The organism is Kitasatospora sp. NPDC058032 (assembly GCF_042885845.1).
Lineage (GTDB): Bacteria > Actinomycetota > Actinomycetes > Streptomycetales > Streptomycetaceae > Kitasatospora.
In genome coordinates, this window is sequence record NZ_JBHVRK010000011.1 from 208,069 (window position 1) to 248,583 (window position 40,515).

General features: G+C 73.0%; 35 protein-coding genes, 1 tRNA gene and 1 pseudogene (1 of these 37 only partly in view). 18 read left to right on the top strand and 19 right to left on the bottom strand.

All coding sequences use genetic code 11. From position 1 onward, the window contains the following. The 3 genes from ACFVUH_RS19950 to ACFVUH_RS19960 all read left to right on the top strand — a co-directional run. Positions 1 to 1,273, top strand: the 3' portion of a protein-coding gene (locus ACFVUH_RS19950) for an endonuclease/exonuclease/phosphatase family protein (protein WP_387914629.1). Its footprint begins 2,510 nt before the window's first position; only the last 1,273 of its 3,783 coding nucleotides appear in the window; its start codon lies beyond the left edge, outside the window; the stop codon is at positions 1,271 to 1,273. 231 nt (positions 1,274 to 1,504) lie between these two features. Beyond that, a complete protein-coding gene (locus tag ACFVUH_RS19955; RefSeq protein ID WP_387914631.1) occupies positions 1,505 to 1,873 on the top strand; it encodes a DUF6508 domain-containing protein in 369 nt (122 codons plus the stop codon). 209 nt (positions 1,874 to 2,082) lie between these two features. Next, positions 2,083 to 3,903 (top strand): CocE/NonD family hydrolase, encoded by a 1,821-nt coding sequence (locus tag ACFVUH_RS19960; RefSeq protein ID WP_387914633.1) that lies wholly within the window; start codon positions 2,083 to 2,085, stop codon positions 3,901 to 3,903. Positions 3,904 to 3,971: 68 nt separating this feature from the next. Here ACFVUH_RS19960 and ACFVUH_RS19965 read toward each other — a convergent pair whose 3' ends face one another. After that, positions 3,972 to 4,673, bottom strand: coding sequence for a response regulator (locus ACFVUH_RS19965; RefSeq protein ID WP_387914634.1), 702 nt, complete (start codon positions 4,671 to 4,673; stop codon positions 3,972 to 3,974). Then, positions 4,673 to 5,908, bottom strand: a complete 1,236-nt coding sequence (locus ACFVUH_RS19970) for a sensor histidine kinase (protein ID WP_387914636.1) — start codon at positions 5,906 to 5,908, stop codon at positions 4,673 to 4,675. The genes ACFVUH_RS19965 and ACFVUH_RS19970 overlap by 1 nt, the downstream gene beginning before the upstream one ends. 146 nt (positions 5,909 to 6,054) lie before the next feature. Between ACFVUH_RS19970 and ACFVUH_RS19975 the strand changes: the two genes are divergently transcribed. Continuing rightward, entirely contained in the window at positions 6,055 to 7,197 is a 1,143-nt protein-coding gene (locus tag ACFVUH_RS19975) for a serine hydrolase domain-containing protein (protein ID WP_387914637.1), read from the top strand. Between the two features lie 51 nt (positions 7,198 to 7,248). Here the strand turns inward: ACFVUH_RS19975 and ACFVUH_RS19980 are convergent. The 3 genes from ACFVUH_RS19980 to ACFVUH_RS19990 form a co-directional block, all read right to left on the bottom strand. After that, a tRNA-Leu gene (locus tag ACFVUH_RS19980) sits at positions 7,249 to 7,332 on the bottom strand. A 43-nt stretch (positions 7,333 to 7,375) separates the two neighbouring features. Next, complete coding sequence (locus ACFVUH_RS19985) at positions 7,376 to 7,516, bottom strand: DUF397 domain-containing protein (protein WP_387914640.1); 141 nt, start codon at positions 7,514 to 7,516, stop codon at positions 7,376 to 7,378. Next, positions 7,473 to 8,261 (bottom strand): DUF5753 domain-containing protein, encoded by a 789-nt coding sequence (locus ACFVUH_RS19990; RefSeq protein ID WP_387914641.1) that lies wholly within the window; start codon positions 8,259 to 8,261, stop codon positions 7,473 to 7,475. Before ACFVUH_RS19990 ends, ACFVUH_RS19985 begins: the two co-directional genes overlap by 44 nt. A gap of 45 nt (positions 8,262 to 8,306) precedes the next feature. Here ACFVUH_RS19990 and ACFVUH_RS19995 point away from each other — a divergent pair, with 45 nt between their 5' ends. After that, on the top strand, positions 8,307 to 8,690 hold the full coding sequence (locus tag ACFVUH_RS19995; protein ID WP_387914643.1) for an ATP-binding protein: 384 nt from the start codon (positions 8,307 to 8,309) through the stop codon (positions 8,688 to 8,690). A gap of 185 nt (positions 8,691 to 8,875) precedes the next feature. On the opposite strand, the gene ACFVUH_RS20000 is transcribed toward ACFVUH_RS19995, so the two are convergent. Both ACFVUH_RS20000 and ACFVUH_RS20005 read right to left on the bottom strand, forming a co-directional pair. Continuing rightward, positions 8,876 to 10,156, bottom strand: a complete 1,281-nt coding sequence (locus ACFVUH_RS20000; protein WP_387914645.1) for an MFS transporter — start codon at positions 10,154 to 10,156, stop codon at positions 8,876 to 8,878. Positions 10,157 to 10,323: 167 nt separating this feature from the next. Beyond that, positions 10,324 to 11,307 carry a GlxA family transcriptional regulator gene (locus tag ACFVUH_RS20005; protein ID WP_387914646.1) on the bottom strand — a complete coding sequence of 328 codons (984 nt, stop codon included), beginning with the start codon at positions 11,305 to 11,307 and terminating at the stop codon, positions 10,324 to 10,326. Between the two features lie 124 nt (positions 11,308 to 11,431). Here ACFVUH_RS20005 and ACFVUH_RS20010 point away from each other — a divergent pair, with 124 nt between their 5' ends. Continuing rightward, complete coding sequence (locus ACFVUH_RS20010) at positions 11,432 to 11,965, top strand: hypothetical protein (RefSeq protein WP_387914648.1); 534 nt, start codon at positions 11,432 to 11,434, stop codon at positions 11,963 to 11,965. A gap of 143 nt (positions 11,966 to 12,108) precedes the next feature. Next, entirely contained in the window at positions 12,109 to 12,402 is a 294-nt protein-coding gene (locus tag ACFVUH_RS20015) for a hypothetical protein (RefSeq protein ID WP_355368507.1), read from the top strand. Between the two features lie 54 nt (positions 12,403 to 12,456). On the opposite strand, the gene ACFVUH_RS20020 is transcribed toward ACFVUH_RS20015, so the two are convergent. The 6 genes and pseudogenes from ACFVUH_RS20020 to ACFVUH_RS20045 all read right to left on the bottom strand — a co-directional run bounded on the left by ACFVUH_RS20020 (position 12,457) and on the right by ACFVUH_RS20045 (position 19,868). Further along, positions 12,457 to 12,963: a cupin domain-containing protein gene (locus ACFVUH_RS20020; RefSeq protein ID WP_387914650.1), complete on the bottom strand. Its 507-nt coding sequence runs from the start codon at positions 12,961 to 12,963 to the stop codon at positions 12,457 to 12,459. 203 nt (positions 12,964 to 13,166) lie between these two features. Next, a complete protein-coding gene (gene gltX, locus ACFVUH_RS20025) occupies positions 13,167 to 14,540 on the bottom strand; it encodes a glutamate--tRNA ligase (RefSeq protein ID WP_387914703.1) in 1,374 nt (457 codons plus the stop codon). 137 nt (positions 14,541 to 14,677) lie between these two features. Further along, positions 14,678 to 15,067: pseudogene (locus ACFVUH_RS20030) on the bottom strand (hypothetical protein); the annotation flags it as partial. Between the two features lie 27 nt (positions 15,068 to 15,094). After that, positions 15,095 to 15,748: an SLATT domain-containing protein gene (locus ACFVUH_RS20035; protein WP_387914652.1), complete on the bottom strand. Its 654-nt coding sequence runs from the start codon at positions 15,746 to 15,748 to the stop codon at positions 15,095 to 15,097. 12 nt (positions 15,749 to 15,760) lie between these two features. Further along, positions 15,761 to 18,814: an ATP-binding protein gene (locus ACFVUH_RS20040; RefSeq protein WP_387914653.1), complete on the bottom strand. Its 3,054-nt coding sequence runs from the start codon at positions 18,812 to 18,814 to the stop codon at positions 15,761 to 15,763. Positions 18,815 to 18,902: 88 nt separating this feature from the next. Beyond that, positions 18,903 to 19,868: a GlxA family transcriptional regulator gene (locus tag ACFVUH_RS20045; RefSeq protein WP_387914655.1), complete on the bottom strand. Its 966-nt coding sequence runs from the start codon at positions 19,866 to 19,868 to the stop codon at positions 18,903 to 18,905. Positions 19,869 to 19,969: 101 nt separating this feature from the next. On the opposite strand from ACFVUH_RS20045, the gene ACFVUH_RS20050 reads away from it, so the two are divergent. Continuing rightward, positions 19,970 to 20,593 (top strand): cysteine hydrolase family protein, encoded by a 624-nt coding sequence (locus ACFVUH_RS20050; RefSeq protein ID WP_387914657.1) that lies wholly within the window; start codon positions 19,970 to 19,972, stop codon positions 20,591 to 20,593. Positions 20,594 to 20,697: 104 nt separating this feature from the next. Here the strand turns inward: ACFVUH_RS20050 and ACFVUH_RS20055 are convergent, their stop codons facing one another. The 3 genes from ACFVUH_RS20055 to ACFVUH_RS20065 form a co-directional block, all read right to left on the bottom strand. After that, a complete protein-coding gene (locus tag ACFVUH_RS20055) occupies positions 20,698 to 22,155 on the bottom strand; it encodes a hypothetical protein (RefSeq protein ID WP_387914659.1) in 1,458 nt (485 codons plus the stop codon). Positions 22,156 to 22,303: 148 nt separating this feature from the next. Beyond that, the gene (locus ACFVUH_RS20060; protein ID WP_387914660.1) at positions 22,304 to 22,825 is read right to left on the bottom strand and encodes a DinB family protein; all 522 of its coding nucleotides are present in this window, start codon (positions 22,823 to 22,825) and stop codon (positions 22,304 to 22,306) included. A gap of 50 nt (positions 22,826 to 22,875) precedes the next feature. Next, entirely contained in the window at positions 22,876 to 23,451 is a 576-nt protein-coding gene (locus ACFVUH_RS20065) for a nucleosidase (protein WP_355368535.1), read from the bottom strand. 406 nt (positions 23,452 to 23,857) lie between these two features. Here ACFVUH_RS20065 and ACFVUH_RS20070 point away from each other — a divergent pair, with 406 nt between their 5' ends. The 10 genes from ACFVUH_RS20070 (at position 23,858) to ACFVUH_RS20115 (ending at position 37,267) form a co-directional block, all read left to right on the top strand. Further along, complete coding sequence (locus ACFVUH_RS20070; protein ID WP_387914663.1) at positions 23,858 to 25,210, top strand: hypothetical protein; 1,353 nt, start codon at positions 23,858 to 23,860, stop codon at positions 25,208 to 25,210. Positions 25,211 to 25,226: 16 nt separating this feature from the next. Further along, positions 25,227 to 26,234 carry a glutamate ABC transporter substrate-binding protein gene (locus ACFVUH_RS20075; protein WP_387914664.1) on the top strand — a complete coding sequence of 336 codons (1,008 nt, stop codon included), beginning with the start codon at positions 25,227 to 25,229 and terminating at the stop codon, positions 26,232 to 26,234. 106 nt (positions 26,235 to 26,340) lie between these two features. After that, the gene (locus tag ACFVUH_RS20080) at positions 26,341 to 27,741 is read left to right on the top strand and encodes a hypothetical protein (RefSeq protein ID WP_387914666.1); all 1,401 of its coding nucleotides are present in this window, start codon (positions 26,341 to 26,343) and stop codon (positions 27,739 to 27,741) included. Further along, positions 27,741 to 30,398, top strand: a complete 2,658-nt coding sequence (locus ACFVUH_RS20085; RefSeq protein ID WP_387914667.1) for a tetratricopeptide repeat protein — start codon at positions 27,741 to 27,743, stop codon at positions 30,396 to 30,398. Before ACFVUH_RS20080 ends, ACFVUH_RS20085 begins: the two co-directional genes overlap by 1 nt. A 3-nt stretch (positions 30,399 to 30,401) precedes the next feature. Beyond that, complete coding sequence (locus ACFVUH_RS20090; protein ID WP_387914669.1) at positions 30,402 to 31,781, top strand: PP2C family protein-serine/threonine phosphatase; 1,380 nt, start codon at positions 30,402 to 30,404, stop codon at positions 31,779 to 31,781. 130 nt (positions 31,782 to 31,911) lie between these two features. Beyond that, entirely contained in the window at positions 31,912 to 33,264 is a 1,353-nt protein-coding gene (locus ACFVUH_RS20095) for a VWA domain-containing protein (RefSeq protein ID WP_387914671.1), read from the top strand. Between the two features lie 139 nt (positions 33,265 to 33,403). Next, a complete protein-coding gene (locus tag ACFVUH_RS20100; RefSeq protein ID WP_387914672.1) occupies positions 33,404 to 34,603 on the top strand; it encodes an FHA domain-containing protein in 1,200 nt (399 codons plus the stop codon). Positions 34,604 to 34,695: 92 nt separating this feature from the next. Further along, on the top strand, positions 34,696 to 35,613 hold the full coding sequence (locus ACFVUH_RS20105; protein WP_355368556.1) for an ABC transporter ATP-binding protein: 918 nt from the start codon (positions 34,696 to 34,698) through the stop codon (positions 35,611 to 35,613). Then, the gene (locus ACFVUH_RS20110; RefSeq protein WP_355368558.1) at positions 35,610 to 36,773 is read left to right on the top strand and encodes an ABC transporter permease; all 1,164 of its coding nucleotides are present in this window, start codon (positions 35,610 to 35,612) and stop codon (positions 36,771 to 36,773) included. The genes ACFVUH_RS20105 and ACFVUH_RS20110 overlap by 4 nt, the downstream gene beginning before the upstream one ends. Positions 36,774 to 36,862: 89 nt before the next feature. Beyond that, positions 36,863 to 37,267, top strand: a complete 405-nt coding sequence (locus ACFVUH_RS20115) for a globin (RefSeq protein WP_355368559.1) — start codon at positions 36,863 to 36,865, stop codon at positions 37,265 to 37,267. Positions 37,268 to 37,305: 38 nt separating this feature from the next. Here the strand turns inward: ACFVUH_RS20115 and ACFVUH_RS20120 are convergent, their stop codons facing one another. From ACFVUH_RS20120 to ettA, 3 genes are all read right to left on the bottom strand, one after another. Further along, complete coding sequence (locus tag ACFVUH_RS20120) at positions 37,306 to 37,995, bottom strand: hypothetical protein (protein ID WP_387914674.1); 690 nt, start codon at positions 37,993 to 37,995, stop codon at positions 37,306 to 37,308. A 57-nt stretch (positions 37,996 to 38,052) separates the two neighbouring features. Then, positions 38,053 to 38,493 (bottom strand): thioesterase family protein, encoded by a 441-nt coding sequence (locus tag ACFVUH_RS20125; protein WP_355368561.1) that lies wholly within the window; start codon positions 38,491 to 38,493, stop codon positions 38,053 to 38,055. Between the two features lie 113 nt (positions 38,494 to 38,606). Further along, positions 38,607 to 40,271, bottom strand: coding sequence for an energy-dependent translational throttle protein EttA (gene ettA / locus ACFVUH_RS20130; protein WP_355368563.1), 1,665 nt, complete (start codon positions 40,269 to 40,271; stop codon positions 38,607 to 38,609). Positions 40,272 to 40,515: the final 244 nt, after the last annotated feature.

A 40,515-nucleotide genomic window follows, 5' to 3' on the forward strand; every position in this document is an offset into this window, starting at 1 on the left:
CGGCAACGACGACCCCGGCCTGCTGCGCAACATCCGGCAGCGGATGGCCACCGCGGGCCCCAACCAGAGCCCGCTGCCCTGGATCGCCCTCGGCGACTACAACCGCGCGCCGCTGCCCCCGACCGACCCGAACGAAGCGGACAGGTCGCTGGCCACCGCGGTCACCGGCGAGTTCACGGTGCACGCCCCTGCACTGCCGACCCATCCGACCGTCCGGCGCCTGAACTCGAACACCCCGGACCGCGTCCTCGACTACGCGGCCGTTCCCGTCGGCAACACGAATCCCAGCGTCCTGGGAATGAACCGGGTCGGGCAGATGCTGCTGTCGGACCACTACCCCGTCGTGATGGAGGTCGGCAACCTGCCGAACCCGCCACGGTCCCAGGCGGTGACGGTGCCGGTGCCGAGCCCCGCCGTGCTGCGCAACGCCGCCACCACCAACGTGGCCGCCCCCGGCAGCAGCACCCATGCGGTCAGTGACCAGCCGATCAACCCGGCCGGCATCCAGACGCAGGTGTTCAACCTGTCGCCCGACCCGGAGTACAGCGGCTTCTACCGCCTGTTCCACGCCAACGCGCCCTACGCCGGCCGCTACCTCGGCCAGGAGGGCGGAGCCCGCGACGCACGGACGGTGCTGTGGCCGAACGCGGCGCTCGACCAGCTCTGGCAGCCGGTCCCCCAGGGCGACGGCACCTGGACCCTGCAGAACTACGTCACCCGCCAGTTCCTCACCGACCTCGGTCCGGGCCTCGGCATCGTGGCCCGTGACCAGGACGGCTCGGCCGCCCAGCGCTGGTTCCTCCAGGACCCCCAGGAGAGCACCCGGCTCACCGAGATCGTCGCGACGGACTCCGGCGGCTCGGCCCCGGCGCTCTCGGTCGACGACCTGGAGGTCGCGCCCTACCCCGTCTACCTGGCGCCGGACTCGCACGGGAACCACCAGCGGTTCAGCGCCATCTCCGCGGGCCCGGACGGCGCCGACAACTGCGTCTACCTCGTCTACGGCCGCCAGTACGTCAACTCCACGGCGGCCCACCCCCAGGCTCCGCAGAACGGCGACTACGTCACCACGGGCGCCTACCGCCCCAATGACAACGGCTACCTGTGGTGCAAGACCGACGACGGCCCCAACGGAACGCTGCTGTCCAACTTCGCCAGCCCCTACGACCACCTCGACCTGACCCGCAGCACCCTGGTCGACACGGTCACCATCACCCGCCCCGGAGCCGCCACCGCCCGGCTCCACTGGCTCTTCCGCACGGTCACCCAGTGACCGGATCCCCACGGTGAACCCGGCCCCCCGCGCGCGCGGGGGGCCGGTCCGCTTCCCGGGCACGACCCGTTCGGACGGCACGCGACCCGACCGCGCGGCGTGGCGGCGCCCCGCCCGCCACCGCACTCGTAGCCTCCCGAGTGTTCCGGGGGTCCTCCCCCATCACGCTCATCGAGCGAGCCCGAGGTGAACGAAGCATGGCCCTGCCCCCCTTGTACGGCGGATCCCCCGATGACTGAGCTGACGCAGGAATCGGCCCGCGAGATCGTCGCGCTCTACCACCAGGCGGAGCGGGAGCCCGGGGCGGCCCCGCCCGCGCTGGGCATGACGCCCGTCGAGGAGTTCGCGGTCGAGGCCTCGGCGCGCGGCCTGACCGAGCCCGGGTTCGACTGGATGAACTGGGCCCCGTACCAGGACGGCCGGATCTCCGACCCCGACTTCATCGCCTCGGCCGACGCCACCACGCTCCGCCGGATCGCCACCGCCCACCTGCGGCTCGACCGCTTCGCCGGCGGCCACCTCGAAGCGGTCGAGGAGAACGGGATCCTCGGCGCGGTCGTCGACCGCCTGAAGCACCTGGCGGACAGCGACGCGCTGTGACGCCCTGGCCGGCGTCCGTGAGAGGTCGTCCCCGAGGGGCGGGGGGGTACTCGGCGGTGCTGAACGGCGTGAGGGCGCGGAGTCAGCTCCCCTCACTCGTTCGGGTGCAGCTGACGGCCCTTCGGTTTCCGGCCCTCCCCTCGGGTCCATGATCCGCCTGGACGGCGCCCCCATCGGGCGCCCCGGCCTTCCAGGAAAGGGCAGTTCATATGACCACTGAGGGTGGAGAGCCGACCGCGGCGATCACCGATGCGACACTCGCCGACATCGCCGCCAACGGGATCTGGCGCGGCGCGAGCCTCGACATCAACCCGGCGGTGCTCGCCGTCGCCCGGGCCCTGCTCGCCGCCCTCCAGGGCACGGCCCCGGCCGCCGCGCTCCCCGAGGAACTGCGGAAGCTCGTCGAGCAGATCCTGCGGGACGCCGGGGTCACCTTCCCGCGCATCCCCGTGACGGAGGAGATCAGCCTCTCCGCGTTCGCGATCCAGCAGAAGACCTCCGAGCCGCGCCCGGTCGTGATCGTGCCCGCCGGCTGGAACCCGTACGGCTGGCTGCCGTTCATGGTCGGCTACCTCTCGCTGGCCGCCCGCGGCTACCACGTGCTGGCGTACACCCCGCGCGGGTTCGGCGAGCCGGGCGCGCTCTACAGCTCCAACGGCTTCATCGGCGTCGCCGGGCAGGACGACTGGGAGGACGGGTCGACGGTGATCGACCACGCGCAGGGGCTGTTCTCCCCGAGCAAGGTCGGGTTCCTCGGCCTGTCCTACGGCTCCGGGATCAGCCAGCTGGTCGCCGCGCACGACCAGCGGAACCGGGTCGCCGCCGTGGCCGCCCTGAGCACCTGGGGCAACCTGGCCACCAGCCTCTACGACCACGGCACCCGGCACCTCAAGGCCGTGGAGCTGCTGATCAAGTTCACCGGAGCCGAGGAGGGCAAGGAGCACGAGAGGTTCGACGAGGCGACGTGGCGCATCCTCCAGAACTTCCTGGCCGGCCGGGAGATGGAGGAGGTGGTGCGCTGGGGCAACGCACGCTCCCCGGAGACCTACGTCGGCCTCACCAACTCCCAGGACGTCCCCACCTTCTACTCGAACACCTGGCACGAGAGCCTGTTCCCGGCCGGCGAGGCGATCGCCACCTTCGAGAAGCTCACCGTCCCCAAGCACCTGAACCTGTGGATCGGCGACCACGGCGCCCCGGAAGGCCTCGGCATCACCGGCTTCCCGAGCGGCACGCCCTTCGTCGGCTCGCTGACGCCGATGCTGGAGGCCTACGCCTGGCTCGACCACCACCTGCTCGGCAAGCCCACCGAGGTGCCGGACTGGCCGGTGGTCAACAGCCAGGTGATGTTCACCTACGACACCGCCCCGGCCATCGGCGGCGGCCGGCGGATCACCAAGGCGGCCCGGCGCGAACCGCTCGACTCCTGGTCCGAGGCCACCACCGGCACCGAGCCCTGGTACCTGAGCGGCACCAACGGCAACGGCGACGGTGCCCTGTCCGACAAGCCGTCCGCGGGCTGGAACCGCGCGTTCACCGCCGGGCACGAGACCGGCGCCACCGCGATGGACGACATCATGGAGACCGGGCAGAAGGAGTGGTTCGGCAACCCCAAGCCCTACGACCCGGCCGGTTTCGAGCGCGACCGGCTGCTCGTCTGGTCCACCGAGGCGCTGGCGGGCGGGCGCCGCATCCGCGGCGCCGCCAAGCTCCGGCTCGCCGTGGGCGTCGAAGCGGGCGACGCCGCGTCCCTGGTCGCCTACCTCTTCGACATCGCCCCGGACGGCTCCGCCCGGATCATCACCCACGAGCCGCTCACCGTCACCGGTCTGAGCGCCGGCACGGAACGGACCGTCGACTGGACGCTCCAGCCCGCCGCCTACGACCTGGGCGACGGCCACCGGCTCGCCCTGGTCGTCAACAGCCGCGACCGGCTCTACTCCTTCGTCGGCGGCGAGGACGGCGCCAGCAGGACCACCATCACCTCCCTGGCCGGGGAGGAAGCCCTCCTGGAGCTGCCGCTCGGCTGAGCGGCACGACCTGGAAGAGGAGCGGCCGGTCGGTTCGGGGACCGACCGGCCGCTCTCCGCACGGCGGGTCAGCCGACGAACCCCGGCACCACCAGGCCCGACTCGTAGGCGATCACCACGGCGTGGGTGCGGTTCTGCGCGCCGAGCTTGGTCAGCACGTTGCCGACGTGCGTCTTCACCGTCTCCAGGCTCACCACCAGCGACCGGGCGATCTCCGGGTTGGACGAACCGGTGGCCATCAGCCGCAGCACCTCCTCCTCCCGCCCCGTCAGCGCCGCCCTCGGCAGCGCCTCGGCGGAGTCCAGTGGGCGGGCGGCGACCATCCGGCGCAGCGCCGCAGGGAAGAGGATCGCCTCCCCGGCGGCCACCACCCGCACCGCCTCGGCGATCTGCCGGACCGGGAGCCGCTTGAGCACGAAGCCGCTGGCCCCGGCGCTGAGCGCGGCGGTGACGTAGCCGTCGTTCTCGAAGGTGGTGATCACCACGACCTTCGGAGGTTCGGCGCACTCAGTGGACCCGCCGGCCAGCAGTTGCCGGGTGGCCTCGATCCCGTTGAGGCGCGGCATCCGCACGTCCATCAGGACCACGTCCGGCCGCAGCCGTCGCGCCTGCTCGACCGCCTCGACGCCGTCGGCGGCCTCCCCGACCACGGTGATCCCCGGCTGGACCGCGAGCAGCGTGCGCAGACCGCTGCGGGTCACCTCGTCGTCGTCCGCGATCAGCAGCGCGACGGAGCCGCTGGTCCCGGCGCCGTCCGGCTGGGTGGGCATCACGCCGACACCCGTACCGGCAGCCGGACCGTCAGCCGCCAGTGCTGCGGCCCGTCCGGACCGGCCTCGAACTCGCCGTGCAGCAGCCGTACCCGCTCGGCCAGCCCGGGCAGGCCGTGCCCGGACGTCGGGAAGGCGCGCCGGTTCCTGCCGGTGGCCGCCGCCCCGGTCCGGTTGACCACGCGGAGCTCCAGCGCGTCCGGCGCCGCCACCACGCGGACCTCGATCGGACCGCCCGCCCCGTGCCGCAGGGCGTTGGTCAGTCCTTCCTGGAGGATCCGGTACGCCGCCCGGGAGACCGTGCCCTGCACCTGCGCCAACTCGCCCGAGAGCTCCGGCTCCACCACCGCGCCCGCGTACCGCAGCCGGTCCAGCAGCTCGGGCAGGTCGGCCAGGGTGCGGGTGGGAGCCGTCCCCGTCTCCTCCTCCCGCAGCACGCCCAGCACGTAGTCCAGGTCCTCCAGCGCGGCCCGGGCCGACTCCTCGATGCTGCGCATGGCGGCCCGCGCCGCCGCCGGGTCGGCGGACAGCACCTCGCCCGCCACCGCGGCCTGGATGGTGGCCGCCGTCAGGGTGTGGCCGATGGAGTCGTGCAACTCATGGGCCAGCCGGTTGCGTTCGGCCATCAGCTGTTCCCGTTCGGCCGCCAGTGCCAGCCGCTCGGCCGCCGACGGGCCGAGCAGCCGGGGTGCCGACCACCGCAGCACGCCCGTCACCATCGCGCACACCGTCAGCGCCAGCAGCACGCAGCCGAGCGCCGCCGGCCAGCTCCACCAGCCGTCCGCCAGGTCCACCGAGCGGTCGAACAGCTTCAGCCGGGCCGAACCGCCGAGCCAGTTCCCCGGCAGCGACAGGCCCAGGAGCAGCAGCAGCCCGGCCGCCGGCGCGCCCGTCCACCCCAGTGCCACGAGCAGCACCAGCCAGAGCGTGGTCCGCAGCCGCTCTGCGGCGGACCGTCTGCCGCCCGCCGGATCCGGCAGCGGCACCCTCAGCACCCGGCGGGCGGACGCGACCAGCACCCGCCGTGTGGTGCGGGCCAGGCCGAGCAGGCCGATCAGCACCGCCCAGACCAGCAGGGTCAGCACGGCCTGCGCCGCGTACGGAGCGGGACTCCACAGCAGCGCCGGCAGCATGGCGAACGGCAGCAGCGGAAGGCTCGCCAACGCGCCGCAGAAGGCGAACAGCACGCCCGTGTACGTGGAGCCGCTCAGCAGCGGCCGGATTCCCCTGATCATGATCGCCAGTATGTCGGCGCAGCTCACCGGGGGCCTCCCCCGATCGAGGGATCGCGCTTTCCCGCCTTTCCGCGATGTGGGCCGCAGGCTCCGGATCCCATGATCGTGTCGCTACCACTTCTCCCAACGATTCCAGGAGTTGACCCATGCGTGAGCAGTCCAGGCTGAGGCTTCGTTCCCTGTCGGCCGCCGCCGCGGTGGCCGTCGCCGCCCTGACGGCGGGCGTCCTCGCACCGCCGGCCGCATCCGCCACCACCGCCACCCGGCCCGACACCGTGCAGCGGGGTCTCGACGCGCTGGTGCGTGACGACGGCCTGCCCGCCGCGCTGGCGAGCGTCAAGGACCGCACCGGCCGCACCCGCACCTACACGGCGGGCGTCGGCGACCTGGCCACCGGCGCGAAGGTGCCCGGGGACGGCCAGGTCCGGATCGGCAGCAACACCAAGACGTTCACCGCGGTGGTCGCGCTGCAGCTGGTCGGCGAAGGGAAGGTCGACCTCGACGCCACCGTCGACGGCTATCTGCCGGGCCTGGTGCGCGGCGACGGGATCGACGGCCGGCACATCACCGTGCGCCAGCTCCTCCAGCACACCAGCGGACTGCCCGACTACGAGGGCTACATCAGCGAATCGGACATCCGCAGCCGCTACTACGAGCCGCGCGACATCCTGGACATCGCCTTCCAGCACAAGTCCGACTTCGCCCCCGGGGCGGGGTTCGCGTACAGCAGCACCAACTACGTGCTGGCCGGTCTGATCGTCCAGAAGGTCACCGGCCGCCCGATCGCCGAGGAGATCGGGCGGCGTGTGCTCCAGCCCCTCGGGCTGCGGCACACCTACTTCCCCGCCGCCGGCGACCGGAGCGTCCGGGAGACCCACCCGAAGGGCTACTACCGGGAGTCAGCGGCCGAGCCCCTGCGCGACATCACGGAACTGGACCCCTCGGTGGCCTGGGCGGCGGGCCAGATGATCTCCACCAACGCCGACCTCAACCAGTTCTTCACCGCCCTCCTCGCCGGCCGCCTCCTCCCTGCGGCCCAGCTCGCCCAGATGCGCACCACCGTGCCGATCGGGAACAGCGGCGCCGGCTACGGGCTGGGGCTGATCAGCCGCCCGCTGTCGTGCGGCGGGGTCTACTGGGGGCACGGCGGCGACATCCCGGGATTCGAGACCCGGGGCGGAGTGACGGACGACGGGCGCGCCGTCAACATCGCGGTGACCACCATCCCCACCGACGAGGCGGCCACGGCGCATCTCGAAGACGTCGTGGACACGGCCCTCTGCCGGTAGGAAGAAAAAAGAACGGCCGGTCGATCCGAAGATCGACCGGCCGTTCATTTGTGCGCGAGGGGGGAGTTGAACCCCCACGCCCTTTCGGGCACTGGAACCTGAATCCAGCGCGTCTGCCTATTCCGCCACCCGCGCAACTGGGTGATGGGTAAATAGTAGCCCATCCCCAGGGGTGGTCCTAACCAACGGGGAGGGAGCCGTCCCGGAGGGAGGTGAGGAAGGACTGCCAGGAGGCGGAGGTGAAGAGGAGGACCGGCCCGGAGGGGTCCTTGGAGTCACGCACCGGAACGACGCCCGGGGTAGGGGACACGAGGGCCACCTCGACGCACTCGCCCCCGTGATCTGCGCTGTAGCTGCTCGTCCGCCACACCGCCGCGCTGGGATTGACGCTCCTCATACCGGTACTCCTCCATCGCATCGGCGATCAGCGCCCGAGAGTCGCTCACCGAGAGCACGTGTCCGCGCAGCAGATCATAGTCACCCCGATGCTCCGCGACGACCGACGGCGAATCGCTGAAGTGCCCGCGATAGAGGCTCTCCGAGTAGAGCCACTCGCCGCCATCCGGCATCTCCATCAGGAACATCGAAGTGGCGGGACGCCTGCACGGGAGGCCGCCGAAAGGCGCCACCTGAATACTGATGTTGGGGCGTCTGCCAACCTCCAGAAGGTGTTCCATCTGGCGCCGCATCACTTCCGGACCGCCGAAGACACTACGGATCGCACTCTCGTCCAAAACGGCAATGTGCAACGGGCCGTCGGGGCCGAGCAGCCGCTTCTGCCGACTCATGCGTGCGGTCACACGCTCCTGCAGCAGTGTCGGATTACCCCCGTCCATCCCGGCCCGGAAGAGTGCGTGCGCGTAGTCCGCGCACTGCAACAAGCCGTTGACCCGGGCGTACTGGTACACCCGGATCGCCAGCGCCTCGCCCTCCAGGTCCACGTACTTCTGGAACCAATCCGGGTGCTCCACGTCCGCCTGCCAGTCCACCCGCTTCCAGAGCAGGTGGAGCATGCCGCCCGTCCGAAGGATCTCGTCGCAGGCCATGACGGTGTCGAGAGGCATGGGCCGATGGCCGCCCTCGTAGCGCGTCACCACGGTGCGGTCGCAGTGCAGGAGCTTCCCCAACGCCTCCTGGGTGAGGCCCGCCCGCTCCCGGGCGAACCGCAACGCCTCGGCGAACTCTTCGCCAACGCCGTCCGGCACGGCGACGCGCCGCCGGACCGCCTCATCGAGATCCGGTTCGCCGTCACCACCGGCCGCCTCCGCCTCGAAGTCCACGACGCCGGCACCGGCCGCCCCGCCCTCCAGCCCTCCACCGCCCCCGACGACGAGCACGGCCGCGGCCTCTTCCTCGTCAACGAGCTCTCCGAGCGCTGGGGCTGCTGCCCCCGCGCCGGTGGCATCGGCAAGTTCGTCTGGGCCCTCATCACCCCCGCCGCCGCCTTCACCGACCTCACCCTCGACCGCACCCCGAAGCTCGTCCCGGCCTGACGTTCCCCCCAACGAGCGACACCGCCCGACCTCCCCACCACCTCGGGGCCGCCAAGCGTCCTTCCACGACCGGGAAGCACCGCCCCTGGCTGGACCACCCCGGCACCGCCCCTGCCCTGAACCCGCGGAACCGGACGGGCCCGGCCGCCCGGAGATTCCGCGCGGCCGGATCAGCCCTCGCCGGTTCAGCGAGCCGGTGAGCCGGCGAGGGCCGCGCCGGTGTGCTGCTCGTCGGCGATGCCGATGGTGCCGTCGGGGAGGCGCTGGACCGAGCGCACGCCGGGAAGCAGGTTCAGCAGCACGCAGGGTGTGCCGATGAGGGCGGCGGCGGCCAGCAGGGTCGTCCGCATCCCGAGGAACTCGGCGGCCGGAGCGGCGGCGGCGTAGCCGGCGGGCATGGCGATCAACGAGATCATCCAGTCCAGCGCGCTGACGCGGGCCTGTATCTCCTCGGGGAAGAGCTGCTGCTGCGTCGTCGTCAGGACCTCGCCGATGAGCGCGGTCATGGCGAAGGCCACGGCCACGCCGAGGGCGATGGCGAAGAGCGGGGCGGGGGGAGCGAGCAGGGCCAGCGGCAGGATGCCGAGCAGTGCGGCCGCGTTCGCGGTGACCAACGGGCGGCGCGGCCGGTAGCTCAGCGCGGCCAACCCGCCGACGAGGGAGCCCACCGCGCCGGTGGCCACGATCACGCTCCAGGCGGTCGCTCCGCCGTGGCCGCGCTCCATCACGACCGGGCCCAGGACGAAGAAGAACGCTATCGCGAAGTTCCACACGCCCCAGCAGAGCAGGTTGGCCAGGTACCAGCGGCGCTGGGCCACCGCCGACCAGCCGTCGCGCAGGTCCGCGAAGAAGCGCTGCCGCTCGGACCGCTGCACCGGCCTGCGCAGGTCCATCCGGGCGAGCAGCGCGAAGCTCAGCAGGAAGCTGAGGGAGTTGACGAGGATCGCGGCACCCGGTGTGGCGACCGCGAGCAGCAGCGCGGCGAGGGCCGGGCCGAGCACCTTGGTGGTGCTGTCGGTGAGGCCGAGCAGGGCGTTCGCCGGTTGCAGCTGCCCGGCACCGACGATCTCGGGCACGACGGCCCTGGAGGCCGGCGTGAAGAAGGCGAAGGCCATGCCGGCGACCGTGTAGGTGACGGCGAACTGCCAGACCGCCGCTTGATGCAGGAACACCATCACGGCGAGCAGGCCGTAACAGACCGCCTGGACGGCGTCGGCCACCATCAGCACGAGCTTGCGGGACAGCCGGTCCGCCCAGACCCCTCCCACCGGCAGCATCGCCACCTGGCCGACCGCCTGACAGGTCAGCACCGTCCCGACGTCCAGGGTGCTGCCGCCCGAGCGCAGGATGGCGAAGACCACTGTCACCGGCATCAGGGCATTGCCCACGGCGGAGATGCTGCGCGCGGTCCACAGGAGTCGGTAGGGACGCTCTCGCAGGGTGCTCAACGAGTTCGGCATCGGCATGGCAACCCTCCTTGCTGAGTGATGGAGTTTCGCGAACCGTCAAAGGCCCGCGGGGAATCGACGGGCCGCAACTGCCGGCCGTCTGCCGCCCGGCGTCACCGCCAAAGGTCTCCGGGCAGGGGGCACCGCCGTCCCGCGGCCGCGGCACGGAATCGGTGGGAAGGGCGTCAAACAGTCATGCGGAATCGCCGCCGGTAGGCTCCGGGCGTCGTACCGACCCGCTTGCGCAGTGCTCGGTGAAGCGTCTGCACCGAGCCGAGCCCGCACGAGACGGCCACCCGTTCCAAGGGCTGGTCGGTGCCCTCCAGGAGGTGGCGGGCCGCTTCCACCCGTGCGGCCTCGACGTAGGCGCCCGGGGTGGTCCCGGTCTCCTGGCGGAAGACTCGCGCGAAGTGGCGCTCGCTCAGGCACATCCGTGCGGCCAGAGCGGCGGTGGACAGGTCGCCGCTCAAGTGGTCGACGATGAACATCCGCAGGTCGTCGATGTCCCGGCGGGTCGCGGGCGGCCGACTCAGCGGGACCGAGAACTGACTCTGGCCGCCCGGGCGCCTGAGGTACAGGACCAGTTGCCGGGCCACCGCCAGTGCGACGTCCTCACCCAGGTCCTCGGCGACCAGCGCCAGGGCCAGGTCCATGCAGGAACTGATCCCCGCACCGGTCCAGACGTTGCCGCAGCGTACGAAGATCGGGTCGGGGTCGACGGTGATCTCGGGATGGGCGTCCGCCAACTGCGCCGCGGTCGACCAGTGCGTCGCCACCGTCCTTCCGTCGAGCAGCCCGGCGGCGGCCAGCAGGTGCGCCCCCGTGCACACCGACACGACCCGTCGGGCCAGCGGCGCGACCCGGGCGACCCACGCCACCACGTCGCCGTCCACCCGGGCGACCTGGCCGCCGGGGTCGGCCTCGACCGCCCCGGGGACCAGCAGCGTGTCCAACGCCCCGTCCACCTCGTCGAAGGACCGGTCCGCGACCAGCCGCAGCCCCGCCGACGTGGTCACCTCGCCGCGCTCCCGGGCCGCGAGCTCGACCCGGTAGCCCGCGGCGCCCCCGGTCTCCCGGTTGGTCAGCGCGAAGACCTCGGCCGGACCGGTGACGTCGAGAAGGTCGACGTCCGGGAAGACCGCGATGACGACGCGGCGGATGCTGGGCATGCGTCCATCCTGACCCGCTGGATTCGGTGGTGGCAATGACGGTCTGCTGCCACATTCGGACATGGCCGTCCGTCAGGCGTGGTGTACTTCTTCGGTCGCCCAACTGCTCCAGGAGGCAATGGTGTTGCGTGGCAGGCCGCCGAAGGGCTTCCGCATCCCCACCGACCGGGAGACGGCGCTGGCGTTCGGTGAGCCGGTGGCCGTGCTGCGGGACGCGCCCGCCGAGTGGGTCGTCACCGTGGGACGGCAGGGCGTCAACGGCTTCGTGTACCGGATCGACGTCGGCTACCACCTTCCGGGCGGCGAACCGGTGGCCACGGTGTCGACCGTCCGGTCGTCGCCCGAGCACCCGCAGCTGCCGCAACACCTCGACCCGACCGAGGAGTTGCACACCTTCCTCGCCAACAGTGACCGGCCGGCCGAGGCCGTCGGCCGGGTCCCCTACCTCAGCCGGGACGCGCGGCTCGGCCCCCTGCGGATCCCCGTGCACGTCCACCACCGCCAGGACTGCTTCGGCACCCGCCTCCCCAGGTTCCCCCACGAGACCGGCTGCATCGTGGTGACCGGGCTGACGGCGCACTGGCCCGTGCTGTCCGCGCTCGTCCTGCGCGAGCCCGCCGACTTCCCGGACACCCACCTCCTCGACCGACAGCCGTAGCCCACCGGACGTCGCGCCCGTCGCGCCCATTCGAACGCATCCGCATCGCCCGCTCGGCGCGCGCGGATTGCGGCCACTCCCACCGGCGGAGAAGTTGGGTTCCGGGGCATCCACGCCCCGAAACCCACCCCCCAGGAGTCACCATGCGACGTCTCACGGCTGTACTCGGCACCCTGGCCGCGGCCGGGACGATGGCCCTCGCCATGCCCACCACCGCCCTCGCCGCCACCGGGAAACTCGTCATCGCGCCCGATACGGTCATCACGAACCCGAGCGGCTGCTACAACTCGACGATCGTTCCGCTCATCGTGTTCAACGAGACCGACGGGTTCGCCCTCGTGTACAGCGGTCCGAATTGCACCGGCAACGTGATCGCGGTCGTTCCCCCCGGCGGCGGCACGACCCAGGAGTTCGGCTCCTCCGTCTACATCAAGTAGGACCCGCCGCGCAGGAAGTCGGCCGCTCCGACTTCCTGCGCAACAGCGCCGGCCTCACGCACCGGCACCGGCCGCCGCCTCCAGGGTGGCGCGCCAGAGCGGGCTGTCCACGTAGTGGTTGTCGTACAGCTCGGAGGAGTCCTTGATCTCCTGCGGGCTCGCCTCGCCCCGCATCACCCGGCCGAGCAGGCGCAGGTAGTCGAAGCGCGGCATGCCCGGGGTGAAGACGAACAGGACGTCGGCCTCGGAGCCGGGGGCGGCGGCGAAGGCGTGCGGGGTGTGCGGCGGGACGAGCAGGAAGTCGCCGGCGCCGAGCAGTTCGACCTTCTCGTCCAGCAGGACCTGGAGCGAGCCGCCGATCACGAAGAACAGCTCGGAGGCCCGGGTGTGGAAGTGGGCCGGGGCGCCGGCCGCGCCCTTGGCGAAGGTGGAGCGGTAGCTGGTGATCGGGCTGCCGTCGGTGCCGCAGTCGGCGAGCAGGGTCATCACGCTGCTCGGGTCGCTGGTGGTCTCGGCGGTGGCGGCGCGGGTCAGCAGCGGCTTCGGCGGTGCGGCGTTCACGGTGGTCTCCCCGGTCTCGGGCGGTCCCGGCTCCCCTGCCGCGACCTTGTGATGATCACTCTAGGGACTCGATCGACTGGCCCCGAGGTGCATTTTCTGCTCGAAATCACGGGTCAATTTCCTGGGTGGCCGGGGCCGAGGACGCCCGAGGGCCGCACCCCGCAGCAGCGGAGTACGGCCCTCGGAAAGCGTTGCCGTGCGCGTCAGGCGGCCAGGCGCTCCGCCGCCGCGTCCAGGCGGGCCAGGGTCCGCTCGCGGCCCAGCACCTCCAGCGACTCGAACAGCGGCAGGCCCACCGTGCGGCCGGTGACCGCGACCCGGATCGGCGCCTGCGCCTTGCCCAGCTTCAGCCCGTGCTCGGCGGCCACGGCCTCCAGCTCCTCCTTCAGCGCGGCGGCCTGCCAGGCCTCCAGCACGGCGAGCTTCTCCCGGGCGGTGCCCAGCAGGGCCAGCGCGACGTCCTTGTTCTTCATCGCCTTCGCCCACGACTGCTCGTCCTGGACCGGCTCGGCCAGGAACAGGAAGTCGACCTGCTCGACGATCTCGCTCAGCACCGCGATCCGGGACTGCGCGAGCGGCGCCAGCTCGGCGTAGGCCGCGGCGTCGAAGGCCTCGGCCGGCCACGGCGCCCGGTCGGCGGCCAGGTACGGCGCGGTCGCGTCGATGAACGCGTCCACCGACAGCGCGCGGATGTACTCGCCGTTGAACGAGCGCAGCTTCTGCACGTCGAAGAAGGCGGAGGCGGCGTTCACCTCCGAGATCCGGAACAGCTGCTCCAGCTCGGCGTACGGGCGGATCTCGACGTCGTCCTTCGGGCCCCAGCCCAGCAGCATCAGGTAGTTCACCATCGCCTCGGGCAGGTAGCCCTCGGTCAGGTAGTCCTCCAGCGCCACCTTGTCACGGCGCTTGGACAGCTTCTGCCGCTTCTCGTTGACGATCACCGGCAGGTGCGCCCAGACCGGCGGGACGGCGCCGAGCGCCTCCCACAGCAGCTGCTGCTTCGGGGTGTTCGACAGGTGCTCCTCGCCGCGGATGACCTCCGTGACGCCCTGCTCCAGGTCGTCGACCACGTTGGCCAGCAGGAACACCGGGCTGCCGTCGCCGCGGGCGATGACGAAGTCCTCGATCGCGGAGTTCGGGAAGGCCGGCTCGCCGCGGATGAGGTCCACCACGACGGTGGTGCCCTCGTCCGGGGTGCGGAAGCGCAGCGCGCGGCCCTCGGCGTACTCCAGGCCCCGCTCGCGGCAGAAGCCGTCGTAGCCGGTCTGGGCGGAGCCGGAACGCTCGGCGGCCTGCTCGCGGGTGCAGTCGCAGTAGTAGGCCCGGCCGGCCGCGTACAGCTTCTCGGCGGCGGCACGGTGGCTGTCGGCGTTGGCGGACTGGAAGTACGGGCCCTCGAAGCCCGGGTCTCCCTCGTGGATGCCGATCGCGGCGAGGGCACTGATGATGCCGTCGGTCCACTCGGGCTTGTTGCGGGCTGCGTCGGTGTCCTCGATCCGCAGGACGAAGACACCGCCCTGCTGTCGTGCCGTCGCCCAGTTGTAGAGCGCCGAGCGGGCACCGCCGACGTGGAACATGCCGGTGGGGCTCGGAGCGAAACGGACGCGGACGGGACGGGCTACCTCGGTCATGAAACCCAAGGGTATCGGGCCGGAGCGGGGTGCCCGGCACCCGCACCCCCGCCCCGCGCCCGCCCCGCGCCCGCTGCGGGGGCCTACCCGGCGTCCAGGCTGATCGCGTTCTTCGCCCGCTCGACCGACTCCTCGGCCGCCGGGCCGCCGGGGTTCTCGGTGGCGAGTGCCTGGCTGAGGGCGACGAACGGGCGCATCCGTCGCTCGTAGCGCGCGAAGGCGGCGCGGTGGTCCGGCCCCGCGGCGAGTTCGTCGGCGAGGACGTAGGCACCGACCAGGGCGAGGCCGGTGCCCTGGCCGGAGAGCGGGGAGGCGCAGTGGGCGGCGTCGCCGTCGCGCTGCCAGAGCTGCCGGTCCTCCAGGCCGAGGAAGTTGTCGGCGGAGAAGACCGCGAGGTGGGTGCCGAGCGGTCGCCGGAACTCCTCCTCCGGGCCGAAGGCCAGTCGGCGCACGCGCGCGTGGAGGCCGTCGGCCCGCATCGACGCCGCCACCGCCGACCGCTAGCGCGACGTCTGCGAGGGCAGCGCCGGCACCGCCCCCGACTCCAACTGCACCAGGTGGCTCTGGAACTCGGCCACCCACATCATCGTCTCGTTCTCCACCACCAACGCGAACTCATCCACGAACCGCGACAGCTCCTGGGCCGCGGCCGCGAACCCCTCCTGACCGGGATCGGCCGCGAACCGCGCCTCGATCCTCGGCCAGGCCGCTTGGAACCGCACCAGCTGCCGGTTCAGCGCCATCGCCGTCGACACGTACCGCATCCACGCGGACGAGTAGCCGTACACCCGGTCCATCGCCACGAAGCACGCACCGATCCCGATCAGCCCGTACCCCCAGATCGACTCCCCCGCCCACCCCATCCCCACCGCCACCACCGGCGTCACCGTCCCCCCGGCGATGCTGAGCACCGCCGCCACCCGCAGGAACTTCGACCAGCGCGCCTTGGACACCTTCTCCTTGGTGTACCAGTTGATCGACTCGACCGCGTACGCCTCCACCCACAGGTACAACTCCCGCAGCCCGACCCGCAGATCCGCCGCGTTCGACAGATCCGGCAGCCGCACCGCCCGCAGATCCCCCGCCGCCGTGACGCGGGGGTCGGCCCGCCCCGCCATCCGGTCGTCCGCCGGGTCCCCGGCCGTGTTCACCATCGCCACCCCCTGCTAACGCTGCCACTTCCGGGTGTCGAAGAACTCGACAGCATCCGCGCCGGACCGCGAGATCGCGGCGAACCTTCCCCAGTCGACCAGGTCCGCCAGTCCGAGCCTCTGCAGCTTCTCCTCCAGCTCCGCGACGGAGGCCGCCTTCCGGCTGGAGAACGAATCGCGAGGCATCCGCTGCGAGATCAGCCAGCTCAGCAGCTCAAGGCGGACCGTCTGACCGGGATCGATCGAGTCCACCATGTCCTGCCACGGGTGGCCGGGCAGCAGGTACCGAGCGGTGCCCGCGATGAAACCACGCATCCCGGCCGGGAATCCGTGCTCCGCCACCTCGCCCAGGGGGATTCTCACCAGCACCGCCGGCCTGATCGGATACCACTCGTCCTCCCGGTTGATCACCTCCAGGCGGGGCGCCGTAAGGTGATGCGGCGACCAGCGCGGCTTCCTCGCCGTCCCCGCCTTCCTGGTCCAGCCGATCACGCAGGCCCGGTTGTCGAAGTCTCCGGAGACCGATTCGATCTCCCAGTCGGCCAGGAACATCGCATCGATCTGGTCGTTCACGCCGAGGCGGGTGCAGAGGACCGGTGTTCCCGGGGAATTCGCCGCCTTGGGCGGCATGCCGAGAGCGGCGACGACGGACTCCCGGGTACCTCCGGGAAACTCGCGCAGAAGGTACTCCACGTGCTCGGTCACCGCGCTCTCCACGGTCTCGATCCGGTCGAGAAGGCGCAGGTCGCCGACGGCGGCCGACTTCCGGACGCCGCCCTCCTCCACCAGGAAGTAGGGGATCTCGTACAGCGCGTCCCTGAGCGCGGACGTCATGACGGGCGTATTGACCCGCATCAACGGGTTCGAGATGAACGCCGCCTCCTGCGTCGCCCAGGTGATCGAATGGTTGCGGTCCGTCTCCAACAGCCTGACCTCTTCGATCACGTGGTCGCAGTAGGCCGAGAAACAGGTCCGGATGAAGTCCGCGTACTCCGGCGTCGACTCCAGGGAGGACCGGGCGACATCCGTCCGCGGCGCCGAGGCCCCGAAACTGTTGGACATGGCGACGATCGGCCCGATTCCGGTGAATCCCGGCGTGACGTCCTCCACCCTGACGCCCGCCACGCAGACCCCGACGATCGGAACCTCTCGGAAGTCCCGGCTGATGCCCGATTCCGAGTCCGGAATCAGGAAGGTCCACTCCCGGAAGTGCTCGTTCCACCGGATGGCAAAGGCGATCGACATGTTCGGGTAGTGGCGCTCGACCACCCGGATGGCATCGGTGTCCAGCATCAGCGCGTGCGCGGGTTTCGACCGGACGAGCGCCGCCTTCAGTGCCTCGCCGATCGACCGGTGCCCGATGACCGTGTCTTCCCCGCCGTTCCCCTCCCGCACGACGACCTCGCACTCGGGAAGCACCACGAAGTGCCGCGCCGTCTGCACCACGCTTCCGATTTCGGCGCTCGGCCGGAGCGTCAGCCGGACGATGGTCCCGTGGGCCCGGATCCGCTCGGGAACGTCCTGGATCTTGTCGAGGGTGCGGACCAGGTACTGCCCGTGGACCGACCGCAGTGACAGCTGCCGGGCCTTCTCCTCCTCCGGGTGGCAGGTGATGATCTCGACCTGGTCGGCCACCATGAAGGTCGAGAGCACACCGATGCCGAACCGGCTGATGGGGTTGAAGTCGGGGTTGCGCTTCCGGAACTCAGGGTCCTGGTAGAGGCTGGAGCAGGCCCGCAGCAGGTTGTTCTCGATGACGCTCTGCGTCATGCCCGTGCCGTTGTCGCAGATCTCCAAGGTCCGCGCGGCACTGTCCCAGTGGACCTCGACCCTGCCGAACTCGGGCGACCGCGCACCGTGCTTGAGCCGCACGGCGTCGATCGAGTTCTGGAGGAGTTCCCGCAGAACGACGTTGGTGTCGTTGTAGAGCGTGTGGCCGGTGAGGAGGTCCAGCACCTTCTGCTGGTCGATGGTGAACTGGAAGGGTTCCTTGAGGAAGCCCCTCGCCACCACCCGCGTCGTGTCGATGGCCCGCCAGGGGAAGAGGTACTTCGACCCCAGCCTGTCGTTGGAGCGCTGGGCCCATTCGTGGCTCAGCCTCAGCTGCTGCGCGGCGTACTTCAGGTAGGAGGTCAGGGCGAAGTACCCGTTCGCGTCGGTGAAGGTGGCGTAGACCTCGATGGTGTCCCGCGGTGCGCCGTCCGAAGGGACCCCGTCCTTGTCCACCCCCTTCTTGGCGACGACGGCCTTGACCGCGGCCTGCTTGGACCACTCGTTCTGGCTGATCGGATCAGCCGGATTGAAGACCCGGAAGGCCACCGACGGGGTCCGGTCGCTCGTGATGTGCAGGAGGTCGACGGACCGGAGCAGGATCGCCGCGAACTGGACATTGGCCCGCTCGCGTTCGGAGGACCCGTAGTACCAGTCGACGGGGTACTTGGCGACGTCGTAGAGGTCGTCGAGGTGGTGGCTCTCGCACACCTTGCCGAGGTCCTCCCGGAACACCGGGTCGAGCTGTCGCAGGAGGCTCTCCACCTCCTTGACCACCGCGTCCGCCACCCCGAGGTTCGGCTTGGCGTCCCCCTCGATCCACTTCCGCACCCGCGCGGCGTGGTGGTGGCGCACGAACTCCTGGTAGAGGAACTTCTCCCGTTCCTCCGCACCCAGCACGTTCAGCCGCGCCAGGTAGTCCCGGCCGTCGGGGTCCGAGGCGTTGAGGGCCTCCTGCCGGAACTGCGGGAAGTCCGACTCCTCCCGGCGCTGGTACTCGCTCTTGGTGACCAGCATGCCCAGGTCGTGGAAGTAGACCGCGAGCACGACCAGCAGCCAGTCCGCCGGCGTCATCGCCTCGCGGGTCTTCGCCGTGACCAGCCAGTCGAGCTTGCCGAGCATCGCGTCGATGTGCGAGATGTCGTGCTTGGTGTACTCGTCGAAGAAGCCGAAGCTGCCGATCTTCCCGAGGAGTTCCCCCAGGTCCTTCCTGGTCTGCGCCAGGCTGAGCCCACCGAAGGCCGGCAGGTCACAGGCCTCGCTCGCGTACCGTTCGGCTTCCGAAGGAAAGACGTTCAATCCAACTCCCAGGACTTCGGGTCGGCTGAATGGTAGCGCCACCCGGCTGCGACAGTAGGAAGTTTGACGGATCACCAGACCGGACTCATCACCCCACGTCCCGCCCCCGGAACGTCCGCCGGTACTCCCTCGGCGGCACGCCCAGGCGGGCGGTGAAGGGCGGGCGCAGGGAGACGGCGGAGGAGAAGCCGCAGCGGGTGGCGACCGTGTCGACGGGGAGGTCGGTGTCCTCCAGCAGGCGCTGAGCGGTGAGGATGCGCTGGTCGAGGAGCCAGCGCAGCGGGGTCGTGCCGGTGCCGGCGGCGAAGTGGCGGGCGAAGGTGCGTTCGGACATGACGGCGAGGGCGGCCATCCGGCGCACGGTCCAGGGGGTGTCCAGGGCGGCCAGCACCTCGGTGCGGACGCGGGCGAGCGGGTCGTCGCCCACCGGCGTGGGCTCCGGGACCGGGGAGGGGATGAACTGGGCCTGCCCGCCGGAGCGGAAGGGTGCGGTGACCATGGCGCGGGCGATGGCCGCGGCCGCGCGTTCGCCGTGGGCGGCGCGGACCAGGTGCAGGCAGAGGTCGATGCCGGCCGCCACCCCGGCGGAGGTCCAGAGCCGGTCCTCGCCGGTGAACAGCACCTCGGGGTGGACGTCCACGGCCGGGAAGCGGCGGGCCAGGAGGTCGGTGAACGCCCAGTGGGTGGTGGCGGCGCGGCCGTCGAGGAGGCCGGTCTCGGCGAGCAGGAAGGAGCCCGCGCAGAGCGAGGCGAGGGTGACGCCGTGCTCGTGGGCGGCACGCAGCGCGGCGACGACGGCGGGGTCGACGGGCTCGTCGGGCCGCTGCATGCCGGGCACGACGACCAGGTCGCAGTCGGCGAGCGCATCCAGCCCGGAGTCCGGGACGCGCTCCAGCCCGCCGGCGAACCGGACCCGGGCGCCCTCCGGTCCGCAGATCCGCAGCTCGAACGCGGGCAGGCCGGGGCGGCTCTCCCGGTTCGCCCAGACCTCGCCGATCACGGCGTAGTCGAAGGGCCGGACACCGTCGAAGATCACGCATCCCACCGTCCGCATGGGCGGAATCGTAGTGGCAGGATCCGTCGTGGCAGGATCGTATCGATGGGCGGCTCCACTGCCGCTCACAGCGGAGCCCGGGCCCGCCGCAGCATGGACGCATGACGAACACCAGCGCCCTCGACGCCCCGCTCACCATCGACTCCGACGCCGTCCTGGTCGTCATCGACGTCCAGAAGGGCTTCGAGGACCACACGTTCTGGGGCGAGCGCGACAACCCCGGGGCCGAGCGGCGGATCGGCGAGCTGATCGAGGTGTGGCAGGCCACCGGACGGCCGGTCGTGACCGTGCAGCACGCCTCCCCGGCCGGTCCGCTCGCGACGGGCACGCCCGGGTACGAGCTGAAGGACTTCGTGGCGGCGATCACGCCGGACCTGCACATCACCAAGACCGTGAACAGCGCCTTCTACGGCACCCCGGACCTGCACGCCTGGCTCCAGGAGCGGGGTGCCCGGCAGGTGGTGATCACCGGGATCATCACCAACGTCTGCAACGAGACCACGGCACGGATGGCGGGCAACCTCGGCTACGACACGGTCTTCCCGCTCGACGCCATGCACGCCTTCGACCTGACCGGCCCGGACGGCGTGACCGTCCCGGCCGCCGAACTCACCCGCGCCACCGGGGCGGTGCTGCACGCGATGCGGTTCGCCAAGGTGGTGACCACCGAGGCGGTGGTCACGGCGGCCAAGACCGGCGAGCCGGCCACCGTCAGCTGGTCCTGACCGGGTCCGGTGACGGTTGACGGCGCCCGCCGGGACGACGGCCGGCCGTCCCCGCGCACCGGGAAGGGTGCGCGGGGACGGCCGTTCCACAGGTGCGGCGGGCGTCAGCCCTTCTTGGAGATGAAGTCGTACGCGCCGGCCGCCACGTCGTCCAGGTACGGGCCGGCCTGGAACTTCGGGTCACCGGTGTGCTTGCCGACCGAGACGTTGCTGACCAGCGTCGGCTTGCCGTCCTTCACCGTCAGCCAGCCGCCGCCGCTGGAACCGCCAGTCATGCTGCAGCCGAGGGCGAGCATCGGCGGGCGGGTCGGGTCGTAGGACACCCGGCTCGGCTTGCCGCTCTCGCAGCGGTTGAGCTCCATGCCGTCGAACGGCGGGGCCGCCGGGTAGCCGTACTCGGTGATGCTCAGCTGGTCACGCGGGGCGTTGAACCAGACCGGCACCGCGCCGCCGACCGTCTCCTCCAGCGACTTGCCGCCGTCGGCGGGCTGCACCCGGACGATCGCGAAGTCGTAGTGGGTGGCCGGCGAGCCGTTCTCGCCGCCCTCGGCCTTCCACTGCGGGGAGGTCACCGCCTGGGTGCCGTTCCAGACCCCGTACGGCGCGTACTGGGCCTCCTCGGCCTGCTTGCCGCCGCTCAGCGCACCGGTGCTGTTGAACGCCGGGATGAAGGAGATGTTGCTGTAGAACTGACCGGCCTTGCCCTGGTGGACGCAGTGGCCGGCGGTCCACACCAGGTTGCTCTTGCCGGGGTGGGCCGGGTCGGCGACCACGGTGGCGGAGCACTGGTAGTGGCCCAGGCCGCCGGCGGCGTCGGCACCGCTGCCCGGCTTGTCGGCGAACAGCTTCCCGTGCACACCGGGCTTGGTGTACGGGTGCGGGAGGGGCTGGGCGTTGACGGTCTTGGGCAGCGGGTCGTTGCCGTTGTCGGCGGGCTGCTCGGGCTGGGCCGGCGGCTGCGCCGGGGCCTGCGACGGCTGGCCGGGCTGCGCCGGGGCCTGGGTCGGCTGCGCGGGTGCCTGCGACGGCTGCGCGGGCTGGGCCGGCGGCTGGGCCGGAGCCTGCGAGGCCGGCTGCTGGGTGTTGGACGGCTTCGGCGCCGCGGGCGGCTGCGTCGGCTGCCCCGGCTGGGTCGGCTGTCCCGCCGGCGGCTTGCTGGCCGGGGCGGACGGCGTGCCGGGCTGGGCCGGCGGCTGGGTGGGCTGCCCTGGCTGGGTGGGCTGCCCGGGCGGCTGCGCCGGGGCCTGGGTCGGTGCGGCCGTGGGCGGCGCCGGCGGCGCGATCGGCTCGTTGGGCTTGGCCTTGAGCAGCTTGTCCAGCGTCCAGAAGCCCTTGGCGGCGGCCGGGAGGGCGTAGTCCTTCGCCCACTTCTCCCAGTCCTCGAACTTCCACTTCTTCAGGTCGTCGAGGTTGGCGGGCAGTCCCAGGTTCGGCCCCCCGGCCGAACCCGCCGCCGCCGTCACGGCCGAGTCGGCCGAGCTGTTGTCCGGACCGCAGGCCGCGGTGGTGAGCATCGTCAGCGCGAGCGCCGAGGCCCCGAGGGCCGTCCTGGCGGTGCGCACAGTACGACGGCGGCCAACATTTCTGTCAGTCGATGACATGAACTTCTATTCCCCCTGTATGAAAAACACCCGGCCCCGCCGAAGCGGCGCCGGGTACTGCGCGGGGGAGTATTCCACTATCCGTCGGCGACCGCCCAACCCACCCCCGTCAGCGGCCGACCGAGCCGTCCAACCGCTCGCGGACGATGTCGGCGTGACCGGCGTGCCGGCCGGTCTCCTCGATCATGTGCACCAGCAGCCAACGCATCGACGGCGCTTCGGCGTTGGGGCGCAGCGAGCGCACGCCGGGACGGTCGAGCCGGTCGGCCGCCGCGGCGATCACCTCGTTGGCACGGGCGATCGCCGCGCGGTACTCGGCGACCGACCCCGCCACCGTCTCGTCGCCGGGCGAGGGCGCGTCGTCGTCCCACAGCTCGACCTCGTCGCCCCGGTAGGCCCAGAGGAACCAGTTGAGTTCGACCGCGGTGAGGTGGCGCACCAGCCAGAGCAGGCTGGTTCCGGAGGCGACACCGGGCCGCCGGGCGTCCTCGTCGGAGAGTCCCGCGGTCTTGGCGATCACGCAGTCGCGCAGGTAGTCGAGGAAGGAGAGCAGCGTGGTGTGCTCGTCGGCGTTGATCCCCGGCGGGCGCAGGTCGGTGGGCCCGCCGGCGGCGGTGGCGTCATCGGTCATGCCGCCACCCTAGGCGTGCCCGCACAGCGGCCCCGGAGCCCGACCCCCCGTCACCAGCCCTGGCCGTGCAGCCAGTCGGCGAGGTGGCGGGCGCAGTCGTCGACGGTCTCCCGCCAGGTGTGGCCGGCGCCGTCCCCCGCCTCGTCGCTGACGTGCTTGACCAGGCGGACCGGCAGTCCGGCGCGGTGGGCGACGGTGGCGACCGCGTAGCCCTCCATGTCGACGAGGTCGGCGTGCTCGGCGAGGCGGTCGCGGGCGGCCGGGTCGGAGACGAAGAGGTCGCCGGTGGCCAGCACCGGGCCGTCGCCCTTGCCGACGACCAGCGGGGCGCCGTAGGTGCGGCCGGTCAGGGCGTAGAGGGCCGGGGTGTCGATGTCGTGCTGGATCACCTGGGTGACGGTGTGGGTGCCCTCCCAGCCGGGGCGCAGGGCGCCGGCGGTCCCGAGGTTGACGACCTCGGAGGGGTGCGGGCCCTCGGCGAGGACGGTGGCCAGCGCGGCGGCGGCGTTGACCTTGCCGATGCCGGTGAGCAGCACCGGCAGGTGGTCGCCGAGGTGGGCGGCCTCCTCCCGGACGGCGACGACGAGCAGCGGTCGGTCGGCGGAGATCGTTCCCAGAAGACGCATGCCGCCATCGTACGGAGGGCCCGGCCGTCGCACCGGCACACGAACCGCCCGCGCCGGGACGCGGACCGCACAAAAGGGCCCATCGCCTCCGGATCGCCCGGGAACCGTTCGCCGCCCGCCGCGCGTCGACCCGTTCGCCGTCCGCCCCTCGCCACGGGGCCGCCCGGGCCGGGGGCCGGGAGCCACGGAGCAGGGCGGGGACGCACGGCGGGGATACCCAGCGGGACCGCACAACGGGACCGCCCGGCAGGGACGCACAGCCCAAGATCCGCGCAACTCGGGTGTGGCCGTCGGAAGTGACGGCCATACTGCTGGGAACGGCCGGGCCCCGGAGACGGGGGGCGGGCCACTGGGGAGGGGGAGGCTGGTGGCGACACCGGTGCGTATCGAGAGGCCGGGACCGCCCGTGCCGCGGTCCGGCGGCACCGAGGCGGTGGTCCCGCGGCGCGGTCCGGTCGCCCGGCTGGGGCGGGCCACCCGGACGGCGCCGGGGCGGCTGCGGCTCGCCGGGGTGCTGCTCGCGGCCCTGGCCCTCGCGTTCGGCGCGCTGACCGCCGTCCAGCTGAACTCCCGGGCCGCGGCGGCCCAGCGGGTGTTCGGCTCCAGCCAGCCGCTCAGCCAGGCCGCCGCCGACATCAACCGTTCGCTGGCCGACGCGGACGCCACCGCGGCGAGCGGCTTCCTGCTGGCGGGCGCCGAACCGCGGGCGGTCCGGCAGCGCTACGAGCAGGACCTCGCGACGGCCTCCCGGCTGATCTCCGAGGCGGCCACCCGCACCTCCGCCTCCCCGGACCTCGGGGAACTGCTCTCCACCCTCAACCAGAAGGTCCCGGTGTACGCGGGACTGGTGGAGAGCGCCCGGGCCAACAACCGGCAGGGCTACCCGCTCGGCGGCGCCTACCAGCGGTACGCCTCCGAGCAGATGCGCACCGAGCTGCTGCCGGCCGCCGCCCGGCTGTCGGCCGCCCAGGACGAGGTGCTGGCCCGCGACCTGGCGGACGCCCGGGCCACCCCGTGGGCCGGGTACGCGCTGGGGCTGGTGGCGCTGCTGGCGCTGGCCTGGGTGCAGCTGGCGCTGTTCCGGCGGACCAACCGGGTCTTCAACATCGGGCTGCTGGCCGCCACCGCGTCCGTCCTGGCGGCGGTGCTCTGGCTGACCGTGAGCGCGACCGCCGCCGACTCGGCGCTCGGACGCGGCGAACGCGAGGGGGCCGCGCCGCTGCGCGCGCTCAACGCGGCCCGGGTGGACGTGCTGACCGCCCGGCTGGCGGAGAACCTGCACTACGTCTCGCGCGGCTCCAGCGCGACCTACGCCAAGCTGTGGTCGACGACCACCGACCACCTGTACACCGGCGACCCGCAGCGCGGCGACGCCACCGGCACCCTGGCGCTGGCCCAGTCCCTGGCGCCGCCGGAGGCCCGGTCCACGGTCGACCAGGCGCTGAGCGACTACCGGCAGTGGAGCGACCGGCACGCCGCGGCCACCGCGCTGGAGAACCAGGGCGACTACCAGGCCGCGCTGGACGCCACCGTGACGGCCAAGGAGGCGGACGCGCCGAAGACGGCCGACGCCGCGTTCGGCTCGGCCGACCAGCAGCTGGCCCGGGCCGCGGTGGTGGAGGAGGGCCGGTTCCGGGACGCGACGCTGGGCGTCGACGGGGACCTGCGCACCGCCGCCGCGGGGGTCGCGGCGCTGGGCCTGGTGGCCGCCGCCGCGGCGCTGGTCGGCCTCGGCCGACGACTGGCCGAGTACCGGTAGAGGGGGGACGGGCGGGATGGACACGGTCACGGACCGGGAAGAGGGACAGGCACGGGGACGGGGCCGCGCCACGGCGTTGCGGGCCGCCCGGACGGCGGCGGCGCTGGCGCTGCTGGCCTCCGGCGTGCTGGCGCTCGGCGCGGGCGGGCCGCACGGCGACGGTACGGCCGACGGGCCGGCGCGAGCACCGCTGACGGCACAGCAGGCGGAGCAGGAACAGTCCGGCCAGGCGGCGGAGCCCTGCGACCTCTACAGGAGCGTCCCGCCGAGCACCGAGGACGGCGCGGCGGTGAAGGCCATCAAGGCCCGCCGCAGCCTGGTCGTCGGCATCGACCTGAACAGCTACCGGTGGGGCTCGCGCAACCCCAACACCGGCCAGCTGGAGGGCTTCGACATCGATCTCGCGCGGGCGATCGGCACCGCGATCATGGGCGACCCGGACAAGGTGGTGTTCAAGGCGGTGCCGACCGCCGACCGGATCAAGTACATCAAGGAGGGCCGGGTCGACATCATCGTCCGCACCATGTCGATCACCTGCGACCGGCTCCAGGAGATCGCCTTCTCCCGGCCGTACTTCACCACCAGCCAACGGGTCCTGGTGCCCAGGACCTCACCGGCGAAGAGCCTCGACGAGGCGCTGAACGGCACCACCGCGTGCGCGGCCAACGGCTCCTCCGCCCTGGAGGAGCTGAAGACCCGGCCGCTCAAGCAGCTCGTCCCGGTGGAGAACAACCTGGACTGCCTGGTGCTGATGCAGCTGGGCAAGGTCGACGCGACGATGACCGACGACGGCCTGGCGGCCGGTCAGGCGGCGCAGGACCAGACCGTCAAGGTGCTGGACGGCGACGTGCGCCCGGGCGTGATGGGCGTCGGGATGCTGAAGGAGAGCACCGATCTGACGGCCCGGGTGAACCAGGTGATCAACGACTACTACGCCAGGGGCGCCTGGCGCGGCGCGTACGACAGCTGGCTCAAGCCGTACCTGCGGGACGACGCCGACCGGCACTGGCCGATACCGCGGTGACGGCCGGACGGGCGGGGGCACGCGTTAGGGTCTGTCCGACGGCCGCCCGGGGTCGGGAGCGGTCCCCGGTGGCGGGAACGACGCAGGTGGAGGAGGGGAGGGAACGATGGCGGCTTCGGCCGGCCCGGCGCTGAGCCGGGAGGAGGTGGACCGCGCGCTGGCGCGCCTCGGCGCGGAACGCGACGCGGTCGAGTCGGCGCTGCTCTCCCTCCAGGACCACCCGGGCCTGCGCCTGCTCGACGGCGCCGGCCTGACCGGGCGGACCCAGGAGCGCTGGGCCGTCGTCGGGCAGGGCCTGCCGTTGCTCTGGGCGCTGTTCGACCGCTACTCCGAGGCACTCGCCTCGGCCCGCGCGGTGCGGGCCCGCAAGGCCCGGCCGGGCGCGCCCGAACTCGCCGAGCTGAGCGAGCTGCTGACCGGCGACGCGGTCACCGTGCCCGGCGGCGCGCCGGACGGCCCGCAGCGCCTCGGCGCACCGGCCCGGCTGGTCGAGCGGGTCAGCCTGGACGGGCTGATGGACCGGATGAACGCCTGGTACGCCACCGTCCTGGAGGTGGTCTCGGCGGCCGACGCGGTCTGGACGGCGCTGCCCGCCCGGATCGACCTGCTGATCGCCGAGCTGCGCCGGGTGCAGACGCTGGCCGCCTCGCTCGGCGTGCGCGTCGGCACCCATCCGCTCGGCGACGACCTGGACGCGCTGGACGGCGAGCTCGGCGGGCTGCGGACCGAGGTGCGCAGCGACCCGCTGGCGCTCTGGCGGCCCGCCCGCGTCCCCGCGCAGCGCGGCACGGTGCCGGACGGCGGCGCGCTGGCCACGCCGTCCGGGGTGGTGGACACCGAGCGCTTCGACCTGGCCGGGCGGGCACTGGACGACGTCCGGCTGGAGCTGGAGAACCTGCTGCGGCTGCGCGACGACGCCGAGGAGCGCCTGCAGGGCGTCGGGGACCTGCTGCAGCGGGCCGACGCCACGCTGGCCGAGGCCCGCCGGGCGCGCGGCGAGGTGCTGGCCAAGATCGCCGCCACCGAGGTGCCGGCCGTGCCGGGACCGGCCTCGGCGCTGCGCGAACGGATCGTGGTGGCCCTGGAGCTGCGGCAGAGCGGGCAGTGGTACCGGCTGGCGCCGCTGCTGGACGCGCTGGAGGACGCGGCGGCCAAGGAGCTGGCCCGGGCCCGGCAGTCGCTGACCGAGGTGACCCAGCCGCTGACCGTCCGCGCCGAGCTGCGCGGGCGGCTGGACGCGTACAAGGCGATGGCGGCCCGGCTGCGGGTGGCCGAGGACCCGGAGGTGCTGGAGCGCTACGAGAAGGCGCGCTGGCTGCTGTGGAACGCGCCGTGCGACCTGCGGGCGGCGGCGGGCGCGGTGGCCCGGTTCCAGCAGGCGCTGCGTCCGGCGGCGGGCGGGCCGGACACCGGCGAGGGCGGAACCGGGCAGGACGGGGCGTCGGCGGGCGGGGAGCCGGTCGACGGACAGGTTGTCGACGGGCGGGGACAGGGGGGCCGAGGGTGATGGGCGAGACGTGCGTGCGGCCGCAGTGCGGCGGCACCGGGACGATCGACGCGGACGGCTACTGCGACGAGTGCGGGCTCGCCCCGGAGGGCACCTCCTCGGTGCGGACCGCCACCGGACCGGCCACCGGAACCGCCACCGGGTCCGCCACCGGACCGGCCATCGCCGCGGCGGCCCCGACGGGCGCGGGCGACCCCTGCCCGCGCGACTGCGCCGGGACGATCGACGCCGACGGCTACTGCGACGAGTGCGGCCTCACCCCGCCCGGGGTCCCGGCCGCGCGCTCCGCGACGGGCGGCTCCGCGACGGGCCGCTCCACCTCGCACACCTCCACCGTGGAGATCGCGTTCGACCCGGACACCGGCTCGCCCCGCAGCGGCTCGGCCCGTTCGCTGTCCGGCCGCTCCCGCTCGCACCGCTCGACCCGTACCGGCAGCGGCCGCTCGGTCTCGGTACGCAGCAGCCGCGGCGGCGCCACCGCCAACCGGCACCGCCTCGGCGCGGGCCTGGTGACCGTGCCCACCGTCCCGGCCGCCGACCCGGCGCAGGCGGTGCTGGAGAACCCCGAGGTACCGGAGCGCAAGCGGTACTGCTCCAAGTGCGACGCCCCGGTGGGCCGGGAGCGGGGCGGCACGCCCGGCCGCCCGGAGGGCTTCTGCACCAAGTGCGGCACCCCGTACTCGTTCACCCCCAAGCTGCGCCGCGGCGACCTGGTCGGCGGGCAGTACGAGGTGGTGGGCTGCCTGGCACACGGCGGCCTCGGCTGGATCTACCTGGCGGTGGACCGGCGGGTCAACGACAAGTGGGTGGTGCTCAAGGGCCTGCTGGACACCGGGGACGAGGACGCGCTGGCGGTGGCCGTCGCCGAGCGCCGCTTCCTGGCCGAGGTGGACCATCCGGGCATCGTGCGCATCATCAACTTCGCCGAGCACCCGGACCTGCGGACCGGCGCCACCGACGGCTACATCGTGATGGAGTACGTCGGCGGCAAGTCGCTCAAGGACATCGCCAACGAGCGCCGCGCCCCGGACGGCCGGCGCGACCCCCTGCCGGTCGAGCAGGCCATCGCCTACGCGCTGGAGGCGCTGCCGGCGCTGGGCTACCTGCACCAGCGCGGGTTGGTCTACTGCGACTTCAAGATCGACAACGTGATCCAGAGCGGCGACACCCTCAAGATCATCGACATGGGCGCCGTCCGCCGGTTCGACGACGACGGCCCGATCTACGGCACCATCGGCTACCAGGCTCCGGAGATCGCCGCCGACGGCCCCTCCCCCGCCTCCGACCTCTACACGGTGGCCCGCACCCTCGCCGTCCTCAGCTTCGACTTCCAGGGCTACTCCACCACCTACCGGGACACCCTGCCCGGCCCGGAGTCCGTCCCGGCCTTCGCCGCCTACGAGTCCTACTACCGGCTGCTGGTGCGCGCCACCGACCCCGACCCGGCCCGCCGGTTCGCCTCCGCCGAGGAGATGGCCGACCAGCTCACGGGCGTGCTGCGCGAGGTGCTGGCGCTCCAGGACGGCCGGGCCCGCCCCGCGCCCTCCACCCTGTTCGGGCCCGAACTGCGCGTCGTCGACACCGAGTTGGTGGCACCCACGGTGCAGGCGGGCGAACTGCGGCTGACCGCCGTCGACCCGGCCGGCGCCGCGCTCGCGCTGCCCGTCCCCCGGGTCGACCCGGGCGACCCCAACGCCGGCTTCCTCGCCACCCTGCTGGCCACCGACCCGCAGGAGGCGCTCGCCGCGCTGGACGGCGCGCCCACCGACTCGCTCGAGCGCCGGCTGCGGGCGCTGCGCGCGCTGCTCGAACTCGGCCGGGGCCGGCAGGCCGCCGAGGCGCTCGCCGCACTGGAGCAGGACCACCCGGACGACTGGCGGGTGGTCTGGTACCGGGGCCTGGCCTCGCTGGTCGCCGCCGCCGACCCCGACGCCAACGGCCCCGACGCCAACGACCCCGCCGCCGCGGCGGCGAACCCCCGCGAACAGGCGCTGCGCGCCGCCACCGAGGCCTTCGACGCCGTCTACGACGCCTTCCCCGGAGAGGCCGCCCCCAAGCTGGCCCTGGCCGTCTGCGCCGAACTCCTCGGCAACGGCGGCGACGCGGCCGAGTTCTACCGTCTGGTGTGGAGCACCGACCAGAGCTACCTGAGCGCCGCCTTCGGGCTGGCCCGGGTCCGGCTCGCCGGCGACGACCGGGCCGGCGCGGTCGCCGTCCTGGAGTCCGTCCCGGCCACCTCCAGCCAGTACACCGCCGCCCGGATCGCCGCCGTCCGGGCCCGGCTGCGCGAGCGGCCCGCAACCGACCCGCTCGGCGCCGACCTCGGCGCGAGCTCCGAGCAGCTGACCGCGCTGCGCCTGGACGACCGCCGCCGCGAGGAACTCGCCGTCGAGGTGCTCGGCGCGGCGCTCGGCTGGGTGACCGCCGGGTCACCCGGCGGACCCGGCGGACCCGGCGCTTCCGGCGCCTCCGCCGGATCCGGCCCCGGCCGCACGGCCGGCGAGGTCAGCGTGCTGGGACGGCCCGCGGTGGAACGGGAACTGCGGTTCGCCCTGGAGCAGTCCTACCGGGTACTCGCCCGGTTGGCCGACCGGGCCGATACAAGGATCGAGATGGTGGAACGGGCCAACCGGGCCCGTCCCAGGACGTGGGTGTAAGAGATGCCGCAGCAGACCGTGTGCCAGAGCTGTGCCGAGCCGATGGACCCGGAGGACGTCTTCTGCGGCTCCTGCGGCACGAGCCGGGACGGCCGCCCGGCCCCCGGCGCGATGCCGCCCGGCTGGTCCGCCGCCCGGGCGGCGGCCGGCGACGAGGACCATCCGCCGACCCTGCCCAACACGCCCGCCGTACCCGCCCAGGGCGGTCAGGGCGGTCAGGGCGGCCACGGCGCCCAAGGCGGCCACGGCACGCCGGGCGCGGCCGGGTGCGCGCACTGCGGACTCGACCAGGTGACCGCCGACGGCTACTGCGAAGCCTGCGGGCGCGCCCAGCCGCGCCCCCGCGACCACATGGAGAAGGCGCTGGCCGGCGTCGCCGGGGTCAGCGACCGCGGCCTGCGGCACCACCGCAACGAGGACTCCTTCACCGTCGCCGCCACCTCGCTGCCCGGCGGCGAGCCGGTCGTGGTGGCCGTGGTCTGCGACGGCGTCTCCTCCTCCGACCGACCCGACCAGGCCTCCGAGACCGCGGTCGACGCCGCCTCCGAGTCGCTGCTCAGCTCGCTGGAGGCGGGCACCGACCCGACCACCGCGATGCGCCGGGCCATCGCCGACGCGGCCGACGCGGTGGCCGCGCTCGCCACCGACGGCACCCGGCCGAACCGGCCCGACGTCAACGCGCCCGCCTGCACCTACGTCAGCGCCATCGCGGCCGGCGGCCGGATCACCGTCGGCTGGGTCGGCGACACCCGCGCCTACTGGATCCCCGACGACCGGCTCGCCGCCGAGCCGTTCCGGCTCACCCAGGACGACTCCTGGGCCGCCCGGATGGTCGAGGCGGGGCTGATGGGCGAGGCCGAGGCGTACGCGGACCCGCGCGCCCACGCCATCACCGGCTGGCTCGGCGCGGACGCCGAGGAGGTGGTGCCGCACACCCTCGGCTTCACCCCGCACGTCCCCGGGGTGCTGCTGGTCTGCACCGACGGGCTGTGGAACTACGCCGAGGCCGCCACCGACCTGGCGCAGTACGTCCGGCCGGACGCCCGCACCGAACCGCTGGCCGCCGCGCAGGCCCTGGTGCAGTTCGCCGTCGCGGCCGGCGGGCACGACAACATCACCGTCGCCGTGCTGCCGATCGACCCGCCCCCGCCGGCCGAGGACCAGGAGGAGGACGCCCGGACCGCCACCGCGCTCGACCTGCCGGTGGTCACCGCGGGCGGGGACGAGGACGAGGAGGAGTACGAGCCGACCCTGCCGGACATCCCGGTGATCGGCTCCGCCGCCGCCCCGCTGCCGCCGGTGCCCCCGCTGCCCGCCGTCCCGCCGCCGCCCGTCGTGCCGCCGACCGTCCCGCCCCGCCCCACCGTGCCGCCGGCCCGCTGACCCGGCCGTCCCGCCAGGGCCCGCGCCCTCCCGGGCGCGGGCCCCACCGCGCTCGCCCCAGCACGGCCGCCCGACCTCCGAGCACCGCAGCCCCCGCACCAACCGACCACCCGACGGGAGCCACCGGCCCATGGCAACACTGGCGAAGCCGAACCTGCCCAGGTTCGACGTGGAGATCTTCCAGAACGAGTACCTCGCGGACGGCGCCCGCGAGGTGAACGCCATCGTCACCGTGACCGCGACCGGCGGCGGCACCTCCGGCGGGCGGCCGCTCGGCGTCGCCGACGCCGCACCGGGCGGCGGGCAGTCCGCCGCCGTGGTGATCCTGGTGGACTGCTCCGGTTCGATGGACTACCCGTCGAGCAAGCTGCGCGGTGCCCGCGAGGCCACCGCCGCCGCCATCGACACCGTCCGCGACGGCGTCGCCTTCGCCGTGGTCGCCGGCACCCACGAGGCCCGCGAGGTCTTCCCCGGCGACGGCACCCTCGCCGTCGCCTCGGCGCAGACCCGCGACCTGGCCAAGGACTCGCTGCGCCGGCTGACCGCGGCCGGCGGCACCGCCATGGGCACCTGGCTCACCAAGGCCGACCAGCTCTTCCTCACCCGCCCCGACATACCGATCCGGCACGCCATCCTGCTGACCGACGGCAACAACGAGCACGAGAGCGCCGCCGAGCTGGAGCGCGTGCTCGACCGGGTCGGCGGCCACTTCACCGCCGACTGCCGGGGCGTGGGCACCGACTGGAAGGTGGAGGAGCTGCGCAGGATCTCCTCCGCGCTGCTCGGCACCGTCGACATCGTCCCCGAGCCGTCCGGCCTGGCCGAGGACTTCCGCTCGATGATGGCCGGCGCGATGGGCAAGCAGGTCGCCGACGTCGCGCTGCGGATCTGGACGCCCGCCAACGCGGTGGTCAGGTACGTCAAGCAGGTCGCCCCCGCGCTGGAGGACCTCACCGACCGCCGTTCCGAGGCCGGGCCGCGGGCCGGTGACTACCCGACCGGCTCCTGGGGTGACGAGAGCCGCGACTACCACGTCTGCGTGGAGGTCCCGGCGGCGGCCGTCGGCAACGAGATGCTGGCCGCCCGGGTGAGCCTGGTCCTGCCGCCGTCGATCGCCGGGGGGACGCCCGAGGTGCTGTCGCAGGGCCTGGTCAAGGCGGTCTGGACGGACGACCTCGCCTCGTCCACCCGGATCAGCCCGCAGGTCGCCCACTACACCGGTCAGGCGGAGCTCGCCGCGGCCGTCCAGGAGGGCATGGAGGCGCACCGCGCGGGGGACGTGCACCGGGCCACCGCCAAGCTCGGGGCCGCCGTGCGGATCGCGCACGCGACGGGGAACGAGGGCACCTACCGGCTGCTGCAGAAGGTGGTGGACGTGGTGGACCCGAAGGAGGGTACCGTTCGGTTCCGTAAGAACGTGAGCGAGGCCGACTCGATGATCGTCGAGACCCGGTCGACCAAGACCGTCCGTGTGAAGAAGTGACCACCGAAGCGTCGACCGGGCCGCGAACCGGCCGGGGCCGGCCCCGGCCGGGCTGGAATTGAGGGGGGACCTGATGCCGATCTGCCCGAGGGGCCATGAGTCGCAGGCCGAGGACTGGTGCGACTTCTGCGGTTTTCCGATGACACCGCCGCAGCCACTGCCGCCGCAGCCCGGCGCGCACCCCGGTGCGCCCGGGAACCCGGGGGCGCACGGCGCTCCCGGCGCGCCCTACGGGGCCACGCTCCCGCCGGGCGCGCTGCCGCAGCCCGGGGCCGTCCCGCCGCCCCCGCCGGCCGGCCCGCCGTCGGCCCCGCAGGGCTTCCCCGACCTCACCGAGGGCCTGGCCGTCTGCCCGATCTGCCGCAGCCCGCAGACCGGACGGTTCTGCGAGGAATGCGGCTACGACTACGACCTCTCGGCTCCGCAGCGCGCCCCGCAGCCGTTCCCGGCCGCCCCCGCGCCGCCGCCCGCGCCGCTGAACATCCCGGCGGCGTACGGCGGTGCCCCGCAGGCCCCGGCCGCCCCGCACCCGGACCAGCAGCACGGTCAGCACCCGGGCCACCACCAGGGTCAGCACCCGGGTCAGGGCCTGCACCCGAACCCCTACCCCGGCCCGTTCGCCGGACAGCAGCACGGCGGCCACCCGGGCGAGGCCCCGGCGCTGCCGCCGCAGCCCGCCGTGCCCTCCGGCTACGGCTACCCGCCGCCGGTCCCCGCGCAGCAGGCGCCGGCCCCGGCACCGGTCGAGCCGCCCGTCCCCACCCAGCCGAACCCGCGGCCCGACGGACCGTACGGGGCGCCGCAGCCGCGCGAGGACTCCGGCCCGGTCTACGCCCAGCCGGGACCGGCCCGGCGCGGGGACGAGTTCGGCACCTCGTTCCACCTGGCCCCGCCCGCACCGCCGCAGGGCCCGCCCGCCGAGCCGGTGCGGACCACCTGGTTCGCGGTGATCGCGGCCGACCGCGAGTACTTCACCGACATGATGGCCCGCAGCGGTCCGGAGGCGGCCGGGCTGTTCTTCCCGCCGTACTGCCCCGAGCGGCGGATCCCGCTGACCGGGCGCGGACAGCTGCGGATCGGACGGCGCAGCCAGCACCGCGGCACCGTGCCGGAGATCGACCTCTCGGTCGCGCCGGAGGACCCGGGCGCCTCGCACCAGCACGCCCTGCTGGCGGAGCAGCCGGACGGCGGCTGGGTGCTGGTGGACCAGGACTCCACCAACGGCACCACGGTGAACGGCGGCGCGGAGCCGATCGCCCCGCACACCGCGATCCCGCTGAACGACGGCGACCGGATCCACATCGGCGCCTGGACCACGATCACCGTGCACCGCGCCTGACCCACCGGCGTTCGACAACGTTGTAAAATTGATCATCAAATGATGCTCAGACAACTCCCCGCGACGGCCTGCCGCCCCTACCCTCAGTCGTTATGACTGCTGCAATATCCGCCGACGGAATCCGTCAGCGGTACGGGGACGTGCAGGCCGTCGACGGGGTGTCACTCACCGTCGAAGCCGGCGAATTCTACGGAATCCTCGGGCCGAACGGCGCCGGGAAGACCACCACGCTGGAGATCCTGGAGGGGATCCGCAAGCCCGACGAGGGCCGGATCGAGCTGCTGGGCCTGGCGCCCTGGCCGCGCAACACCGAACTGCTGCCGCGCATCGGCGTCCAGTTCCAGGCCTCCGCCTTCTTCAACAAGCTCACGGCGCGGGAGACCATCCGCACCTTCGGCTCCTTCTACGGCGTCGGCCCCAAGCGCGCCGACGCCATGCTGGAACGGGTCGGCCTGACCGAGTCGGCGGGGGTGATGACCGACAAGATGTCCGGCGGCCAGGCCCAGCGCCTCTCGATCGCCTGCGCCCTGGTCCACGGCCCGGAACTGGTGTTCCTCGACGAGCCCACCACCGGCCTCGACCCGCAGGCCCGCCGCAACCTCTGGGACCTGCTGCGCGACATCAACGCCGAGGGCCGCACCGTCGTGCTCACCACCCACTACCTGGACGAGGCCGAGGTGCTCTGCGACCGCGTCTCGGTGATGGACCACGGCCGGGTCCTGCGGACCGGGGCGCCCGCCGCGCTGGTCCGGGAGATCGACGACACCGTCCGGATCAGCGTGGAGTCCGGCCAGCTGGCCCTCGACACCGCGCGCGAGCTGTTCACCGCCGCCGGGGCGGAGATCACCTCGCTGGAGGACGACGGCACCTCGCTGTCGCTGTCCACCCGCCTGCCGGCGCCGGTGCTCTCCGTGCTGGCCGAGCAGGGCGCGCTGCGCGGCCTGGAGGTCCGCGGCGCCACCCTGGAGGACGTCTTCCTCCAGCTCACCGGACGGGAGTACCGCGCATGAGCGCCGAGCCCACCACGGCCCGCCCCGCGGCCGGCCCCACGCCCGCCTCCCCCGCACCGGGCGGCACGCCCCCGGCGGCCGGCGAGCGCGAGCGGGTCTCCGCCTTCGTCAGCCTCTCCCGGGTGATGCTGGTCTCCTTCCTCCGCGACCGCAGCGCGCTGTTCTTCGTGCTGCTCTTCCCGCTGATGTTCCTGCTGCTGTTCGGCACCCTGCTCAAGGGCGCCACCACCCAGCACGCCAAGGTCGAGCAGGTCGGCGCGGTGCGGCTGCTGGACTCGGTCCAGGGCGAGGCCCGGACCGGCCTGGAGCAGGTGCTGACCATCACCCGGAGCGACGACGAGGCCGCCTCGCTGGAGAAGGTCCGCAAGGGCGACCTGGACGCCATGATCAAGGAGGGCCCGGACGGCAAGGTCGTGGTCCGCTACAGCGCCGCCGACCAGGTCCGCGCCGGCACCGTCCGGGGCATCGTCGACTCCGTGGTCCAGCAGGCCAACCAGGCCGCCACCGGCAAGCCCCCGGCGTTCACCCTGGAGAGCAGCCAGGTCGAGGACGGCTCGCTCAAGCCGATCCAGTTCCTCACCCCCGGCCTGCTCGGCTGGGCGGTGGCCACCGGCGCGGTGTTCAGCGCCGCGCTGACCCTGGTCGGCTGGCGGCAGAAGAAGGTGCTGCGGCGGCTGCGGCTCGCCCCGGTGAGCGCCGGGTCGATCGTCGCCTCCCGGGTCGCCGTCTCGGTGCTGACCGCGCTCGCCCAGACCACGATCTTCCTGGTCCTCGCCACCCTGCCGTTCTTCGGGCTGAAGCTCACCGGCAACTGGTGGCTGGTGATCCCGCTGGTGATCTGCGCGACCATCGCCTTCATGTCGATCGGTCTGCTGGTCGGCTCGATCGCCAAGACCGAGGAGGCGGCCAACGGCTTCGCGCAGATCATCGTGCTGCCGATGTCGTTCCTGTCCGGCTCGTTCTTCCCGACCGACGACATGCCGGGCTGGCTCAAGGCGATCTCCGAGGCGCTGCCGCTGAAGCACCTGGTCACCTCGGCGCAGTCGGTGCTCTCCCGGGGCGGCGGCGTGATGGACGCGCTGCCGACCATGGGCGGGCTGCTGCTCTTCGCCGCCGTGCTGACCGGCATCTCCTGGAAGCTGTTCCGCTGGGAGGACTGAGCACGCGGTGCCGCGCGGGGTCGTACGCCTGCGGTCCTGGTCCCCAGGTCCCGGTGTACGGCCCCGCCGCCGTCTGCGACCATGGTCGGGTGAACGAGATCCGGCGTGGCACGCTCAGCGAGGAGACCTTCTTCGAGCAGGTCGGCGGCGAACCGACCTTCCGGCGGCTGGTCCACCGGTTCTACCAGGGCGTCGCCGAGGACGAGTTGCTCCGGCCGATGTACCCGGAGGAGGACCTCGGGCCGGCCGAGGAGCGGTTCGCGCTCTTCCTGATGCAGTACTGGGGCGGCCCGCGCACCTACAGCGAGCAGCGCGGCCACCCGCGGCTGCGGATGCGGCACGTGCCGTTCAAGGTCGACCGGGCGGCGCACGACGCCTGGCTGAAGCACATGCGGACGGCCCTGGACGAGCTGGGCCTGCCCGAGGACGCCGAGCGCCAGCTCTGGGACTACCTCACCTACGCCGCCGCCTCGATGGTCAATACCGAGGGCTGACCGGGGCGTTGCGCCCCGGCGCGGGTCGGGGGCAGGCCCTACCCGAGCGGGCTGAGGCCGAGCCCCGCGCCGGGCGCGGCCGCCGTGCGGACCGCCACCGACCCCGCCGGGGCGGACAGCCGCAGCCAGCCGCCGGCCCGGTGCACGGTCAGCGGGGCCTGCGGAGCCAGGAAACCGATCACCTGGGCCGCGTGGGCGGCACGCAGCGGCAGCTCGGGCAGGACGGTCAGCGGGCGGGACCAGATCTCGTCGGCCAGCGCGTCGAGCACCGCGCGGGTCCGGTGGTGCGCCGGGACGGCCTCGCTGCGCTCGCGGAACTCCCGCACGGCGGCGGCCACTTCGAGGCGCACCTGGGCGGCGGGCGGGGTGCCGGCCGGCCGCCAGCCGGAGCGCGGCGGCAACAGCCCGGCCCAGGCCGGGCCGGTGACCGGGGCGGGCAGCGCGAGGCCGTCCGTCGCGGTGTCCACGCCGTCCAGCAGCTGCCCGGCCGAGACCGTCAGGTCGAGCGGCCCGTCGAGCCGGGCCAGCCGCGCGGTGCGCACCACCAGCGCGCCCGAACCGCCCAGCGGCAGCCGCCCGAAGACGGCCAGGACGCCGCCGTCCGCTCGCGGCACCCCCTGCAGCCGGACCGACGCCGTCTTGTCGAAGCGCAGCAGACGGACCAGGAAGGCGGCCAGGTCGGCGGCCTCCCCGGTGTCGGCGAGGGCGAGGGCGGCGGTGCTGTTCAACGCTTCGGCTCACATCCGGGCATCGGGTGTACGGGTTCGGGGCGGGGGCGGGCGCGGTCAGACCGCGACGGCCGGCTCCTCGTCCATGAAGCGTGCCAGGAACTCCCGCTCCACCGCGCTGATCCGGCGCGGCCGGCCCTCGGCGAGGTCGTAGGGCACCACCACGGTGGACGCCCGGACGTAGACGGTCTCGGTGCCGTCCTCGGCGGTGTCCTTGATCTCGTAGGAGACGGTCAGCGAGGCGCCGCCTATCCTGGTCACCCAGGTCTCGATGGTGACCGGCTGCGGCCGGTGCACCAGCGGACGCTTGTAGTCGATCTCGTGACGGGCCACCACCGAGCCGCCCGCGAACTCGCCCGCGCCGGCCTCGGCGGCCTGGGTGAACATGAAGTCGATCCGGGCCTCCTCCAGGTAGCGCAGGAAGACCACGTTGTTGACGTGCCCGAAGGCGTCCATGTCGGACCAGCGCAACGGGCAGGCGTAGATGTGGCGTGCCACGGAATCTCCTCGACGTCCGGTGGGCCGCCGGCGGTGGTGCCGGTCGGGCCGCGGCCCGGCAGGCCGGCCCCCACGGGGCTGGCGGCCTGCCGGGCCGTCGTCACGACTGGGTGTCAGCCGCGGGTCAGCTTCTTGTAGGTGGCCCGGTGCGGACGGGCCGCGTCCGCGCCCAGCCGCTCGATCTTGTTCTTCTCGTAGGACTCGAAGTTGCCCTCGAACCAGAACCACTTGCTCTCGCCCTCGTAGGCGAGGATGTGGGTGGCGACCCGGTCCAGGAACCAGCGGTCGTGCGAGATGACCACGGCGCAGCCGGGGAACTCCAGCAGCGCGTTCTCCAGCGAGGAGAGGGTCTCGACGTCGAGGTCGTTGGTGGGCTCGTCGAGGAGCAGCAGGTTGCCGCCCTGCTTGAGGGTGAGCGCCAGGTTGAGGCGGTTGCGCTCACCGCCGGAGAGCACGCCGGCCGGCTTCTGCTGGTCCGGGCCCTTGAAGCCGAACGCGGAGACGTAGGCGCGGGACGGCATCTCGACCTGGCCGACGTTGATCCAGTCCAGACCGTCGGAGACGACCTCCCAGAGGGTCTTCTTCGGGTCGATGTTGGAGCGGGTCTGGTCGACGTAGCTGATCTTGACGGTCTCGCCGACCTTGACCGTGCCGCTGTCCGGGGTCTCCAGGTCCTGGAGCATCTTGAACAGGGTGGTCTTGCCGGCGCCGTTCGGGCCGATGATGCCGACGATGCCGTTGCGCGGCAGGGTGAAGCTGAGGTCGTCGATCAGGACCTTCTCGCCGAAGGCCTTGTTGAGGTTCTCGACCTCGATGACGACGCTGCCCAGGCGCGGGCCCGGCGGGATCTGGATCTCCTCGAAGTCCAGCTTCCGCATCTTGTCGGCCTCGGCGGCCATCTCCTCGTAGCGGGCCAGACGCGCCTTGGACTTGGCCTGGCGGCCCTTGGCGTTGGAGCGGACCCACTCCAGCTCTTCCTTGAGCCGCTTGGCGCGCTTGGCGTCCTTCTGGCCCTCGACCTTGAGACGGGACTGCTTGGTCTCCAGGTAGGTGGAGTAGTTGCCCTCGTACGGGTAGGCGCGGCCGCGGTCGAGCTCCAGGATCCACTCGGCGACGTTGTCCAGGAAGTACCGGTCGTGGGTGACGGCCACGACGGTGCCCTTGTACTTCTCCAGGTGCTGCTCCAGCCAGTTCACCGACTCGGCGTCCAGGTGGTTGGTGGGCTCGTCGAGCAGCAGCAGGTCGGGGGCCTCCAGCAGCAGCTTGCAGAGCGCCACGCGGCGCTTCTCGCCACCGGAGAGCTTGGTGACCGGCCAGTCGCCGGGCGGGCAGCCCAGGGCGTCCATGGCCTGCTCCAGCTGGGCGTCCAGGTCCCAGGCCTCGGCGTGGTCCAGCTCCTCCTGGAGCTTGCCCATCTCGTCGAGCAGCGCGTCCGAGTAGTCGGTCGCCATCTGCTCGGCGATCTCGTTGAAGCGGTCGAGCTTGCCCTTGATCTCCTTGACGCCGTCCTGGACGTTCTCCAGGACCGTCTTGGACTCGTCCAGCGGCGGCTCCTGGAGGAGCATGCCGACGGTGAAGCCGGGCGAGAGGAAGGCGTCGCCGTTGGAGGGCTGCTCCAGGCCGGCCATCATCTTCAGCACGGTGGACTTACCGGCACCGTTGGGGCCCACGACGCCGATCTTCGCCCCGGGGAGGAAGCTGAGCGTCACGTCGTCAAGGATGACCTTGTCTCCGTGCGCCTTGCGCACCTTGCGCATCGTGTAGATGTATTCCGCCACGTGAGATCGCTCCGGCGTCGTCGGGAGTAATTCGGCTTGCAGCCTTCCATTGTGCCGCACCCGGCATGGAGCCCCGAACCGCCGGGTACCCGTCGGCCGGTGCCCCGCAGGGGTGTCCCGCACACGGCGCGGCCCGGGGGCCCCCCCCCCGGGGGGGGGGGGCCGGGCCCGGGGGGAGCCGGGGAACGCCCGGCCGGGCGGGGCGCCGGCCGGGCTGCGGGCAGGGGCGCACGCCGCGGTTGCA

Coding starts and splice junctions, on each gene's coding strand:
- ACFVUH_RS19955 (WP_387914631.1), top strand. CDS start 1,505: ATGACTGAGCTGACGCAGGAATCGGCCCGCGAGATCGTCGCGCTCTAC.
- ACFVUH_RS19960 (WP_387914633.1), top strand. CDS start 2,083: ATGACCACTGAGGGTGGAGAGCCGACCGCGGCGATCACCGATGCGACA.
- ACFVUH_RS19965 (WP_387914634.1), bottom strand. CDS start 4,673: ATGCCCACCCAGCCGGACGGCGCCGGGACCAGCGGCTCCGTCGCGCTG.
- ACFVUH_RS19970 (WP_387914636.1), bottom strand. CDS start 5,908: ATGATCAGGGGAATCCGGCCGCTGCTGAGCGGCTCCACGTACACGGGC.
- ACFVUH_RS19975 (WP_387914637.1), top strand. CDS start 6,055: ATGCGTGAGCAGTCCAGGCTGAGGCTTCGTTCCCTGTCGGCCGCCGCC.
- ACFVUH_RS19990 (WP_387914641.1), bottom strand. CDS start 8,261: ATGCCTCTCGACACCGTCATGGCCTGCGACGAGATCCTTCGGACGGGC.
- ACFVUH_RS20000 (WP_387914645.1), bottom strand. CDS start 10,156: ATGCCGATGCCGAACTCGTTGAGCACCCTGCGAGAGCGTCCCTACCGA.
- ACFVUH_RS20005 (WP_387914646.1), bottom strand. CDS start 11,307: ATGCCCAGCATCCGCCGCGTCGTCATCGCGGTCTTCCCGGACGTCGAC.
- ACFVUH_RS20015 (WP_355368507.1), top strand. CDS start 12,109: ATGCGACGTCTCACGGCTGTACTCGGCACCCTGGCCGCGGCCGGGACG.
- gltX (WP_387914703.1), bottom strand. CDS start 14,540: ATGTTCCACGTCGGCGGTGCCCGCTCGGCGCTCTACAACTGGGCGACG.
- ACFVUH_RS20035 (WP_387914652.1), bottom strand. CDS start 15,748: ATGGTGAACACGGCCGGGGACCCGGCGGACGACCGGATGGCGGGGCGG.
- ACFVUH_RS20045 (WP_387914655.1), bottom strand. CDS start 19,868: ATGCGGACGGTGGGATGCGTGATCTTCGACGGTGTCCGGCCCTTCGAC.
- ACFVUH_RS20050 (WP_387914657.1), top strand. CDS start 19,970: ATGACGAACACCAGCGCCCTCGACGCCCCGCTCACCATCGACTCCGAC.
- ACFVUH_RS20060 (WP_387914660.1), bottom strand. CDS start 22,825: ATGACCGATGACGCCACCGCCGCCGGCGGGCCCACCGACCTGCGCCCG.
- ACFVUH_RS20065 (WP_355368535.1), bottom strand. CDS start 23,451: ATGCGTCTTCTGGGAACGATCTCCGCCGACCGACCGCTGCTCGTCGTC.
- ACFVUH_RS20075 (WP_387914664.1), top strand. CDS start 25,227: ATGGACACGGTCACGGACCGGGAAGAGGGACAGGCACGGGGACGGGGC.
- ACFVUH_RS20080 (WP_387914666.1), top strand. CDS start 26,341: ATGGCGGCTTCGGCCGGCCCGGCGCTGAGCCGGGAGGAGGTGGACCGC.
- ACFVUH_RS20085 (WP_387914667.1), top strand. CDS start 27,741: ATGGGCGAGACGTGCGTGCGGCCGCAGTGCGGCGGCACCGGGACGATC.
- ACFVUH_RS20090 (WP_387914669.1), top strand. CDS start 30,402: ATGCCGCAGCAGACCGTGTGCCAGAGCTGTGCCGAGCCGATGGACCCG.
- ACFVUH_RS20095 (WP_387914671.1), top strand. CDS start 31,912: ATGGCAACACTGGCGAAGCCGAACCTGCCCAGGTTCGACGTGGAGATC.
- ACFVUH_RS20100 (WP_387914672.1), top strand. CDS start 33,404: ATGACACCGCCGCAGCCACTGCCGCCGCAGCCCGGCGCGCACCCCGGT.
- ACFVUH_RS20105 (WP_355368556.1), top strand. CDS start 34,696: ATGACTGCTGCAATATCCGCCGACGGAATCCGTCAGCGGTACGGGGAC.
- ACFVUH_RS20110 (WP_355368558.1), top strand. CDS start 35,610: ATGAGCGCCGAGCCCACCACGGCCCGCCCCGCGGCCGGCCCCACGCCC.